Below are 57,128 nucleotides of genomic sequence, written 5' to 3' on the forward strand. Positions count from 1 at the left end.
GCCGCCGACGGCATCGCGATCGTCGCGATCACCCACGACCTCGGCCTGCTGCACGCGCTCGGCGCCCGGGAGTTCCGGATGGGGGTCTCGGGATGATCCCCGTGTCGACCCTCGCGCGCGGCCCGCTCTCGGGCATCAACCCCGTCGCGAAGCTCGGCGCCGCGTTCCTCATCGCGATCCCGCTCATCGCGACGATCGACTGGGTGTCGGCGTTCACGGCGCTCGTTCTCGGGATCCCGCTGATCGCCATGAGCGGCCTCAGCTGGCGCGGCTTCTGGATCCGCACGCTGCCGGTATGGATCGCGGCGCCGCTCACGGCCGTCTCGATCGCTCTGTACGGCGAACGGGGCGGCGCGGTGCACTTCCACTGGGGGCTGATGACGGTCAGCGACATGTCGCTCGAGCTCGCCGCCGCGACCTTCTTCCGCGTGCTCGCGATCGCGCTGCCGGGCATCGCCCTGTTCTCCGGCGTCGACCCCACCGACCTCGCCGACGGCCTCGCGCAGCGGGCGAAGCTGCCCGCCCGGTTCGTGCTCGGCGCGCTCGGCGGCCTGCGCATGGTCGGCCTGCTCGTCGACGACTGGCGCGAGCTGGAGGCCGCGCGCCGCGTGCGCGGAGTGGCCGATCGCGGGCGGATCCGCCGCGTGGCCGGCATGGCGTTCTCGCTCATCGTGCTCGCGATCCGCCGCGGATCCCACCTGGCGACCGCCATGGAATCGCGCGCGTTCGGCGCAAGCGAGAAGCGCACGTGGGCGCGAGAGAGCCCGTGGGGCGCGCGCGAATGGATCCTCATGGCCGCAGGCCTTGCGATCAGCGTGATCGCGCTGGTCGTGACGACCGCGACGGGTCACCTCAACGTCATCCTCGGGCGCTGATCACACCAGAGTGACGCAGGCGCGGGTGGCGATGGGTCCGTCGCGGCCGGACTGTACGGTCGTTCGGCATGAGAACTCCCTCCGCCGTACGATGAGCGGCGGGCCATGATGGCGTGCTCGAACGGAATGCACGAGGAGGTGACGGAATGGGTGTCGATGCGAGGCCTGTCCGGAGTATCTGGGCGTTCCGATCTCTCGATCGCATTGCCCTCGTGGGTGCTGCGATCGCCGCGATCGGCGGCATCATGGCCGGTTACACCGGCGTCATGAGTGCCGCTATCACCGCAGTGGCAGTCGTGTTCTTCATGGGGACGGCCGCCTGGCGAATCGGCGAGCGTCGTCGGAACGCGGTCTCGATCGAGGTCGGGCGATACGCGGAGCTCGCTGCGCGGCGCGCGGACCAGATCGCGATTCTCAGCCATGAGATCCGCACGCCCCTGGCCATCATCAAGGGGTCGTCCGACCTGTTGATCGAGGAGACGCCCGGTCCGCTCAACGAGCGTCAGCGTGCTTTCGCGCGCCGCATCGCGGATAACGCGAGCCAGGTGATTGGGCTGTCGGAGGATCTGCTCGCCCACGCGCGCATCGAGGCCGGGGTCTTCGAACTTCACCTTGACCTCGTGAATCTGCGCAGTCTGTTGCGACAGACAGTTCGTGAGCTGCGGCAGGTGCTCGCCGCCGATGTGCAGTTCGACTCGTTCGAGCCGCCGATCCGCCTGTACATCGACCCGAGCTTGGTGAAACAGGTTGTGGTGAACCTTGTGACGAACGCAGTGCGAGGCGGCACAGACGACGCTCCCGTCACGGTTCGAATGATGCGTCGCGACAGCGACGTGCTCATCTCAGTGAGCGACAGCGGGCTCGGAATGTCGGTTCAGCAGCAGAAGCAGCTGTTCCAACGATTCTCGAGCGGCACAGGCGACCGCGGAGGCACGGGGCTCGGCATGTATGTCTCGCAGCACATCGTGCAACTGCACGGCGGCATGATCTACGTCGACACGATCGCGCAGCTGGGGACGACGGTGATGTTCACGTTGCCGCTCATGCGCGACGGCGAGGGTGATGATGATGACGAGTGAGCCGCTGGCCTGGGTGATTGACGACGAGCCGGCAATCGTCGACATCGTCACGTTCGCCCTCGAGACGCAGGGATTCCGCTGGCGCAGCTTCCATGCGGCCGGGCCAGCGTGGACCGCACTGCGCAGCGAGCAGCCCGACCTCATCGTGCTCGATGTGATGCTCCCGGACATGACCGGGATCGAACTGTGCCGGAGAATCCGCGACCGGTGGAACATCCCGGTCCTTCTGCTCACCGCGAAGGGGGAGAGCTCTGATCGGATCCGTGGCCTCGAGGCCGGGGCCGACGACTACGTCACGAAGCCGTTCCACCCTCGCGAGCTGGCGCTGCGGGCGCAGGTGCTCGCGCAACGGCACGAGGCGCACTCCGACGAGAGCCTGACGAGCGGCGACCTTCGACTGCAGGTCGCGCGTCATGAGGTGTTCGTGTCGTCGAAGCGGATCATGGTCACTCCGAGCGAGTTCCGCGTGCTGCACGTGCTGGTCGAGCACGCGGGCGAGACGATGCCGTTCGCTCGGCTCGTCTCTGCCGTCTGGGGCGATATCGATCGCATCGGCAACCGCGAGCTGTTGAAAACGACCGTGTATCGGCTCAGGCGCAAGCTCGACGCTGTGCATGCGGGCACAGGTGCGCGGATCCGCAGCGTGCGCGGCGTCGGCTACGTGTTCGACGTTGAGCCGACTGAGTGACAGAACAGTTACTAAGCAACAGCGATTGTCACCGTTCTGATCCCGAGCGGTTCATAGCATCGAGCTGAGAGCCCACGCGATGGCGCGTAGGAGCACAACGAAGGAGTTACTCGATCATGCGTTCACATGTGATGACGACGGCGGCTGCGCTCGGCGCAACCGCCCTGGTCCTAGCCGGCTGCAGCAGTTCGTCCTCGTCGGATTCCGGAGGCGGAGGCGGATCCCTGACGGTGCTGTGCACCGTGCAGGAGGACCAGTGCCAGCAGGTGATGGATACGTTCTCGGCCGAGGAGGGAACCACGGCGCGCTACGTGCGCATGAGCGCGGGCGAGGCCGTTGCACGTATGAACGCGTCGAAGGCGAACCCGGAGTTCGATGTCGTGTACGGCGGAGGCGCCGACAATCACGTCGCTTCCGCGGAGTTCGGGCTGCTCGAGCCGTACGTGTCGCCGAATGCTGATGTCATACCGGATGAGTTCAAGGATCCTGACGGCCTGTGGACGGGAATCTACTGGGGCATGTTCGGTTTCTGTGCGAATACCGACGTGCTCGAGGACATCGGTGCCGATCTGCCCGAGTCATGGTCCGACCTGCTCGATCCGGTCTTCGCCGGCAACATCGCGATGGCTCACCCCGCGACATCCGGCACCGCCTACCAGGCGATGTGGAGCCAGGTCGAGTTGAACGATGGCGATCAGGACGCTGCGCTGGAGTACTTCGGCGACCTGCACAGCAACATCTTGCAGTACACCAAGAGTGGCAGCGGCCCGGGGCAGATGGCCGGGCGCGGCGAGATCGCGGTAGGTCTCATCTTCGCTCACGACTGCGTCAAGTTCATCAACGAGGGATTCACGAATCTCGAGACCATCTACCCGGAGGAGGGCGCGACCTTTGAGGTCGGCGCCGTATCGCTGATCAAAGACGCCGCCCATCCCGACGCTGCCAAGCAGTTCATCGACTGGGCGCTGACCCCCGTCGCACAGGAGATCGGCGTCGCGACCGGCAATTTCCAGGTGCCGACCAACCCCGATGCCGAGGTGACCGACGAGATGGTCGATCGCGACGATGTTGCGGTGCTCACTTACGACATCGCCGAGGCGGGCGCCGCCCGCGACGAGCTGACGAAGCGCTTCGACGCTGAGATCGCTCCGCAGCCGAAGGAGTGAGCACCGTGAACGACGCTCGCTCCATGAAGGACGGGGGCGAGACATGGCGCTGACACTCGATCCGACGTCCACCCCCACGCAGGCGCTCACTCCGGCGCCGCACCGCCGAACCCGCGGCACGCGGCGCGATCCGTCAGTGATGATCATCGTGGCGGTCGTCGTCGTCATCCTCGTGCTGCTGCTCGGCCTCCCGATGAGCAAGCTCGTCATGGCGGCGTTCTCCGCCGAGGGCCTCGCGGTGTTCACGGGCATGTTCACGAATCCGGCGAACCTGCGCGTCGTCGGGAACACAATGCTGCTCGGGCTCCTCGTCGGAGTGTGCGGCACGCTCGTGGGCTTCCTCTTCGCTTTCGCCCAGGTGCGCCTGAAGTTCCGGGGCAAGAGGCTGCTGCACCTTCTGGCGCTCGTGCCCGTTGTTGCGCCGCCGTTCGCGGTGGCGACGGCGACGATCACGTTGTTCGGCCGAAGCGGCGTCATCACATCGTCGCTGCTCGGGATCAACACCGACGTCTATGGCCTCGGCGGGCTCGTCTTCGTGCTCACATTGTCGTTCTCGCCGGTCGCCTATATGAACCTCAAGGGCATGCTGGAGAACCTCGACCCGTCGCTCGACGAGGCCGCCAGCGACCTCGGCGCGAGCAAAGCACGAATCTTCTTCACCGTGACGCTGCCGATGCTCGCCCCCGGGATCGCGGGTTCGTTTCTGTTGCTGTTCGTCGAGGGCATTGCAGATCTGGCGAACCCGCTCGTACTCGGAGGCGACTACACCGTGCTGTCGACGCGGGCATACATCGCGGTGACCGGCGAGTTCAACGTGCAAGCGGGGGCCGCCTACTCGATTCTGCTCATCGTCCCGGCGCTGCTGGTCTTCCTCGTACAGCGCTACTGGACCGGCAAGAAGCAGGTGACCTCGGTCACGGGCAAGCCGTCTGGCCGAGCAGAACTCATCACGGCGCCCACTCTTCGGATTCCGGTGCTCGTCCTGGTATCCGCATGGGTCGCGGTGACGATCACCGTATACGCCACGGTCGTCGCGGGCGGGTTCCTCAAAGTCCCCGGCGTCAACAATGAGTTCACGCTCGATCACTTCCGCTTCGTGCTGGCAGGAATCGGTTCAAAGGCGATGCTCGACACGACGGTGATGGCGCTGATCGCGGCGCCGACCGCTGGTGTGCTCGGCATGCTCATCGCGTGGCTCGTCGTGCGCAAGCTCGGCCGGTTCGCAGGCGTGCTCGACTTCGTCGGAATGCTCGGTCTTGCCGTGCCCGGCACTGTGCTCGGCATTGGATACGCGGTCGCGTTCCTCGTGCCGACGGAGATCTTCGGGGTCCAGATCCTGCCGCCGCTCGCCGGCGGGGCCGCGGCGTTCGGCGGCGGACTCGCCATCGTCATGGTCTTCATCACGCGTTCGCTCCCCCCGGGGCAGCGCGCGGGCGTCGCCGCACTCGCGCAGATCAACCCCGCGATCGACGAAGCTTCGACCTCGCTCGGAGCCAGCGGCGCTACGACCTTTCGCAAGGTCACCCTTCCCCTCATCCATTCCGCATTCGCCACCGGCATCACCCTGGCGACTGCGCGGGCGATGACGACGCTGTCGCCCATCGTGTTCTTGACGACGCCCGGGATCAAGATCATGACCTCACAGATCCTCGCCGAGGTCGACGCAGGTCGATTCGGAAACGCGTTCGCGTACTGCGCGCTGCTCGTGACCATCGTGCTCGCGATCATCGGGCTCATTAACCTCCTCCTGAGAAAGGTCGTCTTTCGTGGTCTCCTCCGTCACTGACACAACGATCCCTGCAGCGGCCGCTGGCATTTCCGACATCGATGCCGCACGGCTCACGTTGCGGGGTGTGAGCAAGCGCTACAGCGCCGACCCAACGGTCGCCGCGGCCGTTGAGAGCATCGACCTCGACATCGAACCCGGGGAGTTCGTCACCTTGCTCGGCCCTTCGGGCTGCGGCAAGACCTCGACGCTCCGCATGATCGCCGGGTTCGAGACTCTCACCGAGGGCGCCATCAACCTCGACGGTGTCGACATCTCCGCCACGCCGCCGAACCGTCGCCCCATGTCGATGGTCTTCCAGTCGTACGCGCTATTCCCGCACCTGAGCGTGCGCGACAACGTCTCGTACGGCCTGAAGCTGAAGAAGATATCCGCGAGCCGCATCGCCGAGGACGTCGACGGCATTCTCGCCATCATGAATCTGTCCGGGCTCGCGGATCGCGCCCCGCATCAGTTGTCCGGCGGCCAACAGCAGAGGGTCGCGCTTGCGCGGGCCCTGGTGATGCGACCGAAAGTACTTCTGTTCGACGAACCGCTGTCGAACCTCGACGCGAAGCTGCGCGTGCAGATGCGTCACGAAATCCGCCTTCTGCAGCGTCGTCTCGGCATCACGAGCATCTTCGTCACCCACGATCAGGACGAGGCGATGACGATGTCGGACCGAATCGTGGTGATGAGCAAGGGGCGCATCGAGCAGGTCGGCGCGCCGAGCGAGGTGTACCGGCGCCCGGCATCGATGTTCGTCGCAGACTTCATCGGACGCGCGAACTTCCTGGACGCCGAGGTCGAGGCGATCCACGGCGACGGCACCGCGACGGCCGCTGTGCTCGGCGATAGTTTGCGCGTGCCCGCCCATCCGGACGTCGTGGTCGGCGACACGGCCCAGCTGCTCGTGCGTCCGGAATCTGTACACCTGTCGACGGGTGCGGCGGAAAAGTCGGAACGGGCCACGGGCGACGTCGGCCGCGTGCTCAACACGGTGTTCTACGGATCGACCGTCGAGTACGAGATCGAGACTGATTCGGGAAACCTCATCGCGTCGGTTTCCGACCCCGTCGCGGCCGACGTGCTCGACCTGCAGAGCGTTGCGCACGTGCGGGTCGAGTCCGACCGCGCGTGGCTGCTGCCGGACCGCGAGTGAGGCCCCGACTGCACGTCATACCAGGGTGACGCAGGCGCGCGTCGCGACGGATGCGAAGCGCGCCTCGAGCGCCGGGCGCAGATCCGCGGGCGCACAGAACGTGGCGAACGCCTGCATCATGTCGTCGGTGATGAGCTGGCCCATCTGATCCCACTCGCCGCGCCTGCTCGCCGCGTGCAGGGCGTCGGCCGCGTTCTCCCAGCCGTGCAGTTCCATGACGGGTCGGTACGACGGCGTCGAGGCGTAGAACGAGATCTGGCTGCGCACGGCCTTCTCGGCGGCGGCGCGCTCGGGCTCGTCGGATCCGGTCACGACGAACGGCGTCAGGATCACGTCGGTCGTCTTGCGGCCGGAGCGGGCGCGGCCGTCCGCGAGCGCGGGCAGGCTGACTTCCGCGAGGTACTCGGGCGTCGTGAATGCGTGCGCGATGAAGCCGTCGGCAGCCTCGCCCGCGAGCGCCGTCATCGCCGGGCCGACCGCGGCGAGCCAGATCTCGGGGGATCCGTACGGGTTCTGCCCCGGTGAGAACATCGGCGTCATGAGCGTGTGCGTGTAGTGCTCTCCGCGCACATTCAGCCGCTCGCCGGTTTCCCATGAGTCCCAGATCGCGCGCACGGCCGCGATGAACTCGCGCATGCGCGGCGCCGGTGCCGTCCACGGCATCGAGAACCGCTTCTCGATGTGCGGCTTCACCTGGGATCCGAGCCCCAGGCTGAAGCGCCCCTTCGACGCGAGCTGCGCGTCGTTCGCGGCCTGCGCGACGGTCATCGGATTGCGCGCGAACGCGACGGCGATGGAGGTCGCCGTGTGGATCCGTTCGGTCACCGACCCCGCGAGCGCGCACGCGATGAGGGGATCGTGGGCGAGCTCGGGCACCTGGATGCCGTCGAAGTCGCCGCTCTCGGCGTGACGGGCGGCTGCGAGGACGGCGTCGGGGGCGGCGTCTCTGACGCCCAGATCGAGATGCATGGACCCAGCCTGCCGGACGACCGGCGTGCATGAGAAAGGCGTTGTTCGCCGCCGACAAATTCAGCGGCGAACAACGCCTTCAGCGGTGCTCGGTCAGCCGCAGACCTCGGCGAGGTCGGTGCCCGCGGTCGTGAGCTTCTCCGAGGCCTCGGTGAGCGCCTCGGTGTCGACGCTGGTGGGGTCGTCCGCCATGGCGTCGAGGCTCTCCGAGATCGTCGTGATTCCGGCACCGAAGTCGTCGTATACCGACTTGACTTCTTCGTTCGTGATCTTCTCGCCGCCCTCGGCGATCTTCGTGTCGAGGTCAGCAATCATCTGCTTCATGCCCTCAGGATCGGACATCATCGAGGACAGGCCGCCCATGTCGGAGCTCACCTCGGTGAAGGTGTCCTGAGCGACCTTGCAGGCGTCGGCAGCGGACTGTCCGCCGGCGCCTCCCGAGCAGGCCGTCAGCGCGGCGGGGACGAGAGCGATGGCGCCGATTGCCGAGAGCAGGCGGGCGCGGCGGGAAACAGTCATGGGATCTCCTGGAAAGCTGTGCGAGGGACGGGAACCCCGGGTGAGGCGAAGTCCGGCCGGGCTCCCCCGAAACCGGCCGGACATTACCAAGCTACGGGCTTCGTCCCGCGCGCGCGATGGGGAGAACTGCCCTCCCCGCGGCGTGTGTCCGGGGAGCATCTTGGAATTCTCCAGCGGATCCCGGGGTCGGGGCCGTACCGTGGAGGCATGACGACGTCGGGAATTCGCCAGGTCAAGCCCAAGGCCGAGGGCTGGCAACAGCGCAAGGACGAGGCCGGACGCCCGCTTCTGCAGTTCGCGAGCCCGAAGCGGGGCAAGCCGCCGGAGCACCTCGCCGACCTCACGCCCGAGGAACGCGTCGACAAGCTCAAGGAGCTGGGCCTTCCCGGATTCCGCGCGAAGCAGCTCGCGAAGCACTACTTCGAGCACTACACGCGCGACCCCGAGAAGATGACGGATCTGCCGAAGGAGGGCCGCGACGAGCTCGTCGCCGGCCTGCTGCCGAACCTGCTCACGGAGGTGCGACGTCTGCAGACCGACGGCGGCGACACGATCAAGTTCCTCTGGAAGCTGCACGACGGCGCCCTCGTCGAGTCGGTTCTCATGCGCTACCCCGGCCGCATCACGCTCTGCGTCAGCTCGCAGGCCGGCTGTGGCATGAACTGCCCGTTCTGCGCGACCGGTCAGAACGGCCTGACCCGCAACATGTCGGCGGCGGAGATCGTCGACCAGGTCGTGCGCGCGAACGAGGTCATCGCGGCGGGCGAGCTGGGCGGCAAGCGCGACGACGACAACAGCGCCGAGCGCGTCAGCAACATCGTGTTCATGGGCATGGGTGAGCCCCTCGCCAACTACAAGCGCGTCATGCAGGCCGTGCGTACGATGGTCGACAAGAAGCAGGGCCTCGGCATGAGCGCCCGCGGCATCACGATCTCGACCGTCGGGCTCGCCCCGGCGATCCGCAAGCTCACCGACGAGGAGATCCCGGTCACGTTCGCGCTCTCGCTGCACGCGCCCGATGATGAGCTCCGCAACGAGATGATCCCGGTCAACTCGCGCTGGAAGGTCGACGAGGTGCTCGATGCGGCGCGCGGCTACTACGAGCGCACCGGCCGCCGCGTGTCGATCGAGTACGCCCTGATCAAGGACATGAACGACCACCCGTGGCGCGCTGAGCTGCTCGCGGACAAGCTGCTCGAGCGCGGCAAGGGATGGGTGCACGTCAACCCGATCCCGCTGAACCCGACGCCCGGATCCGTGTGGGACGCCTCGCCCATCGCGGCGCAGCGCGAGTTCGTGCGCCGGTTGAACGACCGCGGGATCCCCACGACGATCCGCGACACCCGCGGCAAGGAGATCGACGGGGCCTGCGGGCAGCTCGTCGTCACGGAAGAGGACGAGCGGCTCTCCGCGGGCTGATCCGCCTATTACTTCCCGCCGGGAGGACCGACGAGGAGCAGGATGACGTACAGCGCGACGACGGCGACGACGATGAGCGACACGAGGATCCACGCGTGGCGCAGGAACCAGCGCAGCAGGCGGTCGTACCAGGTGCGATCCTGCGGGTGATCTGACTCCTCCAGGCGCCATTCGCCCTCGAGGCGCCCCTTGCGGTGCAGCCAGATCTCCATCGGGATCGTCGCGTAGGGCACGATCGCGCTCGCCACGGCCAGCACGCCGAGACCGATCGACCAGCGCTGGTTGAACGCCACGACGATCGCCGTCGCCCCGTAGGCGAGGAAGATGAACCCGTGGATGCCCCCCGCCGATCGTCACGACGATGCCGGGAGCTCCGACCGCGCGCGCGATCAGCGCCGAGATCAGGATCGTCCAGGTGATCGCCTCGGCGATCGCGAGGACGCGGTACAGGCTGGCGGGCGTGCGAATCATCGCGCTCCTTGGTCGGGGGTGTTCTCCCACCGTACGCGTGCGCGCACTACTTCCTCATCATCCTGACGTCGCCCGTCCAGGAGGCGGGCTTCGCGATCCAATCGTCGCGGCGGGCGGTGCGCCATCCGATGATCATCAGAACGACCGTTGCGGCGAACACGGCGAACCCGACCCAGCTCACGCGGTCAGCGCCGCCGTACATCGTGTTGAGGTTGCGCAGGATTCCGGTGGTGAAGACGAGGCCGACGTGGGCGATGACGAAGGCGACGAAGAACAGCATGGTCGGGAAGTGGAGCTTCTTCGCCAGGGTGTCGGGAAGCGCGCGCTGCCACGCGGGGCCCTTCGGATAGAAGGTGCTGAGCCGGTAGCCGGTGACGGCCGCGATGGGGGAGGCGATGAAGACGATCGCGAAGTAGCTCAGCTGCTGCAGCGCGTTGTAGTTCACCCAGCCCCTGTGTGTGGGCCAGTCGAGCGAGAGGTACTGCAGGAGCGCGGACAGGGCGTTCGGGAAGACTTCCCAGCTCACCGGCACGATGCGCGCCCAGTGGCCGCTGGTGAAGAGCAGTACGACGAAGACGACGCCGTTCGCGAGCCACAGGACATCGACGGCGATGTGCGCCCAGAGGGCGAGCGACATGCGCCGCTTCTTCACCCGGGTCGATGTCCACAGCCCGCCCGCCCGCTTTTCGCCGCGCACGCGGAGGGCGGTGCGCACGATCATGACGAGGAAGAAAGCGTTGAGGAAATGCGTCCACGAGACGAACGCGGGGATTCCGTCGGGGGTCGAGGCGAGCTGGGGCGCGTCTCCCGGGAACCGGGTCAGGAATGCGGACAGCTCGTCGGTCGAGAGCAGGCCGCGTACGACGAAGACGCCGCACCAGCAGACCAGAACGATGGCGGCGACGACGAACAGCGAGGCCACGGCCTGAAGCCATGTCGGTCGCGTTTTCGTCACCCCAGTATTCTTACCGATCCCAGCTGAGAAGCACGAAGCGCCCGGTTCGGCCGAGCGCTGGCGCTATGCCCGGCTGCGGGTGCGGGCGATGACGATTCCCGCCGCGATCAGAACGGCACCCCCGAGGCCGATGGCCCAGGTCACGTCTCCACCGGTCGGCGCGAGCGGGTCCTCGCCCGGCGCGGCCGCTGGCTGCTCCGACGGAGCTGCGCTCGGGTCCTCGGCCGGGGCGGGTGCGGCCGTTTCTGTGGGTGCGGGCGTGGGTTCCTCAGACGGCTCTTCGGCCGGCGCAGGTGCCGCGGTTTCCGTCGGTGCAGGCGACGGCTCCTCAGCCGGTGCCGGCTCCTCGCCCGGTGCGGGTGCCGCGGTCTCCGTCGGCTCGGGCGACGGCTCTTCCGACGGAGCAGGTGCTGCCGTCTCGGTCGGCTCGGGCGACGGCGCCGCCACGGGTGCCCCGTCGAGGGTGTAGAGCGTCGTCGTGCCCGTGACCTCGTTGCCGACCACGATCATGGGAATCCCCGTGGGCGAGGCATCGGCCGGGATGAAGTCGAGCCCCTCGGGCCCGAGATCGCCGACCGAGTTCACGAGAGCGGCGAGCTCTTCCTCCGAGCCGCCCGACGCCTCGAGCTCTTCGTATGCGTCGCCGAGCGACACGTCGAACGAGCGGTTGTTGACGTACTCGACGTAGGTGGAGGCTGCCGGATCGGTCACGTCGTACACCACGACACCGCCGAGGCGCTCGAAGCCGATGAACGCGTAGGTGCGGCCGTCGATCTCGCCGATCGTGAGGTTCTCGGGCTCGATGCCCTTCGCGTCGCTGCGGCTGTCGAACTCGTTGTCGTCGTGCCCGGAGTTGAACACGAGCGGCGTGGACTCGGACAGCCGGGCCCCGAGCTCCTCGAACTGCGAGCCGGAGTCGAACACGAGCTCGCCGTCTGCCGAGTAGATCGAGAACGAGCGTGCGCCGTAGGCGTAGAGCTCGCTGTAGCAGCCCTGCTCGTCGTCGAAGCCCATCTCGGTCGTGACCTCGAGGCGGCCGAGGGCCGCGTCGTCCTCATAAGAAGCGAGGTTCTCGCAGAGCGGGCCTGTTCCCGGAGCGTCGTCGGTGCCGAGGTCCTTCACTCGAGCGGGCTCGACGTAGTCGCCCCACTCACGGGCGTCGCCTTCGTTGGCCGTGACGATGTAGGTCTCGCCGTTCGACTGGTACGAGTGCACGCCGTCGGGCATCGGCACGCCGTATAGGCCGGGGTACGTGGCGATGTTGATCGTCGGCGCGTCCTCTGGGTCGCGGTCGGAGGCATCCAGCGGCACGGTGCCGCGGTCGATGAAGCCGAGGCCGAACACGTCGGTGACCGCCGCTGAGGCGAGGTCGACCGTCGCGATCGCGTTGGCCTCCTGCATGGCCACGTACGCAATGCCGTCCTGCACCGTGACGTACTCGGGCTCCCAGTTCGTCGAGCGCGGGAACTCGTCGTTCAGGATCGGGCCGAATGCGTCGCGCACCGAGTCATCGAGCTCGACGCCCTCGAACGCGTGGAAGTCGGCGATGCGCACGTCGTCCTGAGAGGGTGCCTCGATGGTCTCGGGGAGTGCCACCACACCGACCGACCCCTCGGGGTCGCTCGAGAAGTCGTCCGCGGGCTCGCCCTCGTTCGCGACAACGGCGAACGCGCCGTCGGGCGACATCGTGACCATGTCGGGAAGCGCCCCGACCGTCACCTCGCCGAGCACGGTCGGCTCGTCGGCGTTGGCGTCGAAGAACAGCAGGCGCCCGGGCGCGGTCTTGTCGTCGGCGTTCTCGAGGGCGACGACCCCGAGGCCGTCGTCGCGGATCGCGACGGAGTTCGCGATGCCGCCCTCGGCACCGACCTGGTAGAGCTCGGCCATCGCCGTCGGGTCGGTCATTTCGATCGCGAAAACGCTGCCGGCGTCGGCGTTGACCGAGAAGAGTCGGTTGCCGTGCGCCTGCACGATCTCGCTCGCACCGGCGTCGAAGATACCGGTCTCGAACGTGCCCGCGACCGACAGGTCGAAGGGGGCGTCGGCGATGGCGTCGTAGATGGGCTCGATGTCGCCGGGCTGGGCCGCCGAGGCGGCGACCGGCGACAGCGCCAGTGCGCACGCCGCACCTGCGGCAAGGAGGTATCGGGGGCTTTTTCGCATGGCCCCAGTGTTTTGTATACGAGTGGTGCGGCCGTGAACGCCAGGTGAACGGTTGGGTGGCGCCGCGTACCGCCCGGTTCTGTCGGAGCGGCGCCGGCGAGTGCTCCGGTTCTGTCGGAGATTCCACGCTCGGACGGCGTGCGACGCGGTGCCGGCGGGAAATCTCCGACGGAACCGAACCGAGTTGAGCGGTCACTCCGACAGAACCGGGAACGACGAAGCCGGGGGCCAGTCGGCCCCCGGCTTCGTTCGGGTCTACGCCTTGCGGCTGCGCGTGCGGGCGGCGAGCACGATGCCCGCTGCCATCAGCGCCGCGGCACCGAAGCCGAGGCCCCAGGTGACGTCGCCGCCGGTCGGCGCGAGAGGCGCCTCGGTCGGTCCGGCCGAGGGAGCCGCTGTCGGGTCCTCAGACGGTGCCGCGGTGGGCTCCTCGGACGGCGCGGCCGTCGGCTCCTCCGACGGAGCAGCGGTTGGCTCTTCCGAAGGTGCCGCGGTCGGCTCCTCCGAAGGTGCCGGAGTGGGCTCCTCCGAAGGCGTGGGGTCGGGCGTCGGCTCCGCCTCCTCGTAGACGGCGGCGCGGCCGAGCGGCGCCGGGTCGACGACGTCGTGCGCGGCGAAGTAGTCGACGGTCGTCTCGAGGTCGATGAGACCGGAGTCGCGGGCCGGGCCGTTGTTGAAGCCCGTGAATCCGTCGCCGCCCGCCGAGACGAACGAGTTTGTCGTGACGGTGTACGTGGCGGCGGGGTCGAGCGCCTCGCCGTTGAGCGTCATCGACTGCACGTGCTCGCCGGGCTCGGCCTCGTCGATGTACTCGTAGGTGAATCCTTCGGAGATGCCAAGCTGAAGCTTGGGGCGGTCCTCGCCCGGCTGCCACTGCTCCTCGAGGATCTGCTCGATGTCGGCGCCCGTGAGCTCGCTCGTGGTGAGGGTGTTCGCGAACGGCTGCACGGCAGCGGCCTCGGCGTACGTGACGACGCCGTCGCCCTCGCCGACCTCGCTCGAGGCGTAAAGCAGGTCGTCGCGCAGGCCGCCCGCGTTCATGAGCGCGAGGTCAGCTGGCTCTCCGCCGTACTTCGCGTACTCGGTCGTCGACCACAGGTACACGTCGGCGACGAGGTTGTTCATCGGCGATTCCACGCCGCGGTCGTCGCCGGGCACTTCACCGCCGCGCAGGATGTCCGCGCTGATCTGGCCGACGGGCTCGTTGCCCTGAACGGCGGCGAACGCGACGGCGGCGTCGACGACGGCCTGGATGTCTTCGGCGGCCGGGAAGAGGAGTTCCTCCGCCTCCTCATCGACCAGCGGAACGAGCGAGGCGTTCACCGACACGAGTTCCTTCGTCGCGGTGTCGACCGCGATATCGAGCAGCGACATGTTGGCGCCGTAGCTGCCGGTCTGCAGGATCGGGCGATCCTGGATCGTGCACGGGTAGGCCTGGTGCGTGTGGCCGGAGAGGATCGCGTCGATCTCCGGCGACGCGTCGCGCACGAGGGCACCGAACTCGGTCTGCTCGTTCGCGATCTCGTCGCAGGTTGCGGCATCGTCGCCGGAAACCTCGGCGCCCGAGTGCGTCAGCAGCACGGTCACGTCGACCTGGTCGGCGATCTCGGCCGCGACGCGGTTGGCCGCCTCGACCTGGTCGCCGAACTCGATCTCGGAGATGCCGGCCGGCGAGACGAGAGTCCGAGTGTCGGCCGTGATCGTGCCGATGAAGCCGACCCGCACGCCGTCGACCTCGCGGATCGCATACTCGCTCAGCGCCGGATCCTGCGTGCCCGCCATGTAGACGTTGGCACCGAGCGTCAGGTCCTGGCCGTAGCCCTCTTCGGCGCTGAACTGCTGGTAGAACGGCTGCACGCGGTCAGTGAGATCGGCATAGCCCTGGTCGAACTCGTGGTTGCCGACGACACCGACATCGAGCCCGCCGAGAGCGAGCGACTCCATCGTCGGCTCGTCCTGCTGGATGAACGACGTGAACGTCGAGGCACCGATGTTGTCGCCCGCCGACACGAACAGCGTGTTCGGGTTCTCCGACTCGAACTGCCGCACGGCTCCGACGAGGCTCGCCGCTCCAGCGACGCCGTTTCCGGGGTTGGCCTCGATGCGGCCGTGGAAATCGTTGATGCCGATGACCTGGATATCGGTCGTCTCGTCCGCGGTGGCCGCTGATGCGGCCTGCGGGACGAAGAGCAGGGCGGAGGCGGCGGCGAGCGCGGCGCAGCCGCCGATCCCGCGTTTCATAGATGATCGCATTGCAGTCCTTCGAACAGGAAGATGGTCAGCCCCGGTCGGAGGCATCAGACCTTTTTCTAGCCTGTTCAAGCGCCGAGCGCGAGACCCCTGGGTGAACGAGAGGTGAAAGAACGAACGTCAGGCGTCGCCGCGACCGGCAGCGTACCCGTCGGCGAAGGCTTCGTCGTAGCCCTTCCGGAACATGTCCGTGGGCCCCGTGCGAGGGATCGTGCGCGCGCCGGGCAGGTCGAGGGAGCCGACGAGGTCTCCTCGCCCGCGGACGACGGCGATGGGCCTACCGGTCGACTTCCCCTTCACGAGGTCGGCGGCCGAGCACAGCTCGTCGGCGACGCACGGGAGCGTCACGGACAGCTCGCGACCCTGCGCGTCGGTGGACCCGCGGAGATCCTCGAAGACCGTGACGCCCGCGGCGCCGATCGCCTGGTCGGTCTGTCCGTCGCGCCACGCGCGGCCGAGCGTGTCGCTGACGAGCACGCCCACGTCGACGCCGAAGCGCGCACGCAGGCTCTTCGCGAGCGCGCAGGCGGACGCATCCGGATCCTCGGGCAGCAGCAGGATCGTGCCGTCCGGGGTGTTCGACGCGTCCACGCCCGCGGCGGCGGCGACGATGCCGAGACGGCTCTCGACGATGCGCGTCGTGGATCCGGTGGCCGGGTTGGTGCGGGACGCGACGACGCGCACGGTCTCAGCCGTGATCGCGTCCTCGCGGTCGACGGCTGAGACGAAGCGCCCCTCCGCCTTCGAGATGATCTTGCTCGTAACGACGACGATGTCACCGCTCTGGATGCCGTCCGGCGAGGCCGCGAGGGCGTCGCCGATGATGGCCTGCAGGTCGGCGCCCGAGGTGATCTCGTCGATCCCCTCCGGCGCCCAGATCGAGATCACCGGCTGAAGCGGATCTCGGTGAGCTCCTCGCCGAGGAAGGGCTCGGTGCGCTTCGTGCCGTCGATCGTGAAGCCGCGCTTCTCGTAGAATCCCGTGCCGCCGGGGTAGTTCTCGGCGATCCAGCCGTAGAGGGGCTCGCCCTCGTCGACCACGGCGTCGAACAGCTTGCGGCCGATGCCCTTGCGGTGCCACGAGTCGAGCAGGAAGACGAAGTACAGCTCGCGCGGTGCGGGAGCGTCGTCGTCGCGTGCGGGGCCGGAGGCGGCGAAGCCGACGATGTGGCCGTCGACCAGAGCCGCCGCGTGACGGTGATCCTCGCCGCGGTCGGAGTAGTTGCTCCACAGATCCGCGAGCCGTTTCGGCGAGACCGCCTCGAGCGCTGCCGACGAGATCATGCCGTCGTACGTCTCGTGCCACACCTGAGCGTGGACGCGTCCCATGTCTGCGGCATCGACGTCGCGGATGGGGCGGACAAGAACCTCAAGCTCTGTGTTGGTGTCCATGGCGCGAGCATATGACGCGCCCGCGCGAGACGCGAATCGGCATGACACAATAATCGTGGCGTGCCCGTGCGAAGGCGTTGAGTTGCTCCGCCGGGCCCAGGGACTGCGTCCGCCATTCGTTTCACAACGAGGAGCGTCAGATGTCCGAGACGATCGAGGCACCGGCCGAGCGGGTCGAGCGCACGCAGCAGCTGCGCGCATACCTGATGTGCCGACCGGAACACTTCACGGTGTCGTACTCCATCAATCCGTGGATGCATCCGGATGATCCCACCGACACGCGGCGTGCGGTGTCGCAGTGGCAGAAGCTGTACGACGCGTACCGGGCGCTCGGACACGAGATCGACCTGATCGATTCGCAGCCGGGCCTGCCCGACATGGTCTACACCGCGAACGGCGGATTCGTCATCGACGGCATCGCGTATCCGCCGAAGTTCCGCCATGCCGAGCGGAGCGGCGAGGAGAAGTTCTTCACCGAGTGGTTCCACGATCGCGGGTTCGAGGTCGTCGAACCGAAGACCACGAACGAGGGCGAGGGCGACTTCCTGCTCGCCGGTGACGTGATCCTCGCGGGGCGGGGGTTCCGATCCTCCGACGAGAGTCACCGCGAGGTCGCCGACATCTTCGGCCGCGAGGTCGTCTCGCTGACCCTCGTGGATCCGCGGTTCTATCACCTCGACACGGCGCTGTCGGTGCTGGACCCCGTGGTCGCGCCCGGTGCAGAGCCGACGATCGCGTACCTGCCCGGCGCGTTCGACGAGGCGAGCCGTCGGATCCTCGCGGAGCGCTTCCCGAGCGCGATCCGCGTGGCAGACGCAGACGGATCCGTCTTCGGACTGAACTCGGCCAGCGACGGACGCAACGTGTTCATCTCGCCGCGCGCGACGGGGTTCGAGGCACAGCTCGCAGAGCGCGGCTACACGCCCGTCGCGATCGATCTGTCGGAGCTGCTGCTCGGCGGCGGCGGCATCAAGTGCTGCACGCTCGAACTGAGGGGAGCGGGAGCATGACCTCGCACATCGCACGCAACTACGCGCCGCTTCCGGTGGAGATCGCCACCGGCGCGGGGGCATGGGTGAACGACGTCGACGGCCGGCGCTACCTCGACATGCTCGCGGGCTACTCGGCGCTGAACTTCGGCCACTGCAATCCCACGCTCGTGAAGGCCGCGACGGATCAGCTCGCGCGCGTCACGCTCACGAGCCGCGCGTTCTCGAGCGACCAGCTCGAGCCGTTCGCCGCCGCGCTCGCGAAGCTCTGCGGTAAGGATCTCGTCCTCCCGATGAACACGGGCGCCGAGGCTGTCGAGACGGCGATCAAGGTGGCGCGCGCGTGGGGATACCGCGTCAAGGGGATCCCCGACGGGCAGGCGAACATCATCGTCGCCGAGAACAACTTCCACGGCCGCACGACGACGATCGTGGGGTTCTCGAACGATGAGGATGCGCGCGCCGACTTCGGGCCGTTCGCGCCTGGCTTCACGACGGTGCCGTTCGGTGACGCGGAGGCGCTCGCCGCAGCGATCGACGAGAACACGGCAGCGGTGCTGATCGAGCCGATCCAGGGCGAAGCGGGCATCATCGTGCCGCCCGACGGATACCTGACCGCCGTGCGCGAGATCACGCGCGAGCGGCGGGTGCTGATGATCGCCGACGAGATCCAGTCGGGGCTCGGCCGCACCGGCGAGACGTTCGCCTGCGACCGCGAGGGCGTCGTGCCCGACATGTACCTGCTCGGCAAGGCGCTCGGCGGAGGCATCGTGCCGGTGTCGGCGGTCGTCGCCGACGAGGATGTGCTCGGCGTGATCGAGCCGGGGCAGCACGGATCCACCTTCGGCGGCAACCCGCTCGCCGCGGCGGTCGGCCACGCGGTGGTCGACATGCTCGCGACCGGCGAGTGGCAGGAGCGGGCGCGGTCGCTCGGCGAACACCTCGCGAACCGCCTTGAGCCGCTCATCGGTCACGGTGTGACGGAACTGCGATGCGTCGGGCTGTGGGCGGGCATCGACGTGGATCCGGCCGTCGGCACCGGACGTGAGATCGGCGAGCGGCTGCTCGCGCGCGGCGTGCTCGTGAAGGACACGCACGGCCAGACGATCCGCATGGCGCCGCCGCTCACGATCCGCGCGACGGAGCTCGACTGGGCCGTCGAACAGCTGGCGCTCGTGCTCAGGAAATAGGGCGCGCGAACGCGAAAAGCGAGTTGCGGACGTTCCCGCAACTCGCCCTTCGCGTTGCCCTACGCGTTGATGAGGTCGAGGACTTCCTGGGCAGTCGTGGCCCGGCGAAGACGGTCGACATTGTTCTCGTCGGCGCAGAACTCTGCGATCCGGCCGAGTACCTCGAGGTGCTCGTCGGCCTTGCCCGCTATGCCGAAGAGAACGTATGCGGTGTCGCCATCGAAGTCGATTCCGTCCGGCACCTGAACCATCGACACACCGGTGCGGAGGATCTCCGCGTCGGACGATTTCGTTCCGTGAGGGATCGCGACGTGGTTTCCGACGTACACGGAGGTGTCCCGCTCACGATCCTGCATCGACTGAATGTACGCGGATGTGGCGAAGCCGCCGTTCACCAGGAGCTGCCCGGCCGCCGCAATGGCGTCCTCCTTCGTGCCGAATGCGCGTCCGAGTTCGATGGTGCCCGGCCCGAACACGCCTGAGCCGAGGACCGGCTCGCGCTCGGCGGACACGGTCTGTTCGGACGCGCGCCCCGACTGCACAGCATCGATGAAATCGACGATGTCCGTGTACTGGTCGGCTTCGATGAAATTCGTGATGGTCATGAACTTCTTGCGCCCGTCGGCATGGAGCTTCTTCGCCCGGTCGACGAGTTGGGTGTGAGTGATGACGAGGTCAGCATCGGCAGGAATCTCCTCGATCTTCGAGTTGCTCACCGACACATCGAGCATGCGCTTGCGGATCTGCGTCTTCAGCACCGACGCTCCCATCGCGCTCGAGCCCATCCCGGCGTCGCACGCGACGACGACCTTGCTGATGCGAACGCCATCGGTGCCGTCGCGCAGGACTTCGCTGTTGTGACGCTCACGGTCAGCTTCGCTGCCGGTAGCGAGCTCCGCGTCGTCCTCGCCGTTGTATCGCTTGCGCTCTCCGCGCAACAGCGCCCAACCGATGACGAACGACACGATCATTCCGCCGAAGAAACCAGCGAGGTTGCCGAGAAGCGCCCCGCTCGGGGTGAGCGCGAGCATCGCGAAGAAGCTGCCGGGAGACGGCGTCGCGACCGTTCCGCCGCCCAGCAGCTGCAGCAGAAACAGCGAGGTAGCCATGCCGCCCATGGTGGCGAACACGAGCTTCGGCTTCATCAGCACGAACGGGAAGTACACCTCGCCGATGCCGCCGATGCCAGCGATGACTGCGGCCATCGGGGCGGTGCGCTTGGCCATCCCGACGCCGAACACGGTGATGGCGAGCAACGTGCCGACGGAGGGCCCGGGGTTGGCGTCCACCAGGAACAGAATGGACTTGCCGTACTCGGCGACCTGCTCGATGCCGAGCGGGCCCATGATCCCGTGGTTGATGGCGTTGTTCAGGAACAGAACCTGCGCCGGAGCAACGAGGATCGACACGAGCGGGAGCAGGCCGGTTGCGAGGATCCAGTCCACTCCCGCCGACAGCACGTTCAGCACGACCTGGAACACCGGGCCGATGCCGAGGTATCCAGCGATGGCGAGGAAGACGCCGAGGATCCCCATCGAGAAGTTGCTGATGAGCATCTCGAATCCGGGCTTCACTTTGCCGTCGTAGAGGCGGTCGATCTGTTTCATCAGCCACGCAGCAAGCGGTCCCATGACCATCGCTCCGATGAGCATGGTCACATCCGCACCGATGACGACGCCGAGTGTGGCGAGCACACCGATGGCGCCTCCGCGCACTCCGTGCACCATGTGGCCGCCCGCGTAGCCGATCAGCATCGGCAGCCCGTAGGTCATGATGGGCGATACCAGCTCGCCCAGTTCCTCGTTGGGGAACCAACCGGTCGGAATGAACAGCGCGGTGAGCAGGCCCCAGGCGACGAAGACGCCGAGGTTCGGCATCACCATGCCGCTGAGAAAGTTCCCGAATCGTTGAATGCGCACCAGGACGGTGCTCTGCTTGCGCGGCGTATTGCGCTCAGTTGTGGTGGTCACCCGAACTCCTTTGTCGGTGAGAGGTCAGCCCGTCCCGTCAACGGGACTTGCCGCCCGTGATGTTGATGGTGGTGCCCGTGATGTAGGTCGAGTGGTCGGACAGCAGGTAGGAGACGAGGTCCGCCAGCTCCTGGTGTTCGCCGACGCGGCCGAGCGGGATGGAACCGGTGTAGTCGTCGTCGATGTAGTTCGGGTCGAGCCCGCGTGTGTAGGCCAGCGCCGCGTAGTTCGCGTCGTTGTTCATGTTCGTGCGCTTGTTGATGCCGGGGGCGACTCCGACGACGCGAATGCCGTGCCCACCGAGCTCCTTCGCCCAGGAGCGCGTGAACCCGTTCAGCGCTGCCTTGGTTGCCGAGTACAGGCTCTGACCGGCGGATCCCTCCACGCCCGCCTCGGACGAGATGTTGACGATGACACCGCCGCCGGTCTTGAGGAACTCCCGCACGACGGCCTGAGCGCAGAGGAAGGGCCCCTTCTGGTTGACGCTCGTGATGAAGTCGAAATCGGCTTCGGTCGCTTCGTAGTCGCTGTTCTGGCCGAAGTGGTCCACGAGCAGGCGGGGTCGGTTCACCCCCGCGTTGTTCACGAGCCCGTCCACGCGCCCGAAGGTCGCAACGGTCTCCGCGACGAGGTTCGTCACACTCTCGCGGTCGGTGGTGTCAGCGGCGATGGCCTTCGCGGCGTAGGAGAGCACCTCGGGCGTCGGGTTCAGATCGCCGACAATGACGGTTGCTCCGTTCGCGGTGAGGTTCTTCGCGATCTCCGCGCCGATGCCGGAGGCGCCGCCGGTGACGATGATGATCTTGTCGTGCAGGTCGAGCCATTTGCTCATAGTTGTTGTCCTTCGTCCTATTCGAGATTCGCGTGGTGCCGCCACAGACCGTGCAGGTCGGCGCCGATGTCGTCGATGAGCATGAGTGCGAGGGAGTCGCCGAGCAGCAGGAGACACTGCTCGAACAGGCTCGTCATCGGTTGCTGCGAGGGCACCTCTCCCGGCAGAGCGAGCTTCGTCTGTACGGGGATCCGTACGAATACGGAAGCGTGCTGACGCATCGAACTCTCGGGGTTGGATCCGATGTGCGCGACGGCCGAACCGAATGATCGTGCCTTCGCTGCGATCGCCAGCGGGATCGCGCTCTCGCCGCTGCCCGAACCGACGATGAGCAGGTCGGCGTCGGTGATGGCGGGCTCCGTGATCTGGCCGACCATGACGGTGTCGATTCCCAGGTGTGCCAGCCGTTTCGCGATGGCCTCGAGTGCGAGCTTCACGCGGCCGACGCCGACGAAGAACACGCGGTCGGCTCGCCGGATCGAGGCGAGGAGCTCGTCGACGGCGGTCGCGTCGACGGTGGCGAGAGTGCTTGCGATCTCGTCAGCGACGATGCGCTGCGCGGCGAGGTAGCTCACGAGCTGGATCCCGCCGACGCGACGGCCTCGTCGAGCAGGGCCTTGTTCGTCTCGAGCGAGCGGCCGGGGACGAACAGGCTCGTGCTTCCGAGAACGAGATTCGTGGCGCCCGCGCGGACCAGGTCCGGAATGACCTCGAGAGACACTCGCCCGTCGACCTGCAGGTCCACATTCAGGTCCTGCGCGTCGATGAGGGCGCGCAGCCGCCGGACCTTTTCGACCGCGTACGGCACCTGCTTCTCCGACTTGTCGGTCGCATAGCCAGGATTGATGAGCATCAGGCACACCGAGTCGACCCGCGGAAGGATGAACTCCAGCACCGACAACGACGTGGCGGGGTTCAGCGCTACGCCGACGCGGGCGCCGGCCTTCTTCGCGAGATTGATGAGGCGGTCCGCGTGGAGCGTGGTCTCCAGATGGAAGGTGACGCTCTCTGCGCCCAGGTCGAGCATCTCCGACACGTAGAACTCGTTGTCGACCGTCATGATGTGGGCGTCCATCGTGAGGTCGGTGACGTCCCTCACCCGGCGCACCGTCTCCAGCCCGAGCGGCATGCTGGGGCTGAACTTGCCGTCGAGGATATCGACATGAAGGGCGTCGACGCCGACTCGCTCGATCTCTTGGATCGTCGGTTGCAGGTTCGCGAGGTCTCCGCACATGATCGATGCGGAGTAAGTGATTGCTGCCATTGACGACCTTTCCTCCCAGATGGATGCCCGCGACCGCGCGAGGCATAAGCGAGACTACGAATCACAAATAGGTTGTTCAACGACGGGTTTATGACGGAATGGAGCATAATTAGAAGCGTGAGCACCGTTGACCTGCCGACGTTGGCCTGGCCGGGCCCTGAGCCCACCGCCCAAGTCCTGACTGAAGACGTACTCAGCGCGCTGGCGAAACGCATCGCGGATAACGGGTCCACGAGCAAGGCCGAGCTCGTCCGGCTCACGCGCCTTCCGCGTTCGACGGTGACGACGCATGTCGATTGGCTGTTGAATCGCGGCGTGATTGTGCGCGCTGCGGATAAGGGGCCGCTGCGCCGGGGCCGACCTGCGGACCACGTGGAGCTCAATGGCGAGATCGCGGCCGTGATCGCGATCGAAATGGGTGTGGTGAATACGACGGTGGCGCTCGTCGACCTTCGGGGGCGGATCCTTGCGCGCCACCGCGTTCGGCTCGCGACGGAGCAGGGCCCTGACCGGGCGCTCCGCTCGCTCGCCGATACCGTCGACGCGGTATTCACGGAGGCTCACGACGAGGGGCACGTCACGCCGCCTCGCTCGAGATGCGTCACATCCATCGCCGTTCCGGCGCGGGTGGATTCGCGCACCCGATCCCCGATGCGGCCGACCGTGATCCCATCGTGGGACGGTTTCCCGATGGGGCAGATGCTGGAGACGCTCCTCGGGTGCCCCGCGCTGTTGGAGGACGACTGCAGTGTGCGCGCGGTCGGCGAGGCCGGACACCTCGGACCGGACTCGCTTCCGCTGATCGCGATACAGCTGGGAACCGGAATCGGAGCGGGCATCGTCGACGGAAACGGCGACATCTTCCGCGGGGCGAACGGATCCGCCGGCGATGTCGGGCACATCCCGTGCACCGGTGCTGAGGACGTTCTGTGCAACTGCGGCGCGCGCGGTTGTGTGGAGGCCGCCGCCGCGGTTCCGGCGATGCTGAAACGTTTGGAGGCGGCCGGTCTCGCCGATCACGATACCGATCTGCGCGGATCGGATCTGCTCGCGCACCTGCTGCGCGGCCGGGATCCGCACGTGACGCAGGTGGTTCGGGAAGGTGCCGAGAAGCTCGGCGAGGTCGTCGCGACGCTCTGCAACGTGCTCAATCCGCGGCGCGTCGTCATCACGAGCGCGCTGGCCTCAGTGAGCCATGACGTCCTCGCCGGTGTCCGCAGCGTCGTTTACGAGCGCGCACGCGCCTTGGCGACGAAGGATCTCGTCATCGACTACAGCACTCTGGGCGACGACGTCGGCATCGCTGGCGCCTACCTCATCGGACGCCGCTACTTGCTCGCCGCGACGAACATCAAGCAGCTTCGCGTCGCGCCGGCGGCGTAGGAGCTTCGCCGAGAGCGTGACTGCAAGGAGCTCTGTCCCTACGCCCCCGAGCTCTCCCGCACGACGAGCGAGGGCTGCATCGTCACGGTGCGGTGGGTGTGCTCGTTCGGTGTGAGGATCTCCTCGAGCAGCAGAGCGGCCGCGGTCAGCCCCATGTCGTGGCCGGGCTGGGCGACGGAGGAGATGGGCACGGTGTTGTCGTGCGCGAAGTGGTTGTTGTCGTGGCCGATGACCGCGATGTCGCGCGGCACGTCGATGCCGTGCACCTGGAGGGCATGGATCGCTCCCGCCGCGAGCGCGTCGGCCGCGGCGATCAGCCCATCGGGTCGCGATCTCGCGCTGCGAGCTGCGAGCTCATCGCCCAGCTCCGTCCCGCCGCGCATCGTGATGCGTTCGGTCTCGACGATCTCGAGGTTTACACCGGGCGTCTCCGCAACCGCGCGCTCGGCCCCGCGCAGTCGCGCGGCGACGGCGCTGAGGCTGAAGGGTCCGCCGGAGAAGACGAGCTTCTTGCGTCCGTTCTCGATCAGGTGGCGCGCGGCGATGTAGCCGCCGTACTCGTCGTCGTTCACGACGCCGCAGGAGTCGCCCTCGCCGGGCCAGTTGACGAACACGAGGGGCGTGCCGCGGCTGCGCACGGCGAGCGCGGCATCGAGCGGCGCGTCGAGCGGCGCGAGGATGAGCCCGCTCAGCTGCGACTCCTCGAACAGCGACAGGTGCTGGTTCTGCTTGTCGAAGTCGACGTCGCTGTTGGCGAGCACGAGTTGGCGGGACTGCTCGTCGAGGCCTGCCTCGATTCCGCGGGTGATGTCGAGGAAGAAGGAGTTGCCCAGGTCGACGACGACGAACCCGACGGTGTGCGACCGGCCGACGGCGAGGCGTCGTGCCGCGTCGTTGCGCACGAAGCCGAGTTCGCTGATCGCGTTCTCGACGCGCTCGCGGGTCGAGTCGGTGACGACCGACGGGTTGTTCAGCACGTTCGAGACCGTCCCCATCGACACGCTGGCGTGCTGCGCGACGTCCTTCATCGACGGCCGGCCGGAGTTCGAGTGCTTCATGATCATCACATTCTGTCTCGGATTTGCGTGCGCGCTTGCAATTGAATCGCTTCAAGCTTAGCGTTGAACCGCTTCAAACCATACGCGGCCGGGTAGGACCGCGAATCAAGGAGGATTCATGAGACTCACGCGCAAGACCCTGACGCGAGGTGCAATGGTCGCCGTCGCCGGCACATCGGCGTTCGCGCTGATGGCCTGCTCGGGCGGCGGAGGCGGCGCTGCGAGCGCCGATTCGCTGTCGGTGCTCGTCAACGTCGAGAACGCCGAGGTCCCCGCCGTGCTCGACACCCTCGCCGCCGGCGCGTGCTCGGAGCAGGCCGAGGCCATGCCGGTCGAGATCGAGACGACCCCACAGACGAACCTCGACCAGCAGCTGCAGCTGCAGGCCGGCCAGGATGCCCTCCCGGTGCTGTTCTCCGCGGGCAACGCTCCGTCGCTGACCGCCGAGCTCGCCGAGGCCGGCCACGTCGCCGACTTCGAGAAGGTCCTCGGTGACCTCGGCATCGCCGACCAGATCGAGCCCGCCGCGGTCTCGACGATCGAGAGCCTCTACGGCGGATTCAACGCCCTGCCGTTCGAATACAACGTTGAGGGCATTTGGTACAACAAACAGCTCTTCGCCGACAACGGCATCGACGAGCCGCAGACGTTCGATGACATGGTCACGGCCGCCGAGACGCTGAACGCCGCGGGCGTGCAGCCGTTCTCCGCGAGCGGCGAGCAGGGCTGGCGCATCACCCGCCTCATCTCGAGCTACATCTTCCGCGACCTCGGCCCCGACGCGATGCAGAAGGTGGCCGACGGCGAGGCCGAGCTCACCGATCCCGAGTACGTCGCGGCCGCGCAGGCGATCGCCGACCTCGGCGCCGAGGGCTGGTTCGGCAAGGGCGTCGGCTCGATCGACATGGCGACCAGCGAGAACCAGTTCCTCAACGGATCCGCCGCGATGTTCTACATGGGCAGCTGGTTCCTCAGCGGCCTGAACGACCCCGAGATGAACCAGATCGGCGTCGAGAACGTCGGCTTCATGCCGTTCCCCGGCGTCGAGGGCGGCGCGGGCGACCGCTCGCAGCTCGCCGCCAACGTCGGCCTGCCGCTGACGATGAACGCGAACCTCGTGAACGACGACACGACCGGCTGGCTCGAGTGCATCGTCGAGAACTACGGCTCGACCGCCCTCGAGCAGGAGAACCGCGTGTCCGGTTTCACGCTCAACGAAGAGGTCGCCGACGTTCCCGAGCTCACCAGCATGGTGCAGGAGCAGGTTGCCGAGACAGAGACGACCGTGCTCTGGTTCGAGGCGCTGTTCTCGGCCGAGGCGACGACGACCAGCCAGCGCAACGCCGCCCCCCTCGTGACCGGATCCATCTCCGCTGAGGAGTTCATGGAACTGGTTCAGGCCGACATCTGATCCGCGTGTGGGCGGCGGGACACGCCGCCCACACCGGCTGGAGGAGATATCCCGGATGAAGAACATTCTCGGTGACAGGCGAGCGGCGTTCGTGCTGCTCGCGCCTGCGCTCATCATCTACTCGGTGATCATGCTGGTGCCCGTCGTGGTGTCGCTCGGTTACACCGTGTTCGAGGGCAACGCGATCAGCGGCTTCGAGTTCGTCGGCGTCGACAACTTCGTGCGCCTCATCGGCGATACCAGGGCGCACGAGGCGCTCCTGTTCACCCTCAAGTACGCGCTCGTCGTGACAGTCGGGCAGGTTGTCGTCGGCTACCTCCTGTCGCTGCTGTACGTGTTCGGGCTGAAGCGAGCGTCCGGTGTTGTGCGCACGCTCGTGTTCTTCCCGATCGTGATGCCCACGGTCGCCGTCGCGCTGCTGTTCCAACAGCTGTTCTCGATCGCCCCGACCGAGGGCGTCGTCAACTCGATGCTCTCGGGCTTCGGCGGTGTGCCCGTCGACTGGTTCGGCGACGGTGGCAGCGCCTTCGTCGTGATCGCAATCATGGACATCTGGCGCTCGATGGGCTTCTACGGCGTGCTGCTGTACGCCGGCCTCGTCGACATTCCGGAGGACGTGCTCGAATCGGCGCGCATCGACGGCGCGAGCGGCTGGAAGCTCGTGCGCCACATCGTGATTCCGCTGTCGCTCCCGGTGCTGATCTCATCGGTCATCTTCTCCATCAACGGCACGCTCAAGGTCTTCGACAGCGTGATGGCGCTGACCTCAGGCGGGCCCGGAACGAGCACCAGCCCCCTGACGATCTCCGTGTTCGACCACGCCTTCACCTACGGCGAGTACGGCTACGGATCCACCCTTGCAATGCTGCTGACGATCATCTGTCTCATCGTGACGATCTTCGTCTTCCGCGGCTCGCGGCGTGACCTGACGAAGGACGGCTCCCGATGAATACGACGCAGTCCACCCGCATGATGACGACCTCAGGATCGCGCGACAAACGGATCCGCGTGCCGCGCCGCCGTCAGCGTGCCCGCGTGCGCCTGCGCCGCGCTCCGCTCTGGATCGCGGTCGCCGCGCTGCTCGTTATCGTCGGCTACCCGCTCGTCTGGCTCTTCCTCGGATCCTTCAAGTCGCAGCGCGAGTTCCTCGAGGAACCGACGTGGGCGCTTCCGCAGGAATGGAGCTTCGAGAACTACGCCACCGCATGGGACACCGCCGGTCTCGGCTCTGCCCTGCTCAACAGCACGGTGACCGTCGTGCCCGCGCTGTTCTGCATGCTGCTGTTCGGCACGGCCGCGGCTTTCGCACTCGAGGTGCTCGTCTGGAAGGGGCGGGGCGCCGTGCTCATGATCTTCCTCGCGGGCATCATGGTGCCGGCCCAGATGATCCTGCTGCCGCTTTTCAGCGCGTACTTCCAGACCGGCCTCACGGGCTCGCTCTGGCCGCTGTTCCTGACATATACCGCTACCGGCATGCCCTTGACCGTGTTCCTCATGGCGACCTACTTCCGAGCGATTCCCCGCGAGGTCTTCGAGGCGGCCACGCTCGATGGCGCATCCATCTACCGGCAGTTCTTCTCGATCGCCGTGCCGATGATGCGCAACGGTCTGTTCACGGTCGGGCTGGTGCAGTTCTTCTTCTTCTGGAACGACCTGCTCATCTCGCTGACCTTCGCGAACTCGGGCAAGCTCCGCACGCTCCAGGTCGCGCTCCTGAACTTCAACGGCGACTTCGGCACGACCCAGTACGGACCGCTCTTCGCGGCCGTCAGCATCAACGTATTCGCGCTGCTGGCCATCTACCTCGTGCTCAACCAGAGCATTCAGAAGGGCTTGACGGCCGGCGCCGTCAAGGGGTGACCGGCGTGCAGAGAGGATCAACAATGCGCGTGAGTGCGCTGCGTTTCGAACAGGCGGACGACGCGATGGGAATCGGCGTCAGCGCGCCGCGGCTCAGCTGGCGGATCGAGGCCGCGCCGGGGTGGCGCCAGGCCGAGTGGGAAACGGAAGTCTCCCGCGGGTCAGATGTCACGACCGCGCGCCGATCGGGCGCCGATCAGGTGCTCGTCGCCTGGCCTTTCGCCCCGCTCGCATCGCGAGAGCGCGCGGACGTCAGGGTGCGCGTGCGCGGATCCGACGGAACCTGGTCGGCGTGGAGCGAGTCCGCGACGGTCGAGGCGGGATTGCTCAGCGCCGACGACTGGAGCGCCCGGCCGGTTGGACCCGGATGGGATGAAGAGCCGGACACCGAGCGCCCCGCATCGCTCGTGCGCCGCGAGTTCTCCCTGACCGGTGACGTGTCGAGCGCGCGCCTGTACGTATCAGCGCACGGGCTCGCCGAGGTCGAGATCAACGGCCAGCGAGTCGGCGACCACGAGCTCACCCCGGGCTGGACCGTGTACGACGAGCGACTCGTGTACTGGACGTTCGACGTGACCGAGCACCTGACGCCGGGCGACAACGCGATCGGCGCGTGGCTCGGCGACGGCTGGTACCGCGGGCGACTCGGCTTCAACGGCGGGTACCGCGACCTGTACGGCACCGACCAGTCGCTCATCGCGCAGCTCGAGGTCACTCTCACGGACGGATCCGTCGTCACGGTCGCGACCGACCGCGACTGGACGGCGGCGCCCAGCCCCATCCTCGTGTCGGGCCTGTACGACGGCGAACAGTATGACGCGCGCGCCGAGATCGCCGGGTGGTCTTCGCCGGGCGAGGTCGCGGGCGATTGGTCACCCGTGGCCATCGGCCAGAGAGATCCGGCCACGCTCGTCGCGCCCGTGCTGCCGCCCGTGCGCGTCACCGAGGAGCTTTCGCCCGCCCAGATCACGCGGCTCGACGACGGCGGTCACCTGATCGACTTCGGGCAGAATCTCGTCGGCCGTCTCCGCATCTCCGTCGACGGGCCCGAGGGGCATCGCGTCGAACTGCGCCATGCCGAGGTGCTCGAGCACGGCGAGCTCGGGGTCCGCCCGCTGCGGCTCGCGGCGGCGCACGACGTGCTGACCCTCGACGGTCGCGGGCCCCGCACGTGGGAGCCCCGCTTCACGTTCCACGGGTTCCGATACGCCACCGTGCACGGCGTCACCGAGCTTGCGGACAGCGACGTCGTCGCGCGCGTGATGCACAGCGACATGCGCCGCACCGGCCAGTTCCGCAGCTCGAATGCCGAGCTCGACCGGCTGCACGAGAACGTGGTGTGGGGCATGCGCGGCAACTTCGTGAGCATTCCCACCGACTGCCCGCAGCGCGACGAGCGATTGGGCTGGACGGGCGACATCCAGGTGTTCGCTCCGACCGCCTCATTCCTCTTCGACAGCGCCGGGTTCATCGAGAACTGGCTCGCCGATGTGGCGATCGAGCAGCTCGACGACGGCACCGTGCCGTGGTTCGTCCCGACGATCCCGGGCGGCCCCACCTGGACGCCGATCAGGACCGGTGCCGTCTGGGGGGATGTCGCTGTGCTGACGCCGCTGACCCTGCACGAGAGGTTCGGTGACGAGCACGTGCTCGAGGCGCAGTTCGACAGCGCCACGGCCTGGGTCGAGCGGATGATCCGCGAGGCGGGGCCCAGCAGACTCTGGCGTTCCGGGCACCAGCTGGGCGATTGGCTGGATCCGGCCGCGCCCCCGCACGATCCGGCCGCTGGGCGCACCGACAGGTTCCTCGTCGCGCAGGCCTACTTCTCGTACTCGACGAGCCGAATGGCGGAGTTCGCGCACGCGGTCGGACGCACGCTCGAGGCGGACCGGTACACGCGGATCGCCAGCGAGGCGCGCGATGTATTCCGTGCGGAGTATGTGTTGCCGGGTGGGCTCCTCGCCAGCGATGCGCAGGCGGCCTATGCGCTCGCGATCCGATTCGGTCTGCTCTCGGCCGACGAGCGCGCCGCGGCAGGCGATCGCCTCGCCGAGCTCGTGCGTGAGGCGGGCAACCGCATCGCGACCGGCTTCGCCGGCACTCCGGTGATCTCCGACGCGCTGACCGACACCGGACACCTCGACACCGCATACGACCTCCTGCTCGAGACCGAGTGCCCGTCCTGGCTGTACACGGTGCGCATGGGCGGCACGACGATCTGGGAGCGCTGGGACTCGATGATGCCGGACGGCACCGTCAACCCGGGCGACATGACGTCGTTCAACCACTACGCGCTGGGGTCGGTCGCCGATTGGATGCACCGGGTGATCGGCGGGCTCTCGCCGGCCGCGCCCGGGTATCAGCGCGTGCTCTGGGCGCCGCAGCCGGGGGGCGGTCTCGATCACGCCGAGGTCTCGTTCGACTCGCCGTACGGCGAGATCACCGGATCCTGGCGGCGGGAGGCGGACGGCATCCGCTACGCGCTCGAGACGCCGACGGGCGTCGACGCGATCGTCCGGCTGCCGGGTGCGAACGACGAGGCGCTTCCTCCCGGATCCTCGCTCGAGCGGTTCGTCCCGACCGCCTGAGTGCGTCGCTGAAAACGCTGCCCCCCCCGGCCCACCGGGGGGGCAGCGTTTCTGCGTGGCCCGACTGCCTGAATGGCGCTTCCATGCGAATCATGTAAGGTCTCGATCCGGCGCATGAATCGTTTCAAAGCGCCCACAAGTTCAACGAAGACTCAGGCAGGCAAAAAGCAAATGGCGCGCATCGGAGCGAAGAAGGTGACGGGGTGGAAGGCCACTATCGCCGTCGCGATGTCCAACTACATCGAGTCGGGGTCGATCATCGCGATCTCGACCTCGATGATCTTCTGGCAGCAGGCATTCGGGTTCGATAGCGCCTTCGAAGGGCTGCTCGCGGCCCTCAGCGCGAACGCGTTCGGCGCCGCGGTCGGTGCGATCATCGGCGGACCTCTGAGTGATCGATACGGCCGCAAGTTCATTTACACCTATGACCTGATCCTCTATATGGTCGGTGTTCTCATCGCGGCGTTCGCGGTGAACCAGTGGATGCTGCTGGTCGCGTTCATCCTCACCGGCATCGCGGTCGGCGCGGGCGTACCCGCTGCATGGACCTACATCGCCGAGGAAGCCCCGAGTGAGCGCCGTGCTGCGCACGTCGGCACGGCCCAGCTCGCCTGGTCGGTCGGCCCGGCCATCGGATTCCTCCTCGCGGCGTTCCTCGCGCCTGCGGGCCTCATCGGTGCGCGCGTCATCTTCCTGCACCTGTTCGTGATCGCGTTCATCACCTGGTGGGTGCGGCGCGGCCTCGAGGAGTCGAAGAACTGGAAGGACACGCAGGCCATCCGCACGAAGCAAGGTGCGAAGGCGGTCGCGGGCCGCGGCTTCAAGGCGTTGCTCGGCCGCAAGCAGAACCTGATGGCGATCGCCTTCCTCATCGGCGTCTATGCGTTCTGGAACACCGTGGCCGGACAGGCCGGCATGTTCATGCCCAACGTCTACCGCGCCTCGGGTCTTACGGACTCGGCACAGCAGTACTACCTGCAGGCCTTCCTCTGGACGATGACGGTCGTCGGCACGTTCGTGTTCATCTGGCTCGGTGACCGCATGTCGCGCCGCCTGCTGTTCTTCATCGGCGCCGCGCTCGGCATCGCCGGCTGGGTGGTGCTCGTCTACCTTCCCGACGGGCCGTTGCCGCTGTGGGGCTTCGCGATCCTCTGGGGCTTCGCCTCGGGCATCGGCGCGCAGGCGTTCTACGGGCTGTGGACCGCCGAGCTCTTTGCGACCCAGTACCGCGCATCGGCGCAGGGCCTGCTGTTCTTCGCGGCGCGCATCATGGTCGGCCTGCTGAGCTTCGGATTCCCCATCTGGCTCGACGTACTCGGCCTGCCGACGCTCGGCGCAATTCTCATCGCGATCCTGGCGGTGTCGCTGATCGTCGGCACCGTCTGGGCGCCGGACACCCAGGGCAAGAGCCTGGAGCAGATCGAGCGGGAGCGATACGGCGCAGAGGTCTGAGGCTCAGACGCGGGTGGCCTCCTCGAGCAGCTCGAGGACATGGCGGTAATCTTCGCCGGTTGCCCGCGTCATGCCGATCTCGCACGTGCGGTTGCAGGAGGCGTGAGCGTCGGCGCCGAGGCCGCGCACCTCTGCCGCTTCGGCGGCGGTCGCAGACTCTGTCAGTTCGGGATGGAGCATTCCGCGGTCTCCGGCGAAGCCGCAGCAGCCCCACGCGTCCGGAACGACGGCGCGGCGCGCGACGGCGGAGCCGATCCGCTCGAGCGCGGGGTTGAGCCCGAGTTGGGTTGATGAGCACGTGGGGTGCAGTGCGAGCGTGTCGACGACCGCCTGCGGATCGAGTTTCGGCAGCAGCACGCGATCCGCGAACGCCACGGCGTCGTCTACTCGCACGTCGAAGCCCGCGTGCTCGATGCCGAGGTCCGCGATGTGTTCGACGGCGATCCGGCCGGCCTGCTCGTTGTCCATCAGCACGGTGCACCAGTCGGCGCCCGGCACGTCGAAGTTGACGACGACGATCGGGCGCACGTGGTTCCTGATCCGCGCGATTCCGGTCGTGGGGTCGCGCATCGCGCACACGAGCACCCCGCCGGATCGGGCCTCGGCGAAGTATCCGAGGAAGTCGTCCTGCGCGTCATGGGCGGATCTGCCCGTCACGAGGTCGCGCGAGGAGAACCCGCTGTTGGCCATCACGAGGCGCTGACCGGATTCGGCCGCCGTGAGCTGAGCGCCCCGCGCAATGTCGACGAACAGCGAGTTGTCGATGTCCGGAACGATGAGGCTGAAGTCGTCCGCCGCGTTGCGGATCAGGGTGCGACCGGCCGAGCTGCGGATGTACCCGAGCTCATCGATGATGCCGAGCACGCGGTCGAGCGTCTCGGGCGCGAGGCGATCCGGCGCGTTCAGCGCATTCGAGACGGTCCCGACCGACACCCCGGCCGCGCGCGCAACGGCGCCGATGTTCGGGGTCCGGGGGTGCATTCTGTCTCCTTCAGCCGGTCGAGTCTCATCGTAAGGGCGCCCCCGTTGGTGTACGTGGTCGACGCTTATCGAAGCGTCGCGCGGAGGGCGGCGAGATGCTCGGGATCCGCGATCTCGGCGAGCGTCGATAGCGGCTTCTCTCCCGTCATCATCCTCCGTCCGCGCGGATGATGTCGCCCGCGCCTGCCGCGCCATGACCGAGACGGCACCCGACGCGCTGACCCTGTGGCTCGAACTGCATCCTGGGATGAGTCCGGTGCTCGGCGTCGCTGATCTATTCGTGGGGCCAGGCGGCGACGGCCGCCTCGATGCGCTTCCGCGTCGCGGCGTTGACCTTCTCGGTGAGCTCGAAGCTCGGCTCGCGGCGGCTCGCCGTGCGCTGCTGCCAGGTGCCGACGGTCGTGCCGTCCACGAGCACGGGCGGCCGGAACACTCCGTTCTTGCCCGGCACGAGCGCGCGCATCATCGCCGGCGGCGCGGTGAGATCGCGATTCTCGTAGCCGAGGATCCATTCGTCGAACGCGGGAGCCAACGTCACACCCGTATCGCCCGGATCCGGAATCTCCCCCGCAACCCATGCGGGGGCGCCCTCTACGGACACCTCGGTCAGCCCGTCGAGTGCGGGTCTCACCTGCGTCTTCGGCAGTTTCAACCACCACGCGATGTCACTTTCGGTCATCGGCCCCCGCGAAGCGACCACGCGGCGCACGATCTCGGGCAGTGGATCCTCGACGGCGCGCCCACGATCGGTGAAGGTCAGCAACTGCACCTTGCCGCGAAAGACACCCCAATGCCAGAGCCCGGAGACGGCATGGTGGAAGATCAGGTGGTATCCGCGCCCGCCCGACGGCGCGAGGCCGGCTTCGGTCCAGAGCGCGAGCACCTCCGTTCGAGTGAGCGCACCGTGCGGTGCGAGGACCTCGCGCGCCCTGTTGATGGTCGCGGTGTCGAGGCCGAGCTCAGCCCGGCGCTTCGTGGTGGAGCGATGGATCCGCTCCGCTGTGAGCGACAGCAGGTTGGTCAGGTGCGCGGGCGTCGTAGCGAACAATGTGCCCCGCATCGGCCAGGAGCGCACGAGCTCGCCGCGGTCGAAGGCGGCGCGCACATCGTCGACCGTCGTGCCGGGGGCAGAACGCATCGCGATCGCTCGTAGTACGGCCGGGAGGTCCTGACCCTGCAGGGCGACCGCTCGGTCGACGACCTCGGTCGGGGTGAGGCCGGACCCGCCGAGCAAGTGGTTCGCCCAGCGCGCGCGGCGCGCTTCGACCGCGGTGAAGGAGCGCATGAGCCGAGGCTACAGGCCGCGGTGCTCCGCCCAGCGACGCGATGCGGCATCGGCCGCGTCCGAGATGAGCGCGTCGATCTCGTCGCTGCGACGGACCGCGAACGAGACGTACGCCCCTCGCCCGCCCGCCACCGGTTTCCCGTAGGCCTTCGCGGCAAGGGATCCGTCGGGCAGCAGGCGCACCGTGATCGACTGCAGCTCGAACTCCTCACCGCGCCGCACGTCGCGCCAGCGCAGGTGCTCGGGAATCGCGACGTTGAACGCGAGAGCGTTGATCGCGATGTCCATGGACCCGAGCGTATCGCCCCGGTCGTGTCGAGGCCGTGGCCTATCCCAGCAGGGACGGACGCAGGTCGCGCATCGTGCGGGTGCGCGTCATCCGCGTGATGGCGATGAACGCGATGCCGAACGCGATCACGAGCCAGCAGCCGAGGAACGCCGCGTCATGCCACACGCGCGACATGTCGCCGCCGTACATGAGCTGGCGGATCGCGTCGACCGAGTAGCTCATCGGCAGCGCCTCGTGCAGCGCCCGCAGCGGCGCCGGAAGGGTCTGATACGGGAAGGTGCCCCCGGCCGACACGAGCTGCAGCACCATCAGCACGAGACCGAGGAACTGGCCCACGCTTCCGAGCAGCACGTTCAGGGTGAGGATGATCGCGGCGAACGTCACCGAGGTCATGGCCATGATGCCGAGCATGCCGACCGGATGCGCAACGGAGTACCCGAGGCCGTACGCCACGATGAGGAACACGGCGACCATCTGGATCACGCCGAGCACGGCCGGCGTCGCCCACGCGCCGAGGGTGATCGGCAGCGGCTTGCGCAGCGCCGTGACGGCCCGCTGCGAGTACGGCTTCACGATGAGGAACAGCGCGTAGATGCCGATCCACGCCGCGAGGCTGATGAAGAACGGCGCCATGCCCGCGCCGTACGACGAGGCCTCGGTCTCGGCGTCGGACGTCACCGACACCGGATCCGACATCATCTTCGCGGCCGTCTCCCGCTCGTCCTCCGACTGGTCGGGGATCTCGGTGACGGCGTCGGCGAGCGAGCTCGACAGCTCCGCGGATCCGTCCTGCAGCTCGCCGAGGCCGCTGGCGAGCTCGGCGGATCCGTCGGCCAGCTGTCCGACGCCGTCCGCGAGGCTCTGTCCGCCCGTCGCGGCGGATGAGACGCCGTCGGTGAGAGCCGGCATGCTGTCGTTCAGCTGCTGGGTGCCGTCGGCGACCTGGCGCGCCCCGTCGGCGAGCTGGGCGACGGCGCCCGCGGCGGCCTGCACCTCGTCGTTCGCCTGGTGCAGATCGTTGTTCGCCGGTGCGACGATGCCCGCGACGGCGTCGATCTGCTCGGCGGGCAGACCGAGCTCTGCCAGTCGATCGCGGATGTCCTGCTCGCTCGGCACGCGCGCGACCGCGTCGGCGACGCGCTGCGCGGCGGGAGCGACCTGGGCGTTCAACTGGGCGTTGCCGTCTGCCACCTGATGGGCGCCGTCGTTCAGCTCCGCTACCTGGGCGGGCATCTGCGTGACCGACGAGTTCAGCGCGGCGAGGCCGGAGGCGAGTTCTGCAGCTCCGCTCGAGGCCTCCTGCGCTCCCGCGGAGAGCGCATCGGCGCCGTCCTTGGCGCTCGCGGTGCCGTCGGCCAGCGTCGCGGCGCCGTCTGCGGCGTCGCCCAGCCCCGAGCGGATCGTGGCGACCGAGTCGAGCAGCGTGCGCGCGGCCGTCTCCCCGACCTCCTGAGTCAGCGAGTCGCGCACCGTGTCGGTCACGGTGTCGGCGATGGTGCCGGCGAGGTAGCTGTTGGCATCGTTCGTGGTCAGCTCGACGACGGCTTTCGTCGGGTCGTCATCGGCGATCGAGGTCAGCGATTCGGAGAACGTCGGTCCGAAGCGCACGATGAAATCGAACTCGCCCGAGGTCAGGCCCTTCTGGGCGTCGGCGAGGCTCGTCTCGTGCCAATCGAGCGTTCCGTCATCGATGAGGTCGTCGCGCACCTGCTCGCCGTAATTGACGTCGTCGCCGTCCTGCACAGCGCCCTCGTCATCGACGACGAGCGCCGCTGGGACGCTGTCGAGGTTGCCGTAGGGGTCGTCGTTGCCCCACAGATACAGCCCCGCGTACAGCAGCGGCACCGCCATGAGGGCGACGAGCGCCAAGACCTGCATGGGCGATCCGGTGAGCCGTTTCAGCTCGGTGCGGACGAGAGCGACGAACTTCATGGGAGCCTTTCGGATGCGGCGTCGACAGCGGCGCCCGAAGCGAGAACGATGACGGTGTACCCCCGGGCGGCCCACGCCCGCGCGGTGTCGAGCCAGGCCGCGGTATCGCCGCCGTGGCGGTCGGGCGCCGTGATGACGAGCACATCGACATCGGGCGGCGAGGCGGCGGTGCGGGTGAGCACGCGGATCCGGTCGGCCGCGGACAGAGCTCCGATCGGCGTGGCGGCGAGGTCGCCGAGCCCCTCATCGGCGAGCAGCTTCCGCGCGGCGCGGCGCGGGGCGCGGAGACCGGCGAAGAGGAGGTCTTCGACGACGACATGCGAAAGGGGCAGCTCGCCGGCGGGGGCCGTGGTGTCGGGGGAATCGACGATCGCGACGCGGCGGCGCAGCGCTTTCGGATCGTCTGCGCCGTCGATCGTCACGGCGCCCGACTTCGGGGTCATCCGTCCCGCCAGGATGAGCGCGAGGAAATCGGCGCGCTGACCGCCTTCGACGGCGACGAGCGTGACGTTGCCGCGGCGTGCTTCGACATCGGTGGCGCGGAGGGGGCCGACCGCGACGCCCCGCGCCGCGATCATCGGCACCTCATCGTTCTGGCGGTCGGTCATTCGACGTCTCCCGTCCGGGGCACTGACACGGCGCCGATGATCGCCTGCGCATCGCGCCAACCGAGCCCGGCGATTCCGAGCGAGGTCGCGCTGAGCATGCGCTGCGCCTCGGCGTCGGGGAGCCCGTGCGTGACGGCGACATCGAGCACGCCGAGCGCGGCCTGTTCGATCAGGTGCGCGACGATGGCGGGGTCGACGTCCTGCCGGAAGGATCCGTCTGCGCAACCGGCCTCGATGACGTCCCGGAGTGCGCGCCGCACGGGGGCGACGGCCTCGCCGACTGCCGCTTCGAGAGGCCCGGAGACGAGCATCTGCGCCACGAGCTTCACATCGGCGATCGCGAGCCAGATCGCAGAGGCGAGGCGTGCGACGTGCCGTGCAGGGTCGTCGTCGCGGATCTCGTCGATCGCGCTCGAGATCCGCGAAGCGCCGCGGCCGAGGAGTTCGCGGAGCAGTGCATCGCGTGAGGAGAAATGTCCGTACACGGCGCGGCGGGTGAGTCCCGCTTCGGCTGCGATCACGTCCATCGACGCGTGTGGGGTCTTGCGCAGCACGCGCGCGGCGGCGTCGAGCAGTGCCTGTCTGTTGGCGACCGCATCGCGCCGCCGCACCGATGTGATCATCACTTCAGTGTACGAATTTGCACAGACGTGTGCAAGATAAATTCTCGGCGGGGGCCGTCGCGTTCACGCGGCCCTACTGCGGCGGCAGCCTCAGCACGTTGTTCTCGCCGACCTCGATGTCTTCGGACCAGCGCAGCGTGCGTGCGAGCTCATCGAGGGCGGGAACGAACAGCAGGAAGCGTTCCTTGTCGGGAGAGACGGCGGTGAGGCTCACGAGGTGCGATCCGGTGTCCCAGGTGTACGTTGCCATCGGCGTGCGTCCGCTCGTCGGGTCGTCCATCACGAGCTTCTCGCCGACGCCGAGATGCGGGTTCGAGAAGTTCTCGGTGTCGTCGAACTCCATCGGCATCGACGCGCGTGCGGCGCGGAGATGAGGCGTGAGGTCCTGAACTTGGGCCATGGCCGCGAGCGCAGACGGATCCTCTTTCCACGACCATGCGAGGAATCGGCCGTTCGCACCGCGCAGGCCCGCCTTGATCACGCGGGTCGCGACGAAATTCATCAGGCCGGCGCCGGGCTGGCCCTGTGAGATCCCGACCGTCGACATCAGCATGCGGATCGTGGCACGGCGATGCCGTCCGCCCGAGATGCCGCGCCCGCGCAGCGGCACCCAGCGGTCGCGGTCGGCGTCAGCCTGGAGCTGGGATGCCATCGCTCAGTCGTCGCGCTTTCCGCGTGCGCGCATCGCGAAGAACAGCACGACGCCCGCGATGATCAGCACGGCCGCGACCACGACGACGATGCCGGTGATGTCTCCGCCGGTCTGGGCGAGCTCCGCGGTCTGGGCGCTGAAGGAGATGGTGCTCATGTCGTCATCCTCTCGCATCCGCGGCGCGATCGGACCGCGACAGGCGGAGTTTTCCAGGTGGCCCCAGTACGCTGGGCCGACGTGACAGATCTCGCGTATGCAGAATCACTCATCGCCGACACCCCCGACTATCCGGAACCCGGTGTGCTGTTCCGCGACATCTCGCCTCTCCTGGCGGATCCGGGTGCGCTGCGCGACGTGTGCGCCGCCATGATCGAACCCTTCCGAGGAACGTTCGACATCGTCGGCGGAATCGAAGCGCGCGGCTTCCTCCTCGCCGGATACATCGCCGCGACCGAGGGCGTGGGCATGCTGCCGATCCGGAAGGCGGGCAAGCTGCCGACGCCGGCCGCCGCCGTCACGTACGAACTCGAATACGGAACCGCGACGATCGAGGCACCCGGGATCCTGAAGCCCGACGCGCGCGTGCTGCTCGTCGACGACGTGCTCGCCACGGGCGGCACAATCGCGGCGGCGCGCGAGATCATCGCTCAGCTGGGCGCGACGACGGTCGGATCCGCGGTGATCCTCGAACTCGAGGGCCTCGGCGGACGCGCGCACGCGGGCGAGGTGCACACCGTCTTCACCGCCTGAGATCGCCCTCCGACTACTGTTTCGTCGTGCGCTCGATGCTCATCACGAGGATCACGCGGTCGGCGGCATCGGCGGGCGTGCCGCCGAGCGGCTTGCCGTAGCGCTCACCGAGGTGAACGTAGAACGCACCCTCGGGATCCGGGATCGTCTCGACGAGCATGCCGCGCACCTCGAGATAGTGCGTCGGCTCGTCGGGGTCGACGATCGACAGCGACATCGACGGATTGTGCTGCAGATTGCGGAACTTCTGGCGCGTCGTCGTGTGGGTGAAGCGCACGTGGGTGCCGTCGAACTCGTACCACATCGGGTTGACCTGCACCGTTTCGTCGGGGCGGATCGTGCCGAGGTGTCCGTAGAGCGGAAGCTCGAGCAGGCGGCGGTATTCGGGCGAAAGCTTGTCGATGGCACTCATGCGGCGAGCCTATCGCCCGCGCTCGCGATCATCGAGGCGGTGCGCAGGCGACGGGATCGCTCAGCAGACGCGCGAAGGCGAGCTCGGCCGGGGCGATCTGCATGAGGTGCGAGCGCATGTGCGCGCGCTCGATGCGGACCGTGCGGCTCTCGGACGCGACCGGATCGATGCGCACCGCGTTCGAGAGGCGCTCGCGGCTCGTCGCGAGCAGCACGCCGAGGTAGCCCGCGAGCACGACGACCTCGGGCGCGAACGCGTTGACGAAATTGGTCAGGGCGACCGAGAGCACGTCGACCTGACGCGTGATCTCGGCGATCACGGCGGGGTCGCGCACGACCCCGAGCTCGATGTCGAGCTCATCCTCGTCGAGCTTGCGACGATTCAGCAGGTTCAGGATGCGCTGCGGGTGCAGCTCGGCCTCGAGGCAGCCGCGCCGCCCGCAGGCGCACTTCGTGCCGCCCGGGTTCACGACCGTGTGCCCGAGTTCGCCGGCGAAACCGGACGTGCCGCGCAGGAGGGTGCCGTCGAAGATCAGGCCCCCGCCGATGCCGTTCAGCGACCCGTCCATGTACAGCATGTTCGCGGTGCCGCGGCCGACGCCGAAGCGCGCCTCGGCCATCGCGCCGACGCTCGAGTCGTTGCCCGCCGCGACGGGCATGCCGAGCGCCGACTCGAGCCGGGTCGCGATGTGCTCGCGCTTCCAGCCGAGCGGCGGCGCGAACATCACGGTGCCCGTCTCGTCGACGAGGCCCGGCACGGCGAGGCCTGCTCCGACGAGCCGGTAATGGCGGTCGATATCGGCGCGCATGCCGTCCACGAGCGCCGCCGTGTACTGAGCGAAGCGCCGCGGGCTCGGCGCCTCCGCGAGATCGTGGCGCACGCGCGAGTGCACGGATCCGCCGAAGCCGACGAGCGACACCGTCACGGCGTCCGGCGCCGCGCGCACGCTCAGCGCGACGACGGCGTCATCCGCCGCGACGCCGAGCGACGGTCGCCCCGCGCGGCCGGTCGGCGCGGCGGACGTCTCGCGCGCGAGCCCGAGGTCGATGAGCTCGGTGACGAGCCCGGTGACCGTCGACCGGTTCAGCCCGGTCGCTGTGCCGATGGCTGATCGCGACTGCGCGCCGTCGGTGTGCACGAGCTGCAGGACCGCAGATAGGTTCTGCTGCCGCACCTCCTCATTCGTGGTGCGGCCGACGGTCTGGGGCGAGGGCGGACTCATGCGCGCGCGGTCATCATCCGTGATCGAAGCCATTCTCGTCGATCACCGCCCCGCCGTCATGGATCGCATGAGCCGCTCCTGCGTGGCGTCGGCGCGCGCGACCTCCGCCGTGATGCGGCCCTCGGCGAGCGTGTAGATGCGGTCGGACAGACCGAGCACCTCGGGGAGCTCGGAGGAGATCAGCACGATCCCCTTCCCCTGCGCCGCGAGCTCGTTGATGAACCCATATATCTCATACTTCGCGCCGACGTCGATGCCGCGCGTCGGTTCGTCGAGGATGAGGACATCGGGGTTCGCGAAGAGCCACTTCGACAGCACGACTTTCTGTTGGTTGCCGCCCGAGAGATTCCCCGTGATCGCGCGGACATCCGGGGCCTTCACGTTCATCTTGTAGCGGTATGCGTCGGCGATCTTCCGCTCGCGGAACTGGTCGAGCAGGCCGCCGCGCGAGAGTCGGCGGAGGGCGACCGACGACACATTCTCCTGAATATCTCCGATGAGATTGAGGCCGTGATGCTTGCGATCCTCGGTCGCGTACGCGATGCCGTTCTCGATCGCGCGGCGCACGGTGTCGACGTCGATCCGCTTGCCTTTTTTGTACACGGATCCCGTGATCTTCGAACCGTAGGAGCGCCCGAAGATGCTCATCGCGAGCTCGGTGCGACCGGCGCCCATGAGGCCGGCGATCGCTACGATCTCGCCTGACCGCACGGAGAAGCTGACGTCGTCGATCACGATGCGATGGGGGTCGCCGGGGTGGTTCACGCTCCAGTTCTCGACCCGCAGGATCTCATCGCCGATGTCGGGATCGCGCGGCGGGAAGAGGCTATCGAGGTCGCGGCCCACCATGGCGCGGATGATGCGACCCTCGTCGGTGTCGAGGTCGTCGCGGCGCATCGTCTCGACGACTTCGCCGTCGCGGATCACCGTGATGCGGTCGGCGACCTGCAGCACCTCGCGCAGCTTGTGGGAGATGATGATGCAGGTGATCCCCTGCGCGCGCAGATGCTCGATGAGCTCGAGCAGCCGCTCGGAATCGGCGGCGCCGAGCGCGGCGGTCGGCTCGTCGAGGATGAGGATCTTGACGTCCTTCGACAGCGCCTTCGCGATCTCGACGAGCTGCTGCTTGCCGACGCCGAGCTCGGACACGAGCGCGGTGGGGTTCTCGTCGAGGCCCGCCCGGGCCATGAGCTGCGCCGCCCGCTCGTTCGTCTCGCGCCAGTCGATGAGCCCGGCCTTGAGCACCTCGTTGCCGAGGAAGAGGTTCTCTGCGACCGAGAGCCCGGGGATCAGGGCGAGCTCCTGATGGATGATGACGATGCCGTGCGCCTCGCTGTCGCTGAGCGAACGGAAGGTGACGGGCGCGCCCTCGAGCTCGATGGATCCGTCGAATGAACCCGCCGGATATACCCCGGAGAGCACCTTCATGAGCGTGGATTTTCCCGCGCCGTTCTCCCCGCAGATCGCGTGCACTTCGCCCGCTTCGACCTCGAGCGAGACGTTCGACAGCGCCGGTATGCCGTGGAATCGTTTCGTGATCCCCGACGTGCGAAGGATGGGATCAGTCATGTGGGCCGCTCTGCGCAGGGGTGGTGGGCGATCCCCGTATGTTATGCGAAATTAATTTGTACGCGGGCCCGTCAATATGTATTGTTCCCCTGAGCGGATCGGCGCGAGTACGTGTCACCGCCAGGCAGAAAGCGCTCCTGCATCGTGCGGGAGCGGACCTCGACGAAGAGAGACACAGCAATGAAGCGAAACGGTATGCGGATGATTGCGCTCACGGGCGCCGTCGCACTCGGCCTCGGCCTCGCCGGCTGCTCCAGCGGCGCCGATGAGGCTGCTTCCTCGAACGGCGGCGATGGAGCCGCGGCAGAGGACATCACGGTAGGCGTTGCGATGCCGACTGAAACCAGCGAGCGGTGGATCGCCGACGGCGAGGCCGTCGAGAGCCAGCTCGAAGAGGCCGGCTACGACGTCGACCTGCAGTTCGCCAACGACGACATCCCGCGTCAGCAGCAGCAGCTCGACCAGATGATCACGAACGGTGCCGACATCCTCGTCGTGGCCTCGATCGACGGCACCGCGCTCGCCGCACAGCTCGAGAACGCTGCCGCCAAGGGCATTCCGGTTATCGCGTACGACCGCCTCATCAACGACACCGAGGCCGTCGACTTCTACGTGACATTCGACAACTACCAGGTCGGCGTGCAGCAGGCGCAGTCGCTGCTGCGTGGCCTCGGCTACCTCGACGAGAACTACGAGGAGACCGACCTGACCGACGAGAAGATCATCGAGATCTTCTCCGGATCCCCCGACGACAACAACGCGACGTTCTTCTACAACGGCGCGATGGACACGCTGAAGCCCTTCCTCGAGGACGGTCGCCTGACGATCGGCTCGGGCCAGGAGGACTTCGACACCGTCTCGACGCTGCGTTGGGACCAGGCCACCGCGCAGCGGCGCATGGAGGACCTCATCACGAGCACCTACGACGGCGGATCGAAGCCGCTCGACGGCGTGCTCTCGCCGTTCGACGGCATCTCGCGCGGCGTCATCACGGCGCTCGAGAACGCGGGCTACGGATTTTCGATGGAAGAGGGCCTTCCGGTCCTCTCGGGGCAGGACGCCGAGATTGCGTCGGTCAAGCTCATCAACGATGGCGTGCAGTACGCGACGATCTTCAAGGACACCCGCAAGCTCGCCTCGCAGGCGGTCGCGGCCGCGACCTCGTACGCCGAGGGCGAAGACCCCGAGGCGAACGACACCGAGACGTACGACAACGGCGTCAAGGTCGTTCCGTCGTTCCTGCTCGAGTCTGACATCGTCACCGCTGACAACCTCTCCGAGCTCCTGGTCGATTCCGAGTACTGGACCGAGGACGAGGTCGCGTCGGGCGTCGCCGAGTAACAACCCCTCATGATTCGGCCGTTCGCCAGGCCGCCCGATAGCGGGGCCGGGCGAACGGCCGAACAACGGCTCAGCGACAGAAACGACAGGAGCAGCGATGCCTGACGCGATCCTCGAGATGCGCAACATCATCAAGAACTTCCCCGGTGTCAAGGTGCTCAAGGACGTATCCCTGAGTGTCGAGCGCGGCGAGATCCACGCGATCTGCGGCGAGAACGGCGCCGGCAAATCCACCCTCATGAAGGTGCTGTCGGGCGTCTACCCGCACGGATCCTTCGACGGCGAGATCTTCTTCGACGGCGAGCCGCAGCGATTCAGCGCGATCAAGGATTCCGAGCGCGCCGGCATCGTCATCATCCACCAGGAGCTCGCCCTCGTTCCGTATCTCTCGATCGCCGAGAACCTCTTCCTCGGCAATGAGGTGCTCAAGGGCGGCCTGATCGACTGGAACCAGGCGAACGTGCGCGCCATGGAGCTCATGGCGCGGGTCGGCCTCAACGAGAACCCGACCACGCCCGTGGGGCAGCTCGGGGTGGGCAAGCAGCAGCTGGTCGAGATCGCCAAGGCACTGACGAAGGACGTCAAGCTGCTGATCCTCGACGAGCCGACCGCGGCGCTGAACGACACCGACTCCGCGCACCTGCTCGGCCTGCTGCGCGACCTGCGCGAGCAGGGGATCACGTGCATCATCATCAGCCACAAACTCGGCGAGATCGTCGACATCGCAGACTCGACCACGATCATCCGCGACGGCGAGACGATCGAGACGATCGACATGCACGGGGAGGATGCCACGCAGAACCGCATCATCCGCGGTATGGTCGGGCGCTCGCTCGACAACCGATTTCCGGATCGCACGCCCGACATCGGCGAGGAGATCTTCCGGATCGATAACTGGTCGGTCTCGCACCCGACGCAGGCGGGCCGGGTCGTCGTCGACAATGCGTCGATCTCGGTGCGCGCGGGGGAGATCGTCGGCATCGCGGGGCTCATGGGAGCCGGCCGCACCGAGTTCATGATGAGCGTGTTCGGCCGCAGCTACGGCCGCGACGCCCGCGGGAAGGTCTTCCTGCACGGCAAGGAGATCCACACCCGCACGGTCAAGGAAGCGATCAAGAACAAAATCGCGTACGTGTCCGAGGACCGCAAGCAGTACGGCCTGAACCTCATCAGCGACATCAAGACGAACGTGTCGTCGTCGGCCCTCGGCAAGGTCGCAACCGCATCGATCTTCGTCAACAGCAACGAAGAGGTGAAGATCGCTGAGCAGTTCCGGAAGGACCTCAACATCAAGTCGCCCACGGTGGCGCAGGTGGTCGGAAACCTGTCGGGCGGAAACCAGCAGAAGGTCGTGCTGTCGAAGTGGCTGTACACGGATCCCGAGGTGCTGATCCTCGACGAGCCGACGCGCGGCATCGATGTGGGCGCGAAGTATGAGATCTACGAGATCATCAACTCGCTCGCCGCGGCGGGCAAGGCGGTCATCGTCGTATCGAGCGAGCTGCCCGAACTGCTCGGCCTCTCCGATCGGGTCTACTCGCTCGCGTACGGACACATCACGGGCGAGCTCACCGCCGCCGAGGCGACGCAGGAGAACCTGATGTCGCTCATGACAATCGAACCCAATTCTTCGAAGGAGGCCGCGGCATGAAGAACAACGTCTTCACCGAGGTCAAGGACCTGCTGACGCATAACCTGCGCACGTCCGGCATCTACATCGCGTTCGTCGCGATCATCCTGATCTTCACGATCACGACGGGCGGCACGCTGCTCAGCCCCGAGAACGTGACGAACATCATCCTGCAGAACGCGCACATCCTGATCATGGCGCTCGGCATGATCCTGGTGATCGTCGGCGGTCACATCGACCTGTCGGTCGGATCCGTGCTCGCGTTCGCGTCGGCAGTCTCGGCCGTGCTCGTGATCAGAATGGGCATGCCCTGGTGGGTGGGCGTCCTCGCTGCGATCGTCGTGGGCATCATCGTCGGCATGTGGCAGGGCTTCTGGGTCGCCTATGTCGGAATCCCGGCGTTCATCGTCACACTCGCGGGCATGCTGCTGTTCCGCGGACTCACGTACCTCGTGCTCGACAACGTATCGCTGTCGCCGTTCCCGCACGGCTACCGGGAGGTCGCGAGCGGCTTCCTCGATGGACTCTTCGGATCGATCACGATCAGCGAGGGCGAGGGATTGAAGGCGGTGCCGGTCACGGCCGACATCTTCACCCTCGTGATCGGCGTGCTCGCCGTGATCGGCCTTATCGTGAGCTCGATGCGCACGCGTCGCACGCGCCAGAGCTACAACCAGGCCGTCGAGTCGAACTTCCTATTCATCCTGAAGCTCGCCGTCGTCTCCGTCGTGATCCTCGCGTTCGCATGGGCGCTGTCGTACAACCGCGGATTCCCGTACGTGCTCATCACGGTCGCCGTGCTGATCCTCATCTATAACGTCGTCACGAACCGCACCGTGTTCGGCCGTCACGTGTACTCGGTCGGCGGCAACCTGTCGGCCGCGCGCCTGTCGGGCGTGAACGTGCGCAGCACGAACTTCTGGGTCATGGTCAACATGGGCTTCCTCACCGGTATCGCGGCGGCGGTCTTCTCATCGCGGTCGAACGGTGCGCAGCCCGGCATGGGCAACATGTTCGAGCTCGACGTGATCGCGGCCTGCTTCATCGGCGGCGCCTCGACGATGGGCGGTGTCGGCCGCGTGGGCGGCGCGCTCGTCGGTGGCCTCGTCATGGCCGTGATGACCAACGGCATGCAGCTGATGGGTGTGCCGCAGTCGCTGCAGCTCGTCATCAAGGGACTTGTGCTGCTGCTCGCGGTCGCCTTCGACATCTACAACAAGCGTCGCGCCGGCGCCACGCGCTGACGTCGAAGCGGATCCTCGCCGCCCCCGTGCATTCACGTGCACGGGGGCGGTACGGTGCTGGCATGGCTATCACCGTTTCGTCTCCCGATTTCGCAAACCGAACGCGCATGCCTGATGCGCTGACGGCCGACTTCGGCAGCACGGCGCCCGTCATCGAGGTGACGGGCGTTCCTGCCGAGGCCGTCGAGCTCGCGCTCGTCTGTCACGATCCGGATGCGCCGATGCCGCTCGGCTTCACGCACTGGACCGTCTACGGGATCCCCGCGGATGCGACGCGCATCGCGGGCGACACCGGACGCCAGGGCGTCACGAGCGCCGGTGAGAGCGGGTACTTCGGTCCGCAGCCGCCCGTCGGCCACGGCGACCACAGTTACTACTTCTGGGTCTATGCGCTCTCGCGCAGGGTCGAGGGTGAGCCGACCTCCGACGAGTTCCTGCACGACTACGCCGACGACATCCTCGAGCAGAACCGCATCGTCGGGTACTACTCGCGCTGACGCGAGGCGGTTGCCTCTAGAAAGTCCCAGCCGAGCTGTGGAAGCATCATTCCTATGAGTTCGGTGAATGCCTCCGCCCCCGCCCGCGGCGCCCTCGATCGCTTCTTCAAGATCTCGGAGCGCGGGTCCACGCTCGGGCGAGAGATCCGCGGAGGGCTCGTCACGTTCCTCGCGATGAGCTACATCCTCGTGCTGAACCCGCTGATCCTCGGCACCGTGCCCGACGGCACCGGCCAGATGCTCGGCGGCGGCACGCAACAGCCGAACCTCGCGATGATCGCCTCGGCGACCGCGCTGATCGCCGGCATCATGTCGATCCTGATGGGCGCGATCGCGAACTTCCCGCTCGCTCTCGCCGCGGGCCTCGGGCTGAACGCGGTTGTCGCGTTCTCGATCGCCGGGATCCCGAACGTCACGTGGGCCGACGCGATGGGCCTCATCGTCATCGAGGGCATCATCATCCTGATCCTCGTACTCACCGGATTCCGCGAGGCCGTGTTCCGCGCGGTGCCGAAAGAGCTCAAGACCGCGATCGGCGTCGGGATCGGTCTGTTCATCACCCTCATCGGGCTCAGCAACGCGGGCATCGTGACGCCCGGATCCGGCACCATCGTCGCGATGGGCAACCTCGGCACGTTCCCGGTGCTGGTGTTCGTGATCGGACTCGTGCTCACGATCATCCTGCACGTGCGACGGGTGCCGGGCGCGCTGCTCATCTCGATCCTCGTCGCGACCGTCATCGCCGTGATCCTCGAGAACACGCTGCACATCGGCGCGCGCCCCGATAATCCCGCAGGATTCAACAGCGCCCCCAAGTTCGACGGCGTCTTCGCCCTTCCCGACTTCTCACTCCTCGGGCAATTCGACTTGCTCGGATCGTTCGAGAACATCGGCGTCATCACGATCGTGCTGCTGGTCTTCTCGCTCATGCTCGCCGACTTCTTCGACACGATGGGCACGATGGTCGCGATCGGCGGCGAGGCGAAGCTGCTCGACGCCGAGGGCAACCCGCCGCGCTCGAAGTCGATCCTCCTGGTCGACTCGCTCGGCGCGATCGCGGGAGGCATGGGATCCGTCTCGTCGAACACCGCGTTCGTCGAGTCGAGCGCCGGTGTCGGCGAGGGCGCCCGGACGGGACTCGCGTCGGTGGTCACGGGCATCGCTTTCCTGCTGTCGACGCTGTTCGCACCGCTCGTCGCACTCGTTCCCTACGAGGCGGCGGCCCCCGCGCTCGTACTCGTCGGGTTCCTCATGATGACGCAGATCGCCGGCGTCGACTGGAAGAACGTCGATATCGGGATCCCCGCGTTCCTCACGATCGCGATCATGCCGTTCACGTACTCGATCTCCGACGGCATCGGCGCGGGCTTCATCGCCTTCGTCATCGTGAAGCTCGCGCGCGGCAAGGTCCGCGAGATCCACTGGCTGATGTGGCTCGTGTCGCTCCTGTTCGTGGTCTACTTCCTCGTCGACCCGATCCAGGTGTGGCTGGGGCTTTGACGCCCGTCACCCCTGCGTGAGGCGGGCGAGGTGTTCGTTGACCTCGCGCGCGGCGCCGACCAGCGCGGCGTCAGCGCCGAGCGCCGCGGGGGCGATCGTGAGGTCGCGCGTCATCAGCGGATGGGATCCTTCGTACACCTCGCTGCGCAGTGCTGACATGAACGGTTCGAGCGCCGTGAGCGCGCCGCCGATGTAGATCGCGCTCGGATTGAAGAAGTTCACGACGGCGCACAGCACCTCGCCGAGGTGGTTGCCCGCGGCGCGCGCGAGGCGCGTGGCGAGCGGATCCGCGTCGCGCACGAGTGCGACGACCTCGGTCGTCGTGGACACGTCGACGCCCTCCTCGCGCAGCAGGCGCACGAGTGCAGCGCCGGACGCGACTGTTTCGAGGCAGCCTCGGTTGCCGCAGGAGCACTGCCGGTCGCGCGCCGCCGCCACGCGGGTGTGCGTGATATCGCCCGCGACACCCGCCGCCCCGCGGTACACCTCGCCGTCGATGACGATGCCCGCGCCGATCGCGGTGCCGGCCTTGATCGTGACGGATCCGGTCGCGCGCGGATCGTGCGCGAAGTGCTCACCGAGCGCCATGGCGTTCGCGTCGTTCTCGACGACCGCGGGGGCGCCGACGATGTCGCTCAACAGCTGCCGGATATCGGATCCGGCCCATCCCGGCATGCGCGACGGGCTCACGACGCCGCGCGCGGCGACATCGACGGGGCCGGGCAGGGCGATTCCGACGCCCGCGAGCGGGGCGCCGTTCGCGAGTCGCGCGAGTTCGCCGGCGCAGTTTTCGAGCACCGCCCTCGGGCCGTCGGACATCGTGATGGGGATCTCCGTCGTGCTCGAGACGGCGCCGCCGCGCGGCACGACCGTGAGCCGGGCGTGCGCGCCGCCGAGGTCGATGGCCCCGATCAGATCGGCGTCGCCTGAGAGCCGCAGCTCGCGCGCGCGGCGCCCGCCCGTGGATCCGCGCGGGTCGCCCTCTTCGATGAGCCCCTGCGCGAGCAGCGACTGCACGTGCTGCGACACGGTCGAGGCGGAGAGGCTCAGGATCTGCGAGACCTCGCGCCGCGAACGGGCTCGGCCGGATCCGACCACGGCGAGCACCTGGTTCTCGGCTGCGCTGCTGCTGGTGCGTGACATGCGGGTCTCTCCGTCGGGCATCCGAGGATCTCACGGGTGGCGACTTCTTACGGTATCGATTTAACTTAATCGTGACAGTTCATTCTATATACGGAAGAACTTTATTCGGCTACCGTATGTGGGGATCCCATCCCCGACCAGTACGACCCCTCGTGAAGCAGCGTGGGACAACAGGAGGACACTCATGCGAACGCACTTCGCATCACGCGGCCGAGCACTCGGCCTCACAGCGGTCGGCCTCGCGGCGACGCTCGGGCTCGTCAGCGGTTGTTCCGCGGACAGCGGCGGCACGGGAGGAGGCGACTCGTCGGACACGGTCAACTACGCGCTTCCGGCGAACGCCACCCCGAACTGGCTCGTGCCGCTCGCGACGGCCGGCAAGATGACCTCGCATAACTCGGCCATGATCCGTTCGCTCTACGAGCCGCTCATCGCGTACGACGGCTCCACGGGCACGGTCGATCGGGTCGCGGATGCCGATCTTGCCGACACCGTCGAGTTCAGCGATGACGACACGCAGGTCACCATCACGCTCGACGACCGCACCTGGTCCGACGGCGAGCCGGTCACCTCGGCCGACGTCGCCTTCTGGCTCGACCTTGTGAAGTCCAACAAGGACGTGTGGGGCAGCTACCGCGAGGGCGCGATGCCCGACCTCATCAGCTCGGTCGAGACTCCGGACGACAAGACCGTCGTGCTCGGCTTCGACAAGGCCTACAACGAAGAGTGGCTGCTCGCCTCGCAGCTGACGCTCATCGTGCCGATCCCTGCGCACGCGTGGAGCATCACGGAAGACGGCGGCACGCCCGATCCCGAGCTCGCCAAGACCCCGGAGGGCGCGAAGCAGGTCTGGGAGTACCTCATCGCGGAGGGCGAGGACCTCTCGGGATACGCCGACAACCCCCTGTTCGACACGATCAGCGGACCCCTCGCGCTCGAGAGCTTCAGCGACTCCGGCAAGGTCACGCTCGTGAAGAACGACGCCTACGACGGCGACGACGCGGCGAACGCCGAGACGATCAACTTCCTGCCGTACACGAGCACGGACGCGGAGGTCGCGGCCGTCCGCGCGGGCGAGGTCGACTACGGATACATTCCGACCGGCGAGCTCGCTAACGCCGGCCAGTACGAGGACCTCGGATACGACGTCGTGAACTGGGACGGCTGGGCGATCACCTACCTGCCGTACAACTTCAACAACCCGACGATGGGCGCTGTCTACTCGCAGCTGTACGTGCGCCAGGCGCTGCAGCACCTCGTCGATCAGGACACGATCTCGGATGTCGTCTGGCACGGCGCCGCCAACCCCGGTTACGGCCCCGTCCCGCAAGACCCCGACAACAAGTTCCTCTCCGATGAGCAGCGCGACAACCCGTACCCCTTCGATCCGGATGCCGCGACGACGCTCCTCGAGGACAACGGCTGGACGCTCGGATCCGACGGTGTCTACGTCTGCGAGACGGGCGCCGACTGCGGCGAGGGGATCGAGGACGGCCAGGCGCTGTCGATCACGATCCTCACGCAGAGCGGCAACACCGAGACCGACAACATGTTCGCCGCGATGAAGTCGACCTTCGAAGAGTCGGGCGTCGGCGTCACGGTCAAGGAGGCCCCGCTCAACACGGTGCTCGGGTCGATCCCCTCGTGCGAGTCGGACTCGCCCGAGTGCACCTGGGAGCTGCCCTTCTTCGGCACCGCGGGGTCCTGGTACTTCCCGGCATACCCGACCGGCGAGCAGCTGTTCTCGACCGGCGGCGGCTCGAACTTCGGTTCGTACAGCGATGCCGAGATGGACGAGCTCATCCAGAACACCCTCGCCGCGGGCGATGAGACCGCGATGCAGGAGTACTCGGCATACGGCGCGACCCAGCTGCCCGTCATGTGGGTTCCGAACCCCGTCTACCAGGTGTCGGTCATCGACAGCGGCCTGACCGGCGTGGAGCAGGACTCCCTCGGCAACTTCCACCCGCAGCGCTGGGGCTGGGAGAAGTAATCCCTCGTGAGCAGCATCCCTGACTCGCTCCCCGCGACCGTCGCCCAACAGGCGGCGGTCGCGGGGAAGCGACCCCGTCGCAATCCGTACCTGTTCTTCCTGCTGAGGCGCATCGGCCAGGCGCTCATCGTGATCTTCGTCGTCACCGTCGTCGTCTTCGCGCTGCTGCAGATGCTGCCCGGCGGTCCCGCCCGTGGCGTGCTCGGCGTGCAGGCCACGGCCGAACAGATCGCCCAGTTCAATCACGAGCAGGGCTACGACCGCCCGGTCTGGGAGCAGTACATCCTGTTCCTCGGTCGCCTTCTCACCGGTGACCTCGGGCAGTCCTACCTGCTCAACATGTCGGTGACCGACGCCATCAGCCAGCGGCTTCCGAAGACGCTCCTGCTGACGGGGCTGTCACTCGTGATCGCACTCCTCATCGCGATCCCCGTCGGCATCTTCCAGGCGGTGCGGCGCAACAAGGGGGCGGACTACACGCTGTCGACGATCGCGATCGTCGCGTACTCCACGCCGAGCTTCTTCCTCGGCATGCTGCTCATCATGATCTTCAGCCAGAACCTCGGGATCCTGCCCGCGAATGCCCCGCAGGGCGAGACGATCGCGGCCGTGCTCGCCGAGCCGCAGCGCCTCATCCTCCCCGTGCTCACGGGCGCGATCCCCCTCGTGGCGAACTTCAGCCGCTACATGCGCTCGTCGGCGCTCGACAACCTCAGCGAGGACTACATCCGCACCGCGCGCTCGAAGGGAACGCCGTTCCGCCGCGTGCTCTCGCGCCACCTGCTGCGCAACTCGCTGACGCCGGTCGTAGCGATGCTCGGGTACCAGCTTCCGGTGATGTTCGGCGGAGCGCTCGTCATCGAGCAGCTGTTCAACTACCCCGGCATGGGCCTGCTGTTCTGGAGCGCCGCGCAATCGAGCGACTTCCCGGTGCTGCTCGGGTGCGTGCTCGTGATCTCGATCGCCACCGTCGTCGGATCCCTGCTCGCCGACATCATCCAGTCCCTGCTCGACCCACGCACGCGAGGAGGCATCGCATGAGCTTCATGAAGCGCTTCTCGCAGAACCGCCTCGCCGTGGTCGGGCTTGCGATCCTCGTCATTGCGATCCTGTTCGTCACGATCGGCCCGCTCGTCTACCCCACAGATCAGGTCCGCACGGTGCTCGAGAGCGCCGACCTGAAGCCGGGCGTCGAGGGGCATCCGCTCGGAACCGATTCGCTCGGCTACGACGTGCTCGGCCGGCTCATGGTGGGCGGGCGCACGTCGCTGCTCGTCGGGATCCTCGCGGGTCTGCTCGCGACCGTCATCGGAACGCTCTGGGGCGCGATCGCGGGCTACGTCGGCGGCATCGTCGACGCCGTCATGATGCGCATCGTCGACGCGGGCATCGCGATCCCCGCGATCTTCCTGCTGCTCGTGCTGTCGAGCATCGTGCAGCCGAGCGAATGGATCATGATCCTCGTCATCGGTTTCGTGTCCTGGCTGGTGCCCGCTCGCCTCGTGCGCGCGGAGTCGCTGTCGGTGAAGACGCGCGACTACGTCGTCGCCGCCCGTGCGATGGGCGGATCCCACACGCGCATCGTCGTGCAGCACATCGTGCCGAACACGATCGGCACGGTCGTCGTCAACGCGACGTTCCAGGTCGCCGACGCGATCCTGCTGGTCGCGTACGTCAGCTTCCTCGGCATGGGCCTGCAGGCGCCCGCGACCGACTGGGGCGCGATGCTCAGCGACGGCCTCGGCCTCGTCTACCAGAACGCGTGGTGGCTCATCCTTCCGCCGGGCATCGCGATCGTTCTCGTGGTGTGCGCGCTGAACTTCGTCGGCGATGGGCTGCGCGACGTATTCGATGTGAAGGGGAAAACCGCATGACCTCCCAGACAGTGCTGCGCATCGATGACCTGCGCGTGCGCTTCGCGGGCCGTGACGACTTCGCGGTGCGCGGGGTGAACCTCGACGTGTCGAAGGGCGAGGTCGTCGCCCTTGTCGGCGAATCCGGATCCGGCAAGTCGGTCACCTCGTTCGCAGCGATGGGGCTGCTGCCGCGCACGGCGACCGCGACGGGATCGATTCGCGTGGGCGGCGAGCACGAGGTCATCGGCCAGCCGGACGCCGCGCTCGACGGCCTGCGCGGACGCGTCGTGTCGATGATCTTCCAGGAGCCGATGACCGCGCTCAACCCGACCATGACGCTCGGCGGGCAGATCGCTGAGGCGGTGCGCAACCACACGGACTCGTCGAAGCACGTGGCGCTCGAGCGCGCGGTCGAGCTGATGACGCTCGTCGGCATCCCGGATCCCGAGAAGCGCGCGGGCCAGTTCCCGCACGAGCTGTCGGGCGGCCAGCGCCAGCGCATCGTCATCGCAATCGCGCTCGCGTGCGAGCCCGACGTCATCATCGCGGACGAGCCGACGACCGCACTCGACGTGACGGTGCAGGCTGAGATCCTCGACCTGCTGCGCCGGCTCGTGCGCGAGCGCGGCACCGGGCTGATGATCATCACCCACAACATGGGCGTCGTCTCGGACCTCGCCGACCGCGTCTTCGTGATGCGGCACGGGCAGGTCGTCGAGTCGGGTCCCGCCGAGCACGTGCTCACGGATCCCTCCCACGAGTACACCCGCACCCTGCTCGCGGCGATCCCGACGCTGCCGCCGGCCGCCTTCGGGGGCGCCGAGGCGTCGTCCGCGCCGCACGAGTTCGACGCGCCTGAGGATCCGGTGATCCTCTTGCGCGGCGTGAACGCGGGCTACCGCGTGAACGGACGCCACGTTCCGGCCGTGCACGACATCGACCTTGCGATCGGCGCGGGCGAGTTCGTCGGCCTCGTCGGCGAGTCGGGATCCGGCAAATCGACGGTCAGTCGCCTCGCTCTCGGCCTCCTGCCCGCGTCGTCAGGCGAGCTGACGCTGCTCGGCCAGCCCCTGAACGAGCTGAAGGGCCGCCGCGCGCGTCGCCTGCTGCGTGAGGTCGGCGTCGTGTTCCAGGATCCGGGTGGGTCACTGGATCCGCGTAAGACGGCGGGGGAGTCGATCGCCGAGCCGCTCGCGATCCACGCCCGCGGGATGTCGCGCGCGGCGAAGCGCGCGCGGGTGGCCGAGCTGCTCGATGCCGTGCGCCTGCCGCGAGACACGGCAAGCCGATACCCGCACGAGTTCTCGGGCGGCCAGCGCCAGCGCATCGGCCTCGCCCGGGCGCTCGCGCTCACTCCCCGACTGCTGGTTGCCGACGAGCCGACGAGCGCCCTCGACGTGTCTGTGCAGGCGGAGGTGCTTGACGTGCTGCGGAGCCTGCACGCTGAGCTCGGCTTCGGGTGCCTATTTGTCAGCCATGACCTGGGTGTCGTGAACGAACTCACCGAGCGGGTCGTCGTCATGCGACGCGGTGCGATCGTCGAACAGGGGCGCACGTCGGATGTGCTGCGCGCTCCGCGAGAGTTGTACACGCAGGAGCTGCTGGCATCCGTGCCGTCGCCCGACCCCATCGCGCAGCGCGAGCGCCGTGCCGCGCGCGCTGGACTTCTGGAGAAGTGAGAACCGTGACGAAGCCCCGCATCGCGATCGTCGGAATGGCGATCGAGTCGAGCGCGTACGCCGCACACCGCGCCGGGTACCGCGACTTCCCCGTGCTGACCGGCGAGGCGCTCATCCGCCGCTACGCCTTTCTCTCAGACGGCGCGCCGCTCGCAGAGGCAGCCGAGTGGATCCCCGTGTTCATGGCGCGCGCCATCCCGGGCGGTGCCGTGCTGCGAGAGGTCTATGACGACTTCAAGGAGCGCATCGTCTCGGGCCTTCGTGGCGCCGGACCGGTCGACGGCGTCTACTTCGACATCCATGGCGCGATGAGCGTCGTGGGACTCGACGACGCGGAGGGCGACCTCGTGACCGCGGTACGTTCGGTCGTCGGGCCCGATGCGATCATCACGGCGCCGATGGATCTGCACGGCAACATGTCGGAGACCCTCGCGCTCGCCCTGGACCTGCCGACCTGCTATCGCCTGGCGCCGCACGAGGACGCCTGGGAGACGAAGGAGCGCGCCGCGCACCGCCTCGTCGAGTGGATCCGTCGCGGCGAGAAGCCGCTGACCGCCTGGGTGCGCGTGCCGATCCTGCTGCCGGGAGAGAAGACGTCGACGCGTGTCGAACCCGCCCGTTCGCTCTACGCTCAGCTCGATGAGGTCGAGCAGCGCGAGGGCGTCAGCGACCTCGGTCTGTGGATCGGGTACGCCTGGGCCGATGAGCCGCGCTGCCACGCGACCGTCATGGTCACGGGCGACGACGAAGCCGTCATCGTCGCTGAGGCCGAGCGCATCGCGGGCGAGGTGTGGGACGCGCGAGACGACTTCGCGTTCGTCGGCCCGCCCGGATCCCTCGACGACGCCGTGGCGAACGCGCTCGCGCACGACGGGGCCCGCCCCTACCTGATCAGCGATTCCGGCGATAACCCGGGCGCGGGCGGATCCGGTGACGTCACGTGGACGCTGGAGCGGCTGCTCGCGGATCCGCGGCTCACGGGCGACGACGCTCCCGTCACCTACGCGGCATCGATCTTCGACGCCGGCGCGGTCGAACAGCTCTTCGCGCACG

Annotated in this window: 50 protein-coding genes and 3 pseudogenes (2 of these 53 only partly in view); 27 read left to right on the forward strand and 26 right to left on the reverse strand. The window is 67.6% G+C overall.

The features are described 5' to 3' along the window. The 7 genes from G510_RS0113850 to G510_RS0113880 form a co-directional block, all read left to right on the forward strand. Positions 1–96, forward strand: partial view of an ABC transporter ATP-binding protein gene (locus G510_RS0113850; protein ID WP_029154090.1) — the final stretch only. Its footprint begins 1,305 nt before the window's first position; only the last 96 of its 1,401 coding nucleotides appear in the window; its start codon lies off the left edge, out of view; its stop codon occupies positions 94–96. After that, positions 93–875 carry an energy-coupling factor transporter transmembrane component T family protein gene (locus G510_RS0113855; RefSeq protein WP_036323565.1) on the forward strand — a complete coding sequence of 261 codons (783 nt, stop codon included), beginning with the start codon at positions 93–95 and terminating at the stop codon, positions 873–875. The genes G510_RS0113850 and G510_RS0113855 overlap by 4 nt, the downstream gene beginning before the upstream one ends. A 212-nt stretch (positions 876–1,087) precedes the next feature. Then, on the forward strand, positions 1,088–1,954 hold the full coding sequence (locus tag G510_RS17145) for a sensor histidine kinase (protein WP_051216787.1): 867 nt from the start codon (positions 1,088–1,090) through the stop codon (positions 1,952–1,954). Further along, the gene (locus G510_RS0113865; protein WP_029154092.1) at positions 1,944–2,642 is read left to right on the forward strand and encodes a response regulator transcription factor; all 699 of its coding nucleotides are present in this window, start codon (positions 1,944–1,946) and stop codon (positions 2,640–2,642) included. Before G510_RS17145 ends, G510_RS0113865 begins: the two co-directional genes overlap by 11 nt. A 131-nt stretch (positions 2,643–2,773) precedes the next feature. After that, positions 2,774–3,808 (forward strand): ABC transporter substrate-binding protein, encoded by a 1,035-nt coding sequence (locus G510_RS0113870; protein WP_211219209.1) that lies wholly within the window; start codon positions 2,774–2,776, stop codon positions 3,806–3,808. A gap of 43 nt (positions 3,809–3,851) precedes the next feature. Then, a complete protein-coding gene (locus G510_RS0113875; RefSeq protein ID WP_029154094.1) occupies positions 3,852–5,594 on the forward strand; it encodes an ABC transporter permease in 1,743 nt (580 codons plus the stop codon). A gap of 67 nt (positions 5,595–5,661) precedes the next feature. Further along, positions 5,662–6,735, forward strand: coding sequence for an ABC transporter ATP-binding protein (locus tag G510_RS0113880; RefSeq protein ID WP_245563371.1), 1,074 nt, complete (start codon positions 5,662–5,664; stop codon positions 6,733–6,735). 15 nt (positions 6,736–6,750) lie between these two features. On the opposite strand, the gene G510_RS17150 is transcribed toward G510_RS0113880, so the two are convergent. Beyond that, positions 6,751–7,704, reverse strand: coding sequence for a TIGR03617 family F420-dependent LLM class oxidoreductase (locus G510_RS17150; protein ID WP_051216788.1), 954 nt, complete (start codon positions 7,702–7,704; stop codon positions 6,751–6,753). Between the two features lie 93 nt (positions 7,705–7,797). Then, positions 7,798–8,223, reverse strand: coding sequence for a hypothetical protein (locus tag G510_RS0113890; protein ID WP_029154096.1), 426 nt, complete (start codon positions 8,221–8,223; stop codon positions 7,798–7,800). Positions 8,224–8,430: 207 nt separating this feature from the next. On the opposite strand from G510_RS0113890, the gene rlmN reads away from it, so the two are divergent. Beyond that, a complete protein-coding gene (gene rlmN / locus G510_RS0113895) occupies positions 8,431–9,642 on the forward strand; it encodes a dual-specificity RNA methyltransferase RlmN (protein WP_029154097.1) in 1,212 nt (403 codons plus the stop codon). Positions 9,643–9,650: 8 nt separating this feature from the next. Here the strand turns inward: rlmN and G510_RS17155 are convergent. The 6 genes and pseudogenes from G510_RS17155 to G510_RS0113925 form a co-directional block, all read right to left on the reverse strand. Beyond that, a pseudogene (locus tag G510_RS17155) lies at positions 9,651–10,113 on the reverse strand (DUF3817 domain-containing protein). Positions 10,114–10,159: 46 nt separating this feature from the next. Further along, positions 10,160–11,068, reverse strand: a complete 909-nt coding sequence (locus tag G510_RS17160) for a cytochrome b/b6 domain-containing protein (protein ID WP_169562659.1) — start codon at positions 11,066–11,068, stop codon at positions 10,160–10,162. 63 nt (positions 11,069–11,131) lie between these two features. Beyond that, on the reverse strand, positions 11,132–13,231 hold the full coding sequence (locus G510_RS0113910) for a choice-of-anchor I family protein (protein WP_029154098.1): 2,100 nt from the start codon (positions 13,229–13,231) through the stop codon (positions 11,132–11,134). 255 nt (positions 13,232–13,486) lie between these two features. Then, positions 13,487–15,472 carry a bifunctional metallophosphatase/5'-nucleotidase gene (locus tag G510_RS17165; RefSeq protein ID WP_051216790.1) on the reverse strand — a complete coding sequence of 662 codons (1,986 nt, stop codon included), beginning with the start codon at positions 15,470–15,472 and terminating at the stop codon, positions 13,487–13,489. 129 nt (positions 15,473–15,601) lie between these two features. Further along, positions 15,602–16,369 (reverse strand): coenzyme F420-0:L-glutamate ligase, encoded by a 768-nt coding sequence (cofE, locus tag G510_RS0113920; RefSeq protein WP_084644406.1) that lies wholly within the window; start codon positions 16,367–16,369, stop codon positions 15,602–15,604. After that, positions 16,366–16,872, reverse strand: coding sequence for a GNAT family N-acetyltransferase (locus G510_RS0113925; protein ID WP_029154100.1), 507 nt, complete (start codon positions 16,870–16,872; stop codon positions 16,366–16,368). Before G510_RS0113925 ends, cofE begins: the two co-directional genes overlap by 4 nt. Positions 16,873–17,012: 140 nt before the next feature. Here G510_RS0113925 and ddaH point away from each other — a divergent pair, with 140 nt between their 5' ends. Together ddaH and rocD are read left to right on the forward strand one after the other, a co-directional pair. After that, positions 17,013–17,882, forward strand: coding sequence for a dimethylargininase (gene ddaH / locus G510_RS0113930; protein WP_029154101.1), 870 nt, complete (start codon positions 17,013–17,015; stop codon positions 17,880–17,882). After that, positions 17,879–19,051, forward strand: coding sequence for an ornithine--oxo-acid transaminase (rocD, locus tag G510_RS0113935; RefSeq protein WP_051216791.1), 1,173 nt, complete (start codon positions 17,879–17,881; stop codon positions 19,049–19,051). The genes ddaH and rocD overlap by 4 nt, the downstream gene beginning before the upstream one ends. Positions 19,052–19,110: 59 nt before the next feature. Here the strand turns inward: rocD and G510_RS0113940 are convergent, their stop codons facing one another. From G510_RS0113940 to G510_RS0113955, 4 genes are read right to left on the reverse strand one after another with little or no spacing between them, the layout of a single operon-like run. After that, on the reverse strand, positions 19,111–21,021 hold the full coding sequence (locus G510_RS0113940) for a PTS mannitol transporter subunit IICBA (RefSeq protein WP_029154103.1): 1,911 nt from the start codon (positions 21,019–21,021) through the stop codon (positions 19,111–19,113). 37 nt (positions 21,022–21,058) lie between these two features. Then, positions 21,059–21,853 carry a sorbitol-6-phosphate dehydrogenase subunit gene (locus tag G510_RS0113945; RefSeq protein ID WP_029154104.1) on the reverse strand — a complete coding sequence of 265 codons (795 nt, stop codon included), beginning with the start codon at positions 21,851–21,853 and terminating at the stop codon, positions 21,059–21,061. Between the two features lie 17 nt (positions 21,854–21,870). Then, positions 21,871–22,428: a 6-phospho-3-hexuloisomerase gene (hxlB, locus tag G510_RS0113950; RefSeq protein ID WP_029154105.1), complete on the reverse strand. Its 558-nt coding sequence runs from the start codon at positions 22,426–22,428 to the stop codon at positions 21,871–21,873. Then, a complete protein-coding gene (locus G510_RS0113955) occupies positions 22,425–23,117 on the reverse strand; it encodes a ribulose-phosphate 3-epimerase (RefSeq protein ID WP_029154106.1) in 693 nt (230 codons plus the stop codon). The genes hxlB and G510_RS0113955 overlap by 4 nt, the downstream gene beginning before the upstream one ends. Before the next feature lie 117 nt (positions 23,118–23,234). On the opposite strand from G510_RS0113955, the gene G510_RS0113960 reads away from it, so the two are divergent. Then, entirely contained in the window at positions 23,235–24,500 is a 1,266-nt protein-coding gene (locus tag G510_RS0113960; RefSeq protein WP_029154107.1) for an ROK family transcriptional regulator, read from the forward strand. Between the two features lie 38 nt (positions 24,501–24,538). Here the strand turns inward: G510_RS0113960 and G510_RS0113965 are convergent, their stop codons facing one another. After that, positions 24,539–25,558, reverse strand: coding sequence for a LacI family DNA-binding transcriptional regulator (locus G510_RS0113965; RefSeq protein WP_245563373.1), 1,020 nt, complete (start codon positions 25,556–25,558; stop codon positions 24,539–24,541). A 118-nt stretch (positions 25,559–25,676) separates the two neighbouring features. On the opposite strand from G510_RS0113965, the gene G510_RS0113970 reads away from it, so the two are divergent. The 5 genes from G510_RS0113970 (at position 25,677) to G510_RS0113990 (ending at position 32,869) form a co-directional block, all read left to right on the forward strand. Continuing rightward, a complete protein-coding gene (locus G510_RS0113970) occupies positions 25,677–26,969 on the forward strand; it encodes an ABC transporter substrate-binding protein (RefSeq protein WP_036323572.1) in 1,293 nt (430 codons plus the stop codon). 55 nt (positions 26,970–27,024) lie between these two features. Then, positions 27,025–27,918: a carbohydrate ABC transporter permease gene (locus G510_RS0113975; protein ID WP_029154110.1), complete on the forward strand. Its 894-nt coding sequence runs from the start codon at positions 27,025–27,027 to the stop codon at positions 27,916–27,918. Next, positions 27,915–28,829: a carbohydrate ABC transporter permease gene (locus G510_RS0113980; RefSeq protein ID WP_245563375.1), complete on the forward strand. Its 915-nt coding sequence runs from the start codon at positions 27,915–27,917 to the stop codon at positions 28,827–28,829. The genes G510_RS0113975 and G510_RS0113980 overlap by 4 nt, the downstream gene beginning before the upstream one ends. Positions 28,830–28,852: 23 nt before the next feature. After that, positions 28,853–31,417, forward strand: a complete 2,565-nt coding sequence (locus G510_RS0113985; protein WP_036323575.1) for an alpha-L-rhamnosidase — start codon at positions 28,853–28,855, stop codon at positions 31,415–31,417. A gap of 171 nt (positions 31,418–31,588) precedes the next feature. Then, positions 31,589–32,869, forward strand: coding sequence for an MFS transporter (locus tag G510_RS0113990; protein WP_029154113.1), 1,281 nt, complete (start codon positions 31,589–31,591; stop codon positions 32,867–32,869). Positions 32,870–32,872: 3 nt separating this feature from the next. Here the strand turns inward: G510_RS0113990 and G510_RS18945 are convergent. The 9 genes and pseudogenes from G510_RS18945 to G510_RS18950 all read right to left on the reverse strand — a co-directional run. Continuing rightward, a pseudogene (locus G510_RS18945) lies at positions 32,873–33,262 on the reverse strand (heterodisulfide reductase-related iron-sulfur binding cluster); the annotation flags it as partial. Between the two features lie 447 nt (positions 33,263–33,709). Further along, positions 33,710–34,045 (reverse strand): annotated as a pseudogene (locus G510_RS19060) (LacI family DNA-binding transcriptional regulator); the annotation flags it as partial. A 79-nt stretch (positions 34,046–34,124) separates the two neighbouring features. Beyond that, positions 34,125–35,135: a winged helix DNA-binding domain-containing protein gene (locus G510_RS0114005; protein WP_029154115.1), complete on the reverse strand. Its 1,011-nt coding sequence runs from the start codon at positions 35,133–35,135 to the stop codon at positions 34,125–34,127. A 9-nt stretch (positions 35,136–35,144) separates the two neighbouring features. Further along, positions 35,145–35,423 carry a hypothetical protein gene (locus G510_RS0114010; protein ID WP_036323579.1) on the reverse strand — a complete coding sequence of 93 codons (279 nt, stop codon included), beginning with the start codon at positions 35,421–35,423 and terminating at the stop codon, positions 35,145–35,147. A 40-nt stretch (positions 35,424–35,463) separates the two neighbouring features. Next, positions 35,464–37,356: a YhgE/Pip domain-containing protein gene (locus G510_RS0114015; protein ID WP_029154117.1), complete on the reverse strand. Its 1,893-nt coding sequence runs from the start codon at positions 37,354–37,356 to the stop codon at positions 35,464–35,466. Further along, entirely contained in the window at positions 37,353–37,964 is a 612-nt protein-coding gene (locus G510_RS17170; RefSeq protein ID WP_051216792.1) for a P-loop NTPase family protein, read from the reverse strand. The genes G510_RS0114015 and G510_RS17170 overlap by 4 nt, the downstream gene beginning before the upstream one ends. Next, a complete protein-coding gene (locus tag G510_RS0114025; protein WP_029154118.1) occupies positions 37,961–38,587 on the reverse strand; it encodes a TetR/AcrR family transcriptional regulator in 627 nt (208 codons plus the stop codon). The genes G510_RS17170 and G510_RS0114025 overlap by 4 nt, the downstream gene beginning before the upstream one ends. Positions 38,588–38,660: 73 nt before the next feature. Next, entirely contained in the window at positions 38,661–39,239 is a 579-nt protein-coding gene (locus tag G510_RS0114030; RefSeq protein WP_029154119.1) for a hypothetical protein, read from the reverse strand. Between the two features lie 3 nt (positions 39,240–39,242). Next, positions 39,243–39,395, reverse strand: coding sequence for an LPXTG cell wall anchor domain-containing protein (locus tag G510_RS18950; RefSeq protein WP_245563376.1), 153 nt, complete (start codon positions 39,393–39,395; stop codon positions 39,243–39,245). An 81-nt stretch (positions 39,396–39,476) separates the two neighbouring features. Here G510_RS18950 and G510_RS18955 point away from each other — a divergent pair, with 81 nt between their 5' ends. Further along, a complete protein-coding gene (locus G510_RS18955; protein ID WP_029154120.1) occupies positions 39,477–39,989 on the forward strand; it encodes an adenine phosphoribosyltransferase in 513 nt (170 codons plus the stop codon). Positions 39,990–40,002: 13 nt separating this feature from the next. Here the strand turns inward: G510_RS18955 and G510_RS0114045 are convergent, their stop codons facing one another. Genes G510_RS0114045 through mmsA (G510_RS0114055) form a run of 3 tightly spaced genes read right to left on the reverse strand, consistent with a single transcriptional unit; the run spans position 40,003 to position 43,192 of the window. After that, a complete protein-coding gene (locus G510_RS0114045) occupies positions 40,003–40,401 on the reverse strand; it encodes a PPOX class F420-dependent oxidoreductase (RefSeq protein WP_029154121.1) in 399 nt (132 codons plus the stop codon). 28 nt (positions 40,402–40,429) lie between these two features. Further along, a complete protein-coding gene (locus tag G510_RS0114050) occupies positions 40,430–41,656 on the reverse strand; it encodes an ROK family protein (RefSeq protein ID WP_029154122.1) in 1,227 nt (408 codons plus the stop codon). Between the two features lie 9 nt (positions 41,657–41,665). Then, positions 41,666–43,192, reverse strand: a complete 1,527-nt coding sequence (gene mmsA / locus G510_RS0114055) for a multiple monosaccharide ABC transporter ATP-binding protein (RefSeq protein WP_029154123.1) — start codon at positions 43,190–43,192, stop codon at positions 41,666–41,668. 180 nt (positions 43,193–43,372) lie between these two features. On the opposite strand from mmsA (G510_RS0114055), the gene chvE reads away from it, so the two are divergent. From chvE to G510_RS0114080, 5 genes are all read left to right on the forward strand, one after another. Then, complete coding sequence (gene chvE, locus G510_RS0114060) at positions 43,373–44,533, forward strand: multiple monosaccharide ABC transporter substrate-binding protein (RefSeq protein ID WP_029154124.1); 1,161 nt, start codon at positions 43,373–43,375, stop codon at positions 44,531–44,533. A gap of 97 nt (positions 44,534–44,630) precedes the next feature. Next, positions 44,631–46,184, forward strand: a complete 1,554-nt coding sequence (gene mmsA, locus G510_RS0114065) for a multiple monosaccharide ABC transporter ATP-binding protein (protein ID WP_029154125.1) — start codon at positions 44,631–44,633, stop codon at positions 46,182–46,184. Further along, complete coding sequence (mmsB, locus tag G510_RS0114070) at positions 46,181–47,407, forward strand: multiple monosaccharide ABC transporter permease (RefSeq protein ID WP_029154126.1); 1,227 nt, start codon at positions 46,181–46,183, stop codon at positions 47,405–47,407. The genes mmsA (G510_RS0114065) and mmsB overlap by 4 nt, the downstream gene beginning before the upstream one ends. Before the next feature lie 62 nt (positions 47,408–47,469). Beyond that, complete coding sequence (locus G510_RS0114075) at positions 47,470–47,904, forward strand: YbhB/YbcL family Raf kinase inhibitor-like protein (RefSeq protein ID WP_029154127.1); 435 nt, start codon at positions 47,470–47,472, stop codon at positions 47,902–47,904. 54 nt (positions 47,905–47,958) lie between these two features. Further along, the gene (locus G510_RS0114080) at positions 47,959–49,404 is read left to right on the forward strand and encodes an NCS2 family permease (RefSeq protein WP_029154128.1); all 1,446 of its coding nucleotides are present in this window, start codon (positions 47,959–47,961) and stop codon (positions 49,402–49,404) included. Positions 49,405–49,410: 6 nt separating this feature from the next. Here the strand turns inward: G510_RS0114080 and G510_RS17175 are convergent, their stop codons facing one another. Then, positions 49,411–50,547 carry an ROK family transcriptional regulator gene (locus tag G510_RS17175; protein WP_169562661.1) on the reverse strand — a complete coding sequence of 379 codons (1,137 nt, stop codon included), beginning with the start codon at positions 50,545–50,547 and terminating at the stop codon, positions 49,411–49,413. 184 nt (positions 50,548–50,731) lie between these two features. Here G510_RS17175 and G510_RS0114090 point away from each other — a divergent pair, with 184 nt between their 5' ends. The 5 genes in view from G510_RS0114090 to G510_RS17180 are tightly spaced (at most 6 nt apart) and all read left to right on the forward strand, a layout consistent with a single transcriptional unit that may run on beyond the window. After that, entirely contained in the window at positions 50,732–52,540 is a 1,809-nt protein-coding gene (locus G510_RS0114090; RefSeq protein ID WP_029154129.1) for a peptide ABC transporter substrate-binding protein, read from the forward strand. Positions 52,541–52,546: 6 nt separating this feature from the next. Beyond that, entirely contained in the window at positions 52,547–53,581 is a 1,035-nt protein-coding gene (locus tag G510_RS0114095) for an ABC transporter permease (protein ID WP_425411303.1), read from the forward strand. Further along, the gene (locus tag G510_RS0114100) at positions 53,578–54,414 is read left to right on the forward strand and encodes an ABC transporter permease (RefSeq protein ID WP_036323585.1); all 837 of its coding nucleotides are present in this window, start codon (positions 53,578–53,580) and stop codon (positions 54,412–54,414) included. The genes G510_RS0114095 and G510_RS0114100 overlap by 4 nt, the downstream gene beginning before the upstream one ends. Beyond that, a complete protein-coding gene (locus G510_RS0114105; protein ID WP_029154132.1) occupies positions 54,411–56,075 on the forward strand; it encodes a dipeptide ABC transporter ATP-binding protein in 1,665 nt (554 codons plus the stop codon). The genes G510_RS0114100 and G510_RS0114105 overlap by 4 nt, the downstream gene beginning before the upstream one ends. Next, a protein-coding gene (locus G510_RS17180) for a M81 family metallopeptidase (protein WP_425411304.1) crosses the window boundary here: on the forward strand, positions 56,072–57,128 show its 5' portion. The gene runs 476 nt beyond the window's last position; only the first 1,057 of its 1,533 coding nucleotides appear in the window; the start codon lies at positions 56,072–56,074; the stop codon falls past the right edge of the window. Before G510_RS0114105 ends, G510_RS17180 begins: the two co-directional genes overlap by 4 nt.

It is taken from the genome of Microbacterium gubbeenense DSM 15944 (assembly GCF_000422745.1).
In the GTDB taxonomy this organism is placed as follows: Bacteria; Actinomycetota; Actinomycetes; order Actinomycetales; family Microbacteriaceae; genus Microbacterium; species Microbacterium gubbeenense.

What these genes read in the sequence shown, in the direction of transcription:
- G510_RS0113855 (WP_036323565.1), top strand. Translation starts at nt 93, where the DNA reads ATGATCCCCGTGTCGACCCTCGCGCGCGGCCCGCTCTCGGGCATCAAC.
- G510_RS0113865 (WP_029154092.1), top strand. Translation starts at nt 1,944, where the DNA reads ATGACGAGTGAGCCGCTGGCCTGGGTGATTGACGACGAGCCGGCAATC.
- G510_RS0113870 (WP_211219209.1), top strand. Translation starts at nt 2,774, where the DNA reads ATGACGACGGCGGCTGCGCTCGGCGCAACCGCCCTGGTCCTAGCCGGC.
- G510_RS0113875 (WP_029154094.1), top strand. Translation starts at nt 3,852, where the DNA reads ATGGCGCTGACACTCGATCCGACGTCCACCCCCACGCAGGCGCTCACT.
- G510_RS17150 (WP_051216788.1), bottom strand. Translation starts at nt 7,704, where the DNA reads ATGCATCTCGATCTGGGCGTCAGAGACGCCGCCCCCGACGCCGTCCTC.
- G510_RS0113890 (WP_029154096.1), bottom strand. Translation starts at nt 8,223, where the DNA reads ATGACTGTTTCCCGCCGCGCCCGCCTGCTCTCGGCAATCGGCGCCATC.
- rlmN (WP_029154097.1), top strand. Translation starts at nt 8,431, where the DNA reads ATGACGACGTCGGGAATTCGCCAGGTCAAGCCCAAGGCCGAGGGCTGG.
- G510_RS0113910 (WP_029154098.1), bottom strand. Translation starts at nt 13,231, where the DNA reads ATGCGAAAAAGCCCCCGATACCTCCTTGCCGCAGGTGCGGCGTGCGCA.
- G510_RS17165 (WP_051216790.1), bottom strand. Translation starts at nt 15,472, where the DNA reads ATGAAACGCGGGATCGGCGGCTGCGCCGCGCTCGCCGCCGCCTCCGCC.
- G510_RS0113925 (WP_029154100.1), bottom strand. Translation starts at nt 16,872, where the DNA reads ATGGACACCAACACAGAGCTTGAGGTTCTTGTCCGCCCCATCCGCGAC.
- ddaH (WP_029154101.1), top strand. Translation starts at nt 17,013, where the DNA reads ATGTCCGAGACGATCGAGGCACCGGCCGAGCGGGTCGAGCGCACGCAG.
- rocD (WP_051216791.1), top strand. Translation starts at nt 17,879, where the DNA reads ATGACCTCGCACATCGCACGCAACTACGCGCCGCTTCCGGTGGAGATC.
- G510_RS0113945 (WP_029154104.1), bottom strand. Translation starts at nt 21,853, where the DNA reads ATGAGCAAATGGCTCGACCTGCACGACAAGATCATCATCGTCACCGGC.
- G510_RS0113955 (WP_029154106.1), bottom strand. Translation starts at nt 23,117, where the DNA reads ATGGCAGCAATCACTTACTCCGCATCGATCATGTGCGGAGACCTCGCG.
- G510_RS0113965 (WP_245563373.1), bottom strand. Translation starts at nt 25,558, where the DNA reads ATGAAGCACTCGAACTCCGGCCGGCCGTCGATGAAGGACGTCGCGCAG.
- G510_RS0113970 (WP_036323572.1), top strand. Translation starts at nt 25,677, where the DNA reads ATGAGACTCACGCGCAAGACCCTGACGCGAGGTGCAATGGTCGCCGTC.
- G510_RS0113975 (WP_029154110.1), top strand. Translation starts at nt 27,025, where the DNA reads ATGAAGAACATTCTCGGTGACAGGCGAGCGGCGTTCGTGCTGCTCGCG.
- G510_RS0113980 (WP_245563375.1), top strand. Translation starts at nt 27,915, where the DNA reads ATGAATACGACGCAGTCCACCCGCATGATGACGACCTCAGGATCGCGC.
- G510_RS0113985 (WP_036323575.1), top strand. Translation starts at nt 28,853, where the DNA reads ATGCGCGTGAGTGCGCTGCGTTTCGAACAGGCGGACGACGCGATGGGA.
- G510_RS0113990 (WP_029154113.1), top strand. Translation starts at nt 31,589, where the DNA reads ATGGCGCGCATCGGAGCGAAGAAGGTGACGGGGTGGAAGGCCACTATC.
- G510_RS0114005 (WP_029154115.1), bottom strand. Translation starts at nt 35,135, where the DNA reads ATGCGCTCCTTCACCGCGGTCGAAGCGCGCCGCGCGCGCTGGGCGAAC.
- G510_RS0114010 (WP_036323579.1), bottom strand. Translation starts at nt 35,423, where the DNA reads ATGGACATCGCGATCAACGCTCTCGCGTTCAACGTCGCGATTCCCGAG.
- G510_RS0114015 (WP_029154117.1), bottom strand. Translation starts at nt 37,356, where the DNA reads ATGAAGTTCGTCGCTCTCGTCCGCACCGAGCTGAAACGGCTCACCGGA.
- G510_RS17170 (WP_051216792.1), bottom strand. Translation starts at nt 37,964, where the DNA reads ATGACCGACCGCCAGAACGATGAGGTGCCGATGATCGCGGCGCGGGGC.
- G510_RS0114025 (WP_029154118.1), bottom strand. Translation starts at nt 38,587, where the DNA reads ATGATCACATCGGTGCGGCGGCGCGATGCGGTCGCCAACAGACAGGCA.
- G510_RS0114030 (WP_029154119.1), bottom strand. Translation starts at nt 39,239, where the DNA reads ATGGCATCCCAGCTCCAGGCTGACGCCGACCGCGACCGCTGGGTGCCG.
- G510_RS18950 (WP_245563376.1), bottom strand. Translation starts at nt 39,395, where the DNA reads ATGAGCACCATCTCCTTCAGCGCCCAGACCGCGGAGCTCGCCCAGACC.
- G510_RS0114045 (WP_029154121.1), bottom strand. Translation starts at nt 40,401, where the DNA reads ATGAGTGCCATCGACAAGCTTTCGCCCGAATACCGCCGCCTGCTCGAG.
- G510_RS0114050 (WP_029154122.1), bottom strand. Translation starts at nt 41,656, where the DNA reads ATGGCTTCGATCACGGATGATGACCGCGCGCGCATGAGTCCGCCCTCG.
- mmsA (WP_029154123.1), bottom strand. Translation starts at nt 43,192, where the DNA reads ATGACTGATCCCATCCTTCGCACGTCGGGGATCACGAAACGATTCCAC.
- chvE (WP_029154124.1), top strand. Translation starts at nt 43,373, where the DNA reads ATGAAGCGAAACGGTATGCGGATGATTGCGCTCACGGGCGCCGTCGCA.
- mmsA (WP_029154125.1), top strand. Translation starts at nt 44,631, where the DNA reads ATGCCTGACGCGATCCTCGAGATGCGCAACATCATCAAGAACTTCCCC.
- mmsB (WP_029154126.1), top strand. Translation starts at nt 46,181, where the DNA reads ATGAAGAACAACGTCTTCACCGAGGTCAAGGACCTGCTGACGCATAAC.
- G510_RS0114075 (WP_029154127.1), top strand. Translation starts at nt 47,470, where the DNA reads ATGGCTATCACCGTTTCGTCTCCCGATTTCGCAAACCGAACGCGCATG.
- G510_RS0114080 (WP_029154128.1), top strand. Translation starts at nt 47,959, where the DNA reads ATGAGTTCGGTGAATGCCTCCGCCCCCGCCCGCGGCGCCCTCGATCGC.
- G510_RS17175 (WP_169562661.1), bottom strand. Translation starts at nt 50,547, where the DNA reads ATGTCACGCACCAGCAGCAGCGCAGCCGAGAACCAGGTGCTCGCCGTG.
- G510_RS0114090 (WP_029154129.1), top strand. Translation starts at nt 50,732, where the DNA reads ATGCGAACGCACTTCGCATCACGCGGCCGAGCACTCGGCCTCACAGCG.
- G510_RS0114100 (WP_036323585.1), top strand. Translation starts at nt 53,578, where the DNA reads ATGAGCTTCATGAAGCGCTTCTCGCAGAACCGCCTCGCCGTGGTCGGG.
- G510_RS0114105 (WP_029154132.1), top strand. Translation starts at nt 54,411, where the DNA reads ATGACCTCCCAGACAGTGCTGCGCATCGATGACCTGCGCGTGCGCTTC.